This window comes from Paraglaciecola sp., from assembly GCF_039964565.1.
GTDB lineage: Bacteria > Pseudomonadota > Gammaproteobacteria > Enterobacterales > Alteromonadaceae > Paraglaciecola.
Map to the genome: position 1 here is coordinate 57,672 of NZ_JBDVXF010000005.1, position 57,671 is coordinate 115,342.

At 41.2% G+C, this 57,671-nt stretch carries 53 protein-coding genes and 1 other RNA gene (2 of these 54 cut by a window edge); 34 read left to right on the plus strand and 20 right to left on the minus strand.

Annotation, left to right across the window (positions count from 1 at the left end):
* On the minus strand, positions 1 to 74 hold the 5' portion of the coding sequence (gene tsaD, locus ABJK37_RS01635) for a tRNA (adenosine(37)-N6)-threonylcarbamoyltransferase complex transferase subunit TsaD (RefSeq protein WP_348349445.1). The gene continues 940 nt to the left of window position 1, outside the view; the window shows 74 of its 1,014 coding nt (coding positions 1-74); its start codon is at positions 72 to 74; the stop codon falls past the left edge of the window.
* Between the two features lie 220 nt (positions 75 to 294).
* Here tsaD and rpsU point away from each other — a divergent pair, with 220 nt between their 5' ends.
* From rpsU to ABJK37_RS01670, 7 genes are all read left to right on the plus strand, one after another.
* Complete coding sequence (rpsU, locus tag ABJK37_RS01640) at positions 295 to 510, plus strand: 30S ribosomal protein S21 (RefSeq protein WP_006991319.1); 216 nt, start codon at positions 295 to 297, stop codon at positions 508 to 510.
* 100 nt (positions 511 to 610) lie between these two features.
* Positions 611 to 1,072, plus strand: a complete 462-nt coding sequence (locus ABJK37_RS01645) for a GatB/YqeY domain-containing protein (protein ID WP_348349448.1) — start codon at positions 611 to 613, stop codon at positions 1,070 to 1,072.
* 124 nt (positions 1,073 to 1,196) lie between these two features.
* On the plus strand, positions 1,197 to 2,963 hold the full coding sequence (gene dnaG / locus ABJK37_RS01650) for a DNA primase (RefSeq protein WP_348349450.1): 1,767 nt from the start codon (positions 1,197 to 1,199) through the stop codon (positions 2,961 to 2,963).
* Positions 2,964 to 3,092: 129 nt separating this feature from the next.
* Complete coding sequence (gene rpoD / locus ABJK37_RS01655) at positions 3,093 to 4,979, plus strand: RNA polymerase sigma factor RpoD (RefSeq protein ID WP_348349943.1); 1,887 nt, start codon at positions 3,093 to 3,095, stop codon at positions 4,977 to 4,979.
* A gap of 104 nt (positions 4,980 to 5,083) precedes the next feature.
* Positions 5,084 to 6,517, plus strand: a complete 1,434-nt coding sequence (locus ABJK37_RS01660) for a hypothetical protein (RefSeq protein ID WP_348349452.1) — start codon at positions 5,084 to 5,086, stop codon at positions 6,515 to 6,517.
* 174 nt (positions 6,518 to 6,691) lie between these two features.
* Complete coding sequence (gene lpoB, locus ABJK37_RS01665) at positions 6,692 to 7,294, plus strand: penicillin-binding protein activator LpoB (RefSeq protein ID WP_348349454.1); 603 nt, start codon at positions 6,692 to 6,694, stop codon at positions 7,292 to 7,294.
* Between the two features lie 48 nt (positions 7,295 to 7,342).
* A complete protein-coding gene (locus ABJK37_RS01670; protein ID WP_348349456.1) occupies positions 7,343 to 7,810 on the plus strand; it encodes a glycine zipper 2TM domain-containing protein in 468 nt (155 codons plus the stop codon).
* A gap of 94 nt (positions 7,811 to 7,904) precedes the next feature.
* Here the strand turns inward: ABJK37_RS01670 and ABJK37_RS01675 are convergent, their stop codons facing one another.
* Positions 7,905 to 11,012, minus strand: coding sequence for an efflux RND transporter permease subunit (locus tag ABJK37_RS01675; protein ID WP_348349458.1), 3,108 nt, complete (start codon positions 11,010 to 11,012; stop codon positions 7,905 to 7,907).
* Between the two features lie 3 nt (positions 11,013 to 11,015).
* Positions 11,016 to 12,077, minus strand: a complete 1,062-nt coding sequence (locus ABJK37_RS01680) for an efflux RND transporter periplasmic adaptor subunit (protein ID WP_348349461.1) — start codon at positions 12,075 to 12,077, stop codon at positions 11,016 to 11,018.
* 220 nt (positions 12,078 to 12,297) lie between these two features.
* On the opposite strand from ABJK37_RS01680, the gene ABJK37_RS01685 reads away from it, so the two are divergent.
* Positions 12,298 to 12,720 carry a hypothetical protein gene (locus ABJK37_RS01685; RefSeq protein WP_348349464.1) on the plus strand — a complete coding sequence of 141 codons (423 nt, stop codon included), beginning with the start codon at positions 12,298 to 12,300 and terminating at the stop codon, positions 12,718 to 12,720.
* A 161-nt stretch (positions 12,721 to 12,881) separates the two neighbouring features.
* Positions 12,882 to 14,642 (plus strand): acyl-CoA dehydrogenase family protein, encoded by a 1,761-nt coding sequence (locus tag ABJK37_RS01690; protein ID WP_348349467.1) that lies wholly within the window; start codon positions 12,882 to 12,884, stop codon positions 14,640 to 14,642.
* A 122-nt stretch (positions 14,643 to 14,764) separates the two neighbouring features.
* Here the strand turns inward: ABJK37_RS01690 and ABJK37_RS01695 are convergent, their stop codons facing one another.
* On the minus strand, positions 14,765 to 15,334 hold the full coding sequence (locus tag ABJK37_RS01695) for a hypothetical protein (RefSeq protein ID WP_348349469.1): 570 nt from the start codon (positions 15,332 to 15,334) through the stop codon (positions 14,765 to 14,767).
* Positions 15,335 to 15,400: 66 nt separating this feature from the next.
* Positions 15,401 to 19,915 (minus strand): ExeM/NucH family extracellular endonuclease, encoded by a 4,515-nt coding sequence (locus ABJK37_RS01700; RefSeq protein WP_348349471.1) that lies wholly within the window; start codon positions 19,913 to 19,915, stop codon positions 15,401 to 15,403.
* Between the two features lie 429 nt (positions 19,916 to 20,344).
* Here ABJK37_RS01700 and ABJK37_RS01705 point away from each other — a divergent pair, with 429 nt between their 5' ends.
* The 3 genes from ABJK37_RS01705 to ABJK37_RS01715 are packed head-to-tail and all read left to right on the plus strand — an operon-like array spanning position 20,345 to position 21,616.
* The gene (locus tag ABJK37_RS01705; protein ID WP_348349945.1) at positions 20,345 to 21,199 is read left to right on the plus strand and encodes an SPFH domain-containing protein; all 855 of its coding nucleotides are present in this window, start codon (positions 20,345 to 20,347) and stop codon (positions 21,197 to 21,199) included.
* 11 nt (positions 21,200 to 21,210) lie between these two features.
* Positions 21,211 to 21,408, plus strand: a complete 198-nt coding sequence (locus ABJK37_RS01710) for a DUF4177 domain-containing protein (protein WP_348349473.1) — start codon at positions 21,211 to 21,213, stop codon at positions 21,406 to 21,408.
* Positions 21,409 to 21,412: 4 nt separating this feature from the next.
* Positions 21,413 to 21,616: a hypothetical protein gene (locus ABJK37_RS01715; protein ID WP_215931168.1), complete on the plus strand. Its 204-nt coding sequence runs from the start codon at positions 21,413 to 21,415 to the stop codon at positions 21,614 to 21,616.
* Positions 21,617 to 21,681: 65 nt separating this feature from the next.
* Here the strand turns inward: ABJK37_RS01715 and ABJK37_RS01720 are convergent, their stop codons facing one another.
* From ABJK37_RS01720 to ABJK37_RS01735, 4 genes are all read right to left on the minus strand, one after another.
* Positions 21,682 to 22,425, minus strand: coding sequence for a choice-of-anchor H family protein (locus ABJK37_RS01720; RefSeq protein WP_348349475.1), 744 nt, complete (start codon positions 22,423 to 22,425; stop codon positions 21,682 to 21,684).
* An 83-nt stretch (positions 22,426 to 22,508) separates the two neighbouring features.
* A complete protein-coding gene (djlA, locus tag ABJK37_RS01725) occupies positions 22,509 to 23,345 on the minus strand; it encodes a co-chaperone DjlA (protein WP_348349477.1) in 837 nt (278 codons plus the stop codon).
* 9 nt (positions 23,346 to 23,354) lie between these two features.
* Positions 23,355 to 24,038 carry an N-acetylmuramate alpha-1-phosphate uridylyltransferase MurU gene (murU, locus tag ABJK37_RS01730; protein ID WP_348349479.1) on the minus strand — a complete coding sequence of 228 codons (684 nt, stop codon included), beginning with the start codon at positions 24,036 to 24,038 and terminating at the stop codon, positions 23,355 to 23,357.
* Positions 24,028 to 25,053: a phosphotransferase gene (locus tag ABJK37_RS01735; RefSeq protein WP_348349481.1), complete on the minus strand. Its 1,026-nt coding sequence runs from the start codon at positions 25,051 to 25,053 to the stop codon at positions 24,028 to 24,030. The genes murU and ABJK37_RS01735 overlap by 11 nt, the downstream gene beginning before the upstream one ends.
* Before the next feature lie 167 nt (positions 25,054 to 25,220).
* Here ABJK37_RS01735 and lptD point away from each other — a divergent pair, with 167 nt between their 5' ends.
* The 8 genes from lptD (at position 25,221) to ABJK37_RS01775 (ending at position 35,019) form a co-directional block, all read left to right on the plus strand.
* Positions 25,221 to 27,413, plus strand: a complete 2,193-nt coding sequence (lptD, locus tag ABJK37_RS01740) for an LPS assembly protein LptD (protein ID WP_348349483.1) — start codon at positions 25,221 to 25,223, stop codon at positions 27,411 to 27,413.
* A gap of 93 nt (positions 27,414 to 27,506) precedes the next feature.
* A complete protein-coding gene (gene surA, locus ABJK37_RS01745; RefSeq protein ID WP_348349485.1) occupies positions 27,507 to 28,799 on the plus strand; it encodes a peptidylprolyl isomerase SurA in 1,293 nt (430 codons plus the stop codon).
* Positions 28,800 to 29,783, plus strand: a complete 984-nt coding sequence (gene pdxA / locus ABJK37_RS01750; protein ID WP_348349487.1) for a 4-hydroxythreonine-4-phosphate dehydrogenase PdxA — start codon at positions 28,800 to 28,802, stop codon at positions 29,781 to 29,783.
* Complete coding sequence (gene rsmA, locus ABJK37_RS01755) at positions 29,780 to 30,580, plus strand: 16S rRNA (adenine(1518)-N(6)/adenine(1519)-N(6))-dimethyltransferase RsmA (protein ID WP_348349489.1); 801 nt, start codon at positions 29,780 to 29,782, stop codon at positions 30,578 to 30,580. The genes pdxA and rsmA overlap by 4 nt, the downstream gene beginning before the upstream one ends.
* 32 nt (positions 30,581 to 30,612) lie before the next feature.
* Positions 30,613 to 30,987, plus strand: coding sequence for a Co2+/Mg2+ efflux protein ApaG (gene apaG, locus ABJK37_RS01760; protein WP_348349491.1), 375 nt, complete (start codon positions 30,613 to 30,615; stop codon positions 30,985 to 30,987).
* A 4-nt stretch (positions 30,988 to 30,991) separates the two neighbouring features.
* Entirely contained in the window at positions 30,992 to 31,825 is an 834-nt protein-coding gene (locus tag ABJK37_RS01765; RefSeq protein ID WP_348349493.1) for a symmetrical bis(5'-nucleosyl)-tetraphosphatase, read from the plus strand.
* A gap of 156 nt (positions 31,826 to 31,981) precedes the next feature.
* A complete protein-coding gene (locus ABJK37_RS01770) occupies positions 31,982 to 34,006 on the plus strand; it encodes a methyl-accepting chemotaxis protein (RefSeq protein WP_348349495.1) in 2,025 nt (674 codons plus the stop codon).
* Between the two features lie 200 nt (positions 34,007 to 34,206).
* Positions 34,207 to 35,019 carry a glycerol kinase gene (locus tag ABJK37_RS01775; protein WP_348349497.1) on the plus strand — a complete coding sequence of 271 codons (813 nt, stop codon included), beginning with the start codon at positions 34,207 to 34,209 and terminating at the stop codon, positions 35,017 to 35,019.
* Between the two features lie 126 nt (positions 35,020 to 35,145).
* On the opposite strand, the gene ABJK37_RS01780 is transcribed toward ABJK37_RS01775, so the two are convergent.
* Positions 35,146 to 35,613 (minus strand): DUF6491 family protein, encoded by a 468-nt coding sequence (locus ABJK37_RS01780; protein WP_348349499.1) that lies wholly within the window; start codon positions 35,611 to 35,613, stop codon positions 35,146 to 35,148.
* A 251-nt stretch (positions 35,614 to 35,864) separates the two neighbouring features.
* Here ABJK37_RS01780 and ABJK37_RS01785 point away from each other — a divergent pair, with 251 nt between their 5' ends.
* Together ABJK37_RS01785 and ABJK37_RS01790 are read left to right on the plus strand one after the other, a co-directional pair.
* Complete coding sequence (locus tag ABJK37_RS01785) at positions 35,865 to 36,515, plus strand: peroxiredoxin-like family protein (protein ID WP_348349501.1); 651 nt, start codon at positions 35,865 to 35,867, stop codon at positions 36,513 to 36,515.
* A gap of 123 nt (positions 36,516 to 36,638) precedes the next feature.
* Entirely contained in the window at positions 36,639 to 37,880 is a 1,242-nt protein-coding gene (locus ABJK37_RS01790) for a cytochrome C (RefSeq protein WP_348349503.1), read from the plus strand.
* A gap of 110 nt (positions 37,881 to 37,990) precedes the next feature.
* Here the strand turns inward: ABJK37_RS01790 and ABJK37_RS01795 are convergent, their stop codons facing one another.
* Positions 37,991 to 39,103, minus strand: coding sequence for a hypothetical protein (locus tag ABJK37_RS01795; RefSeq protein ID WP_348349505.1), 1,113 nt, complete (start codon positions 39,101 to 39,103; stop codon positions 37,991 to 37,993).
* A gap of 349 nt (positions 39,104 to 39,452) precedes the next feature.
* Positions 39,453 to 40,349: a LysR substrate-binding domain-containing protein gene (locus ABJK37_RS01800; protein WP_348349507.1), complete on the minus strand. Its 897-nt coding sequence runs from the start codon at positions 40,347 to 40,349 to the stop codon at positions 39,453 to 39,455.
* Between the two features lie 97 nt (positions 40,350 to 40,446).
* On the opposite strand from ABJK37_RS01800, the gene ABJK37_RS01805 reads away from it, so the two are divergent.
* The 4 genes from ABJK37_RS01805 (at position 40,447) to ABJK37_RS01820 (ending at position 44,488) form a co-directional block, all read left to right on the plus strand.
* Positions 40,447 to 40,590: a hypothetical protein gene (locus ABJK37_RS01805; RefSeq protein WP_348349509.1), complete on the plus strand. Its 144-nt coding sequence runs from the start codon at positions 40,447 to 40,449 to the stop codon at positions 40,588 to 40,590.
* 165 nt (positions 40,591 to 40,755) lie between these two features.
* Entirely contained in the window at positions 40,756 to 42,066 is a 1,311-nt protein-coding gene (locus ABJK37_RS01810) for a Xaa-Pro peptidase family protein (protein ID WP_348349511.1), read from the plus strand.
* A 44-nt stretch (positions 42,067 to 42,110) separates the two neighbouring features.
* Positions 42,111 to 43,835 carry a DUF885 domain-containing protein gene (locus tag ABJK37_RS01815; protein ID WP_348349513.1) on the plus strand — a complete coding sequence of 575 codons (1,725 nt, stop codon included), beginning with the start codon at positions 42,111 to 42,113 and terminating at the stop codon, positions 43,833 to 43,835.
* 2 nt (positions 43,836 to 43,837) lie between these two features.
* Positions 43,838 to 44,488: a GDSL-type esterase/lipase family protein gene (locus ABJK37_RS01820; protein WP_348349515.1), complete on the plus strand. Its 651-nt coding sequence runs from the start codon at positions 43,838 to 43,840 to the stop codon at positions 44,486 to 44,488.
* Between the two features lie 50 nt (positions 44,489 to 44,538).
* Here ABJK37_RS01820 and ABJK37_RS01825 read toward each other — a convergent pair whose 3' ends face one another.
* From ABJK37_RS01825 to ABJK37_RS01855, 7 genes are all read right to left on the minus strand, one after another.
* Positions 44,539 to 46,071, minus strand: a complete 1,533-nt coding sequence (locus ABJK37_RS01825) for a methyl-accepting chemotaxis protein (protein ID WP_348349948.1) — start codon at positions 46,069 to 46,071, stop codon at positions 44,539 to 44,541.
* A 159-nt stretch (positions 46,072 to 46,230) separates the two neighbouring features.
* Positions 46,231 to 46,983, minus strand: a complete 753-nt coding sequence (locus tag ABJK37_RS01830) for a sulfite exporter TauE/SafE family protein (RefSeq protein WP_348349517.1) — start codon at positions 46,981 to 46,983, stop codon at positions 46,231 to 46,233.
* A 2-nt stretch (positions 46,984 to 46,985) separates the two neighbouring features.
* Positions 46,986 to 47,453, minus strand: a complete 468-nt coding sequence (gene ybaK / locus ABJK37_RS01835; protein WP_348349519.1) for a Cys-tRNA(Pro) deacylase — start codon at positions 47,451 to 47,453, stop codon at positions 46,986 to 46,988.
* 9 nt (positions 47,454 to 47,462) lie between these two features.
* Positions 47,463 to 47,753, minus strand: a complete 291-nt coding sequence (locus ABJK37_RS01840) for a hypothetical protein (protein ID WP_348349521.1) — start codon at positions 47,751 to 47,753, stop codon at positions 47,463 to 47,465.
* Positions 47,754 to 47,808: 55 nt separating this feature from the next.
* The gene (locus ABJK37_RS01845) at positions 47,809 to 49,023 is read right to left on the minus strand and encodes an FAD-dependent oxidoreductase (protein WP_348349523.1); all 1,215 of its coding nucleotides are present in this window, start codon (positions 49,021 to 49,023) and stop codon (positions 47,809 to 47,811) included.
* Positions 49,024 to 49,027: 4 nt separating this feature from the next.
* Positions 49,028 to 50,347: a Xaa-Pro aminopeptidase gene (gene pepP / locus ABJK37_RS01850; protein ID WP_348349525.1), complete on the minus strand. Its 1,320-nt coding sequence runs from the start codon at positions 50,345 to 50,347 to the stop codon at positions 49,028 to 49,030.
* Positions 50,348 to 50,399: 52 nt separating this feature from the next.
* A complete protein-coding gene (locus ABJK37_RS01855; protein ID WP_348349527.1) occupies positions 50,400 to 50,969 on the minus strand; it encodes a UPF0149 family protein in 570 nt (189 codons plus the stop codon).
* A gap of 255 nt (positions 50,970 to 51,224) precedes the next feature.
* On the opposite strand from ABJK37_RS01855, the gene ssrS reads away from it, so the two are divergent.
* From ssrS to ABJK37_RS01895, 8 genes are all read left to right on the plus strand, one after another.
* Positions 51,225 to 51,406, plus strand: a non-coding RNA gene (gene ssrS, locus ABJK37_RS01860) — 6S RNA.
* A gap of 36 nt (positions 51,407 to 51,442) precedes the next feature.
* Complete coding sequence (locus tag ABJK37_RS01865; RefSeq protein WP_348349529.1) at positions 51,443 to 51,853, plus strand: hypothetical protein; 411 nt, start codon at positions 51,443 to 51,445, stop codon at positions 51,851 to 51,853.
* A 160-nt stretch (positions 51,854 to 52,013) separates the two neighbouring features.
* Positions 52,014 to 52,904 carry a ribokinase gene (locus ABJK37_RS01870; RefSeq protein ID WP_348349531.1) on the plus strand — a complete coding sequence of 297 codons (891 nt, stop codon included), beginning with the start codon at positions 52,014 to 52,016 and terminating at the stop codon, positions 52,902 to 52,904.
* Between the two features lie 19 nt (positions 52,905 to 52,923).
* Positions 52,924 to 53,865: a nucleoside hydrolase gene (locus ABJK37_RS01875; protein WP_348349533.1), complete on the plus strand. Its 942-nt coding sequence runs from the start codon at positions 52,924 to 52,926 to the stop codon at positions 53,863 to 53,865.
* Between the two features lie 22 nt (positions 53,866 to 53,887).
* Positions 53,888 to 54,487: a 5-formyltetrahydrofolate cyclo-ligase gene (locus ABJK37_RS01880; RefSeq protein ID WP_348349535.1), complete on the plus strand. Its 600-nt coding sequence runs from the start codon at positions 53,888 to 53,890 to the stop codon at positions 54,485 to 54,487.
* 63 nt (positions 54,488 to 54,550) lie between these two features.
* On the plus strand, positions 54,551 to 55,207 hold the full coding sequence (gene rpiA / locus ABJK37_RS01885) for a ribose-5-phosphate isomerase RpiA (protein ID WP_348349537.1): 657 nt from the start codon (positions 54,551 to 54,553) through the stop codon (positions 55,205 to 55,207).
* A gap of 244 nt (positions 55,208 to 55,451) precedes the next feature.
* Positions 55,452 to 55,883 carry a GNAT family N-acetyltransferase gene (locus tag ABJK37_RS01890; protein ID WP_348349539.1) on the plus strand — a complete coding sequence of 144 codons (432 nt, stop codon included), beginning with the start codon at positions 55,452 to 55,454 and terminating at the stop codon, positions 55,881 to 55,883.
* A 300-nt stretch (positions 55,884 to 56,183) separates the two neighbouring features.
* On the plus strand, positions 56,184 to 57,071 hold the full coding sequence (locus ABJK37_RS01895; RefSeq protein WP_348349541.1) for an SDR family NAD(P)-dependent oxidoreductase: 888 nt from the start codon (positions 56,184 to 56,186) through the stop codon (positions 57,069 to 57,071).
* Between the two features lie 77 nt (positions 57,072 to 57,148).
* Here ABJK37_RS01895 and mtnK read toward each other — a convergent pair whose 3' ends face one another.
* On the minus strand, positions 57,149 to 57,671 hold the 3' portion of the coding sequence (mtnK, locus tag ABJK37_RS01900) for an S-methyl-5-thioribose kinase (RefSeq protein WP_348349543.1). 722 nt of this gene lie beyond the right edge of the window; 523 of the gene's 1,245 nt are visible here — the last part of the coding sequence; its start codon lies off the right edge, out of view; its stop codon occupies positions 57,149 to 57,151.

The following is a 57,671-nucleotide window of genomic DNA, read 5'->3' on the forward strand; positions in this document are numbered from 1 at the left end:
AACAAACCTTGTTGTTCATCGTAAATGGCCACACCAGTCTCATCACATGAGGTTTCGATACCTAATACACGCATATTCAATTTCTAACACAAACGTTTTAAACTGACGGCATTTTACTGATTAGCACATAAACCTCCAATCTAATCTGACATTTGTTGCAATTAATAGGATTTTTAGTTCAACAGGACTTTACATCCATTGAGGATAGGATTAGAATTCCGCACCATTTTTAACCGAGCTGGCTATTACTTATACCGGCACGATATGTTTTTATTTTTTTGAGGTGAGAGTTGAATGCCAATCGTTAAAGTTAGAGAAAACGAACCTTTTGATGTTGCATTGCGTCGTTTTAAACGTTCATGTGAAAAAGCAGGTGTACTTTCTGAAGTTCGTCGTCGCGAATTTTTTGAAAAGCCTACTTGGGAACGTAAGCGTAAGAAAGCTGCCGCTAAGAAACGTCTTTTGAAGAAGTTATCTCGCGAAAACGCTCGTCGCATTAGATTGTACTAAATCTCTTCTGAAGCGCGTTATTGTTGTAAATAATGCGCTTTAAGTCGTTTTATCACATATCTTATCAAACATCCTTTTTCCGTTTTTAAAGAGTCATTGTATGTCCTTATTAGATGATTTAAAAAATGCACAAAAAGACGCTATGCGTGCCAAAGACAAAGTTCGTCTGGGTACTATTCGTATGGCTTTGTCTGCCGTAAAGCAACATGAAATCGATGGGCGTACTAATGCCGATTATGTTGCGCTAGATGATGATGGTGTGCTTGCTATTTTAATCAAGATGGTAAAACAACGAAAAGATGCGGCCAGCCAATATGAAACGGCTGGACGACAAGATTTACTTGATATTGAACAAGCAGAAATTGTAATTTTACAAGAGTTTATGCCCAAGGCCCTTAGCGAAGAAGAGCTTGACGCGTTAATTGTGGAAGCGATGCAAGAGTCCGGTGCCTCAGGTATGCAGGATATGGGTAAAGTCATGGGCTTGTTAAAACCTAAGGTTCAAGGCCGCGCTGACATGGGTAAATTAAGCGGAAAAATAAAAGCCAAGCTTAATTCATAACAACTCATATGTAGTTCAATATTTATAAACCGCACGTAGATGCGGTTTATTTGTTTAAGTGCATAAAGTTTCCAAACTTTATGGCATTATGTTTCACCCGTTTTTGAGTATTTAAGAAGGTATAATGTCTGGTCGTATTCCCCGCGAGTTTATTGATGACATTATTGCTCGTACAGACATTGTTGAAATCATTGATAGTCGTGTACGCCTCAAAAAAGCAGGTCGCAACCACCAAGCCTGCTGTCCATTCCACGACGAAAAGAGTCCATCATTTACGGTTAGCCAAGACAAACAGTTTTATCATTGCTTCGGTTGCGGCGCACATGGCAATGTCATTTCATTTTTAATGGAATTTGATCGCCTAGAATTTCCAGAAGCAATCGAAGAATTAGCCCAATACCATAGTATTGAAGTGCCGCGAGAAAAAGGCAGTGCACCTGCCCCTTCAGCAGAGCAAAAGCAACAAAAAGAAAACGATTACGAGCTAATGGAAAAAGTCGCTAAATACTTTGCCCAGCAACTCAAAGTTCATCCCGACAAAGACAAGGCAGTAAATTACCTAAAGAAACGAGGGCTGAGCGGAGAAATAGTGAAAGCTTTCGATATGGGTTACGCACCACCTGAGTGGGATTCGGTATTAAAAACCTTCGGAAAAAGCCCTGTTTACCAAGAACAATTACTCGATCTTAAACTCATAACAGAAAATGATAACAGAAGACGTTTCGACTTTTTCCGCGACCGTATCATGTTCCCAATTCGCGATAAACGTGGGCGAGTTATAGGTTTTGGCGGTCGAGTATTAGAAGACGGCGGGCCAAAATATCTAAACTCGCCAGAAACCCGAATATTTCATAAAGGCCATGAGTTATATGGATTTTATCAAGCTAAACAAGCTCACCGCAATTTAGCTCGCGTGATGATTGTTGAGGGTTATATGGATGTCGTCGCCCTTGGTCAATTTGGTATAGACTACGCTGTTGCATCACTGGGAACCGCCACCACACCGGAACATATTCAAATGTTATTCCGTGCGACGTCCGAAGTAGTATGTTGTTACGATGGTGATCGTGCAGGCAAAGAAGCGGCTTGGCGCGCATTAGAAAATGCACTGCCTTTCTTAAAAGACGGTGTAGAAATGAAATTTTTATTTTTACCTGATGGCGAAGACCCAGATACATTAGTGCGTAAAATTGGCAAAGAAGCGTTTGAAAGCACCCTAACAAAGGACGCGGTTCCTTTGTCCAAATTCTTTTTCGATAATTTATTACAACACCATCATGTTGGCAGTCACGAAGGCAAAGCAGCGTTGAAGGCTCAAGCATTACCATTGATTGAACAAATAGCGGGTGAAAATATAAAGGAAATTTTATTTGCTGATTTAAGCAATCATATGGGTGATCAAAACAAACATAGATTAGAGCGTGACATTGCCCAGGCCAACTCAAGAACAAATCCCAAAAAGTTAGATTTTAATACGCCCAATAAGAGCACCATATCACCGGTTCGTATGATGATTCGATTATTGTTAGACGATCCTGGTTTAGCGACTAAATGTATCGCCGCAGATCCTTCGCCTCTAGCCGCTATAGGCATTCCGGGCATGACTATGCTAATCGAGCTTTATCAATATTGTTTAGCCAAACCACAAGCCAACACAGCCCAAGTTCTTGAACATTTTCGAGGTCATGCCCAAAGTGCTCAATTGGCTAAACTAATGATGTGGGAATACGCTGAACAAAACCAAGCTGCAGTATTTGAAGATAGCTTCGCTAAGCTACTTGATTGGCATTTACAAAGCCGAATGGATGAATTGTTCTCCAAATCTAGGGTGAGCAAACTGACCGATGCAGAAAAACAAGAGCTCAACCTATTAATAAAAGAACAAAAGTAGCCTTGTAAAAGAACAAAAATGACCCAAGATCTAGCCCAAAGCGTAGTGAGTCTGCTATACTGGCGAATTCGCTAACACCGCACTAAATACAAAGTATTTACTGGGTATATTAAACAAGTTAGAGCGTGAATCCTCTCACAGAGAGATTTTGATGAATATTCAACTAATTCGAGAAGCGTAAGTTATATGGTGCAAAGCAAGCAGTCGCAGATAAAACTCCTCATTGCTAAAGGTAAAGAACAAGGCTATTTGACTTTCGCGGAAGTTAACGACCACCTACCTCAAGATATTGTCGATTCAGATCAAATGGAAGATATCATCCGTATGATCAATGACATGGGCATCAAGGTATTTGAAACGGCCCCAGATAAAGATGAGCTTTTGATGCAAGAAAGCGATACTGATGATGAAGCCGCTGAAGCCGCAGCTCAAGCTCTATCAACAGTAGAAAGTGAGATTGGTCGTACTACTGACCCTGTACGTATGTATATGCGTGAGATGGGTACAGTTGAATTGCTGACTCGTGAAGGCGAAATTGTTATCGCCAAGCGTATAGAAGAAGGGATCAATCAGGTACAGTGTTCTGTAGCTGAGTACCCTGAAGCGATTACTTATTTACTTGACCAATGGGATTTATTTGAGGCTGAAGAAATTCGCCTTAGCGATATTATTATAGGTTTTGTTGATCCAAACGAACAAGATGTTGCACCGACCGCCACACATATTGGTTCTGAATTATCTGAAGAAGAATTGGAAGATGAAGACGACGACGGTGACGATGAAGATGAAGAAGAAGAAGATACAGGTCCAGATCCTGAATTAGCTCGTGAAAAATTCACAGCACTTCGTGTTCAATACGAAAAGGCCCGAGATGTCATCAATGCCAAAGGTCGTTCGCACAAAGAAGCCCGAGTTCAAATTTTTGAACTAAGCGAAGTATTTAAAGAATTTAGACTGACGCCAAAACAATTTGATCGCATGGTTAAAAACATGCGAAGCATGATGAATCGAATTCGTGTTCAAGAACGCATAGTGATGAAACACTGTGTAGACTCAGCGAATATGCCGAAAAAAGACTTTATTAAAGCGTTTTCTGGCAATGAAACATCGACTGATTGGTTGTTCAAAATACTCGATTCGGCCTTGCCTTATGCGGTAGAAATGCGCGTTCACCAAGAAGAACTAGAACGAGCAATTGGTAAAATGAATTCGGTTGAAGATGAAACTGGATTAATTATTGCCGATATTAAAGATATCAATCGCCGTATGTCTATCGGTGAAGCTAAAGCACGACGTGCAAAGAAAGAAATGGTCGAAGCCAACTTACGTTTGGTTATCTCTATTGCGAAAAAATACACTAACCGTGGATTACAATTCTTAGATCTTATCCAAGAAGGTAATATCGGCCTAATGAAAGCGGTTGATAAGTTCGAATACCGCCGTGGATATAAGTTCTCTACTTATGCAACATGGTGGATACGTCAGGCTATCACGCGCTCAATTGCTGACCAAGCACGTACTATTCGTATTCCAGTGCATATGATTGAAACGATTAATAAACTTAACCGTATTTCTCGTCAAATGTTGCAAGAGATGGGTCGTGAACCATCTCCTGAGGAATTGTCAGAGCGCATGTTAATGCCTGAAGACAAAGTACGTAAGGTTTTAAAAATTGCCAAAGAACCGATTTCAATGGAAACACCGATAGGTGATGATGAAGATTCACATTTAGGCGATTTCATTGAAGACAGCACTATAGTGCAGCCTTTGGATTCGGCGACAGGTGGCAGCTTGAAAGATGCTACCCAAGAAGTATTAGCCGGATTAACTGCCCGTGAAGCGAAAGTTCTCAGAATGCGTTTTGGTATCGATATGAATACCGACCATACTTTGGAAGAAGTAGGAAAACAGTTTGATGTTACCCGAGAGCGTATTCGTCAAATCGAGGCGAAAGCATTGCGTAAGCTGCGCCACCCTAGCCGCTCTGAGCAGCTTAAAAGTTTCTTAGACGAGTAATTGTCATTTTGAAATTTAGAAGCCCTGATAGCAAAAATATCGGGGCTTTTTTATTTGAATAAGATTAAAGTCTGTTGTTACATGATTCTAAAATTGTGTCCTTTATGTCATTTTTAACCTCTACTTTTCTTGGCAAGTCCCACTCATTTAAAGCCTTAGCGACTTTTTGCGTAATTTTGAGTATCGCTGGCTGCACCAGCATGGGGTTTACCGAACTATTTTCTGATTACGCCGAACAACTCAGAAATGCCAGAAATGCCCAATTAAAGGGGGACTTTAAAACCGCTGCAGCTATGATAGTGGAGCCTAAAACCAACCAAAACAACTACACCTTAAATCTACTCGAGAAGGCTCGTTTACATTATCTGGCGAATGACTGGGAGCAAAGCCGTAAAGATTTTGAATTGGTCTCCAAAGCTTTAGATGAAGAAGCAAATAAAGCGAAGCTTAGAGTCAGTAAAGGCATCTCCAATGTGGCGGCTTTAGTCAGTAGTGACAATGCCATAACCTACAAAGTACCAACATATGAACAAACAATGTTGCATAGTTACCAAGCTCTGAATTATCTATTTTTAGGAAAGCTTGAAAGTGCCTTAGTTGAAGTACGGCGAGCAAATTTAGTACAAGAAAGCGCCCTAAAGCAACATCAGCAAGCTCTATTAAATGAACAAGCAAACTTTGATAACAATGCCTTAAAACGAGCTTACCCCTCAATGTCTGCCATGATTGGTGATATTAAGAATGGTTTTCAGAATGCCTACTCCTTTTATTTATCTGCCCTTTTGTATGAAGCTGCTTCACAACCTAATGACGCCTACATCGATTACAAACGCGCATTAGAAATTTATCCAAACAACTACTATTTACAACAAGATGTGCTTCGTTTGGCAAGTAAGCTCAAAATGAAAGATGATTTAGCGTTATTCACGAATCAGTTTGGGGCATACCAATCAGGTGACATTGTTGGCGATGGAGAGCTTGTTGTTATCGTCGAAAATGGCGCGATCAATCCTAAACAAGAAGTGAGAATCAATCTGCCAATTTATGGTTCCGTTGCTCAGCCACGACTTTTTAGTTTGGCGCTACCAGTTTATACCGGTACTTTAACTAGTTATCCCCCATTACAAATCAATGTTAGAGGTCAAAACTATACATCGCAGCAGATAGTCAGATTACAATCTCTTGCCTCTAAACAACTTCAGGAACAAATGCCGGGCTTAGTCACTCGTCAAGCCTTGCGACTTGCAGCCAAAGAACAGCTTCGCAGCTCCATAAGTAAAAAAGGCGGTGAAATAGGCAATATTCTCGCTGTGCTTTACAACGCAACGTCAGAACAAGCAGATACTCGCAGTTGGCTAACCTTACCTGACGAAGTGCAAATATTAAGACTGACCTTACCCAAAGGAAAGCAACAAATTGATATTAGTATTGGCGGTAAAACGCAATTAATCGAAGTGGAGATCCGACCCAATCGAATTGGGTTATTAAACATCACAACCATTGGAAGTTTCCAAGGTCATAAGTTTACACCGTTATAAAACTATGACTAAAAACGGCTACTTCAAACTTTCGCCACTGGGCTGATATAACTAGAATTGAACATGTCGCCATTGATATCAAACCCAATAGTGCCCACATCTATAGTATGGTCATCTAATTACTGGTTGTTTATAACAAGGTGCCCCAAATAATATAAATAGAAGGAAAAGTTAATGAAAAAATTACTGCTATTAAGCGCTGTGGCTTTATCAATAAGTCTTTTAGCAGGTTGTGCCAATAAAACCGTGGTGAGTTATGGCGACGCCAAAGCAGTAGAAACTACCGATATAAATTTTGGCTCAACCGATTTGCAAACCATTGCCAAGCAAATGACCGAGTCACTTATACAATCGCCGGTAGTAGGAACCATGACAGCCAATTCCCGCCCCATTGTGTTTGTAGATTCCATTAAAAACAAAACCAGTGAACATATTGATACTGAGTCGTTATCAGATTCCATCTCGACTCAGTTACTGCGCTCGGGCAAATTTCGCTTTGTCGATATGACTAAAGTGAATGCAGTGCGTGAGCAAATCGATTATCAAAATGAAGGCGGCTTAGTGAATCCACACAAAGCTCTCCAGTTTGGTAAACAAGTCGGCGCTGAGTATATGTTGTATGGCAATTTAGCCAGTATAGTCAAAACCAATTCGGATAAATCAGACGTATATTATAAATTTACAATGCGCTTAATGGATCTAGAGAGTGGCTTAGTTGAATGGGCAGACGAGACTGAGTTACGTAAAACCAGCAGCAAAAAATTGGTGGGTTGGTAGGTAGTGACCCACAAATCGCTCAGACTATACAACAACGAGGGTTATATCATGAAAGCACTGCTAATCTGCGTCACTTTAATATTCGCTAATCTGTCCCTAGCCGCAACTGACTACGAGCGCAATAAAGCGGTTCCCGTTGATAAAGTATTGTTTGGTAAGGTCACTTCAGTTCGAAGCATTACGGAAACAGAACTATTGCAAGATCGTAACCACGGCTGGAAGGTATTTGGTGGGGCACTTGTTGGTGGGACCATAGGCAATCAATTTGGTAGCGGCAGTGGACGCACCATTAGTACCGTATTGGGTGCCATGTTGGGCAGTTCAATCGCGAGCAATAACCTTACACCTAGCCAACAAATTACGATTGAATTGGTTGAGTTAATGATCAGTATCGATAATGGTGATGAATATATGGTGGTACAGGACTTAGATCAGCAAATGTTATTCCACCCACAAGACAAAATTCGCATGATTTACCTGTCTGATGGCTCGGTACGTATTGATAAACAATTTTAGACTTTACGTTTCTATCTAACAACACTTCGCAACACTATTGAACAATTGTCCCGACTGCTAACGAGGCAGGCCAATTATTCGTGTAATTACAACGTTACTCTTCACCTTTTCGGTAAGGTATATCTTCAGATAGCTGCTCAATTTTCTGCGTTCGCTCATTCGGAGAACCGGAATTTCTCGCCAGCAAATAATAGGCTGTTGGCACTATATACAAGGTTAAAAAAGCTGAGACCAACACCCCGGCAAAAATGACCATACCAATGACAGTTCTACTTTCTGAGCCTGCACCACTGGCCATCACTAAAGGCAGTGAACTAAATACCGTGGTAAAACCAGTCATGACTATAGGCCTTAAACGTTGCGCGGCGGCTCTGCGTAGTGCTTTTTCAAACTCTATGCCAGCATCCCGCAACTGATTAGCAAACTCAACAATCAGAATGCCATTTTTAGCGGCCAATCCAATTAACATCACCAATCCAATTTGACTGTATATATTCAAGGTCATGTCTGCAAAATACAACCCCACGAAAGCCCCAACTAATGCCAGAGGCACGGTTAACATGATAACGAAAGGATGGATCCAGCTTTCAAACTGCGCGGCCAAAATCAAATAGGTGACAGCCAGTGCTAAGGCAAAAATAAACAAAATAGAATTGCCTGACTCTTGGTAGAGTTGTGACTGCCCTTTGTAATCAATAGATACTTCTTCAGGGAGCTCAGTATCCACAATTTCTCGCAGGTAATCCAAAGCTTCTCCTACTGTATAACCATCAGCTAAATTCGCACTGATCGTTATACTACGCATACGGTTATAACGATTTAAACGTGATGACGTGGCTCGTTCTTCTACTAGAAGTAAGTTATCCAACGGGATTAATTTATTACTCTTGTTAGAACGCACATAGATATTCTCAATGCTGGAAGGACTTCGATAATCAGACTCCTCACCTTCCATGATCACATCATATTCCTGCCCTTTGTCAAGGTAAGTCGAAACTCGTCTTTGGCCTAACATAGTTTCTAAGGTACGGCCTATTTCGCTGATAGAAACGCCTAAATCAGCCGCTCTATTTTTATCTATGTTGACTAATAATTGCGGCCAGGTTTCTTTATAGTCTGAGTCTAATCGAACGAGGTTTTGGTTGCTGCGAGCCTTTTCCAACACAATATCACGCCATTTAACTAAGTCTTCGTAGGTATTACCTTGCAGAACAAACTGCACAGGCCTACCCAGACCACGACCACCAATGCCGCTACGCATAATTGCAAAGGCTTGAATATCAGGAATATTTGCCAGCTTGGCGCTAATTTCGTCCATTAATTCAAAGGTTGAGCGTTTACGCTCTTCACCAACAGGCATACCCACTATGCCGATCCCGGCACTACCGCCAAAACCTGGCGCGCGAATTAACACCCTATCCACCTCACCCTTTTCGGCGTATTCGAGCAAGATTTTTTCGATTTTTTTCATATTGGCGGAATTGCTTTCAAAGCTAGCGCCTTCAACAGCTTGCACCCGAATAAAAAAGTTACCTCGGTCTTCTTTAGGGACAAATTCACTTGGTATAATTTGACTTAATTTAACCAATGCAAAAATACTCGCGATAACCAATATTGCCATCAACAACGGTTGATGTATGGTTGTGCCTAATGCCTTGTAATAGCGGTTTTCTATTACCTTGAACTTCGCATCGACCCAAAAAGCAAAACCGCTCTGTTTTTGACGTTTTTTAAGCAACAGTGAACACAGCATAGGTGAAAGCGTCAGTGCGGTTACACTAGAAAAAGCTACGGCTGCTGCAATGGCGAGTGCAAATTCAGTAAAGAGTCTTCCAATATTGCCCTGTAAAAAGACCAAAGGGACAAATACCGCTATTAAAACTAACGTGGTCGCAACGACTGCAAAACCCACCTCTTTTGCCCCTCTATATGAAGCCAATATAGGCGGTTCACCTAGTTCAATTCTTCTTGAAATATTTTCAAGCACGACTATGGCGTCATCTACCACTAATCCTATAGCCAGTACTAACGCCAATAAGGTCAATAAGTTAATTGAAAAACCTAAGGCATACATCACTATAAAAGCTGAAACCAAAGATACAGGAACAGTAATGGCCGGAATGATGGTTGCTCTTAGATTTCCGAGAAAGATGTAAATAACTAGCACCACCATCAACATGGCAATTGCTAAGGTTTCGTAAACTTCATTTATGGAAGCTTCAATAAAAATTGATGAATCATAACTAGCCACGATAAAGATGTTGTCGGGTAGCGTTTGTTCAATTTGTTGAATAGCTTTTTTCGCCGCTCGGGCTACTTCTAAGGTGTTGGCTTTTGATTGTTTGATAATACCCAAACCAATCATATTAACTCCGCCGCCACGAAAATCGGTTTCGTCATCTTCGGCACCTAATTCAACGCGAGCCACCTCTTTAAGCTTCACTAAATAACCGTCAGCGCTGGCTTTAATGGTCAAATTGGCAAAATCTTCTGGGGTTAGAAAACTCCTTGCTACTCGTACTTCAAAGTCGCGGTCGATAGATTCCACTTCACCTGCTGGTAGTTCAACATTTTCAGAACGAATGACGTTTTCAATATCACTCACCGTTATCTGCCGAGCTGCCATTGCATTTCTGTCAAGCCATACCTTCATAGCGTAGCTTCTGCCGCCACCTAAACGCACTCGCGCGACGCCTTCTGCTACTGATAAACGATCTACAACAAATCGATCGGCATAGTCTGTTAATTCCATAACCGATAAATTATCACTACGTAAATTATACCAAACAATGACATCTTCATCGGAGTTAGATTTAGACACTTCAGGTGGGTCTGCTTGATCTGGCAAATTATTAAGGGCTCGACTGACTCTTTCACGTACATCGTTTGAGGCAGCGTCAATATCTCGCGACAAATTAAACTCAATGCTAATCGACGAGCGACCGTTGCTGCTGGTTGAGCTGATATTTTTAATGCCCTCAATACCGCTAATCCGATCTTCTAATAACTGGGTAATGCGGCTCTCAACAATCGAAGCAGACGCACCAGAATAGTTAGTGTTAATTGAGACTATAGGTGGATCGATATCAGGGTACTCTCTAAGACTCAAAAAACTGATAGCCACAATACCAAACACAACTAACAGTAAATTGACTACAGAGGCAAAAACGGGGCGCTTAACTGAAATGTCTGATAAAAACATGGTTTATTCCCCGCTGTTTGCGAGGTCAAAAGTGACTTTGGATCCATCGCGTAATTTAAGCGTGCCTTCGGTTACCACCAAATCCCCTGCTTGAATGCCACTTAGTATCTGGACTTTCCCAGGTTTTCTTAGTCCTACTTTCACCTCAACTAACGCCACAGCGTCACCTTTCACGATAAATACGAACTGTTTATCTTCAACAGGAACCAATACCACTTCAGGTACGACTAGGGTTTTCAAAACTTGTTTTTGCAATAAAATTTGCAGCAACATGCCCGGACGAAGTTTGAGATCTTCATTTTGAATGTTGGCTCGTATTTGCACAGAACGCGTAGAAGGATCAACCCTAGAGGCAATACTGGTTATTTGGCCTTCAAAGACTTTTCCTGGATATGCTACTGATGTCGCTCTTATCTTTTGACCAAGTGCAATACTTGCCAAATGAGACTCGGCAATATCAAAATCGACCTTGATAAAACTTAAATCATCCAAAGTTGTCACCACATCGCCTGGGGTGACTAGCGCTCCAACACTAATCTGGCGAACCCCCAGTATTCCATCGAAAGGCGCTTTTACTAATAACTGGTCTAACTGAGTTTTAGCCACATCCATTTGGGCATTTAAAACGTTAACCTTCGCTAGTTGCTCATCTAACAGTTGCTCTGATGCTACGTTATTTTTGGCTAAGTTTTTAATTCGTTTTAACTGCTTCAGTGCTTCTTGCAGATTAACATTCAATTCCGCTAATCTCGCTTTTTCTTCAACATCGTTTAGCTCCAGCAATAACTGCCCTTGCTTAACTAAATCACCATCATCAAAATGAATTTTTTGTACAATATCTGATGTTTGCGTAGTAACGAAAACCGATTCGTTTGCTTTACCTGTGCCCAATGCTTCCACTACTACTTCAAAGTCTTCTTGACTCGCCTTATGAACTTTTACAAAAGTTGCACCCGCTTGATTAGCCTGTTGCGATTCTTCTCTGGGCATATATAGATACACCACTAAAGCAAGGCACAAGATAACGGCAACTAATAAGGGTGAGAACTTTAATCCTTTAGACATTGAATGACCTATTTATGTGTTGAAGTGAACAAGACCTATGAGGTAAAAATTAAATTACAGACCTTTACAATTAATTGTGGAGAATACAAACCTAGATGAGATAATACCCCATACTGATATCACAAGTGTACGTACGATTTTGCAAAATAGACTATTTTTCAGCATATTAATTCTAACCAGTTTGATCAGCGGATGCAGTAGAGAGGTCCCTGCAGACCCAATGTGCCGAACCGGTAATGTTGACACAGAATTGCCCCCAGCTGCTGCAGCTTGTCTTATAAAATCGAACAGTCGTCTCTTAGCCATTAAAACTCATAGCGAAGATGCTTGGAATTTACCCAATCTAAAACTACAAAAAAAAACAAGTGCACAATGCACAGCTCATTCCGCGGTATGGAAAACAACAGGACTCAACGTTGAAGTAGGAAAATTGCTTTTTACAGACCAAAATCAAATGAAATATTTTGAGTGCACTCTTAGTGACGAATATTCTAGTCAATTGCAGACATTTCCAGTGCCTGCATGGGCTAGTCGCAGAACCGCGAAGATTGCACTAATTGACCCTTTTGAAACCCACCAAGACCAGTGGGCAAAAGACATCAATTTAATCAATTTGCGAAAAGCCTATACACAATTAAGGTAATGCTTTGCATACGAGAAATTAATCACCTAACTGCAGCCAACATTCATCAAACAATTAGAGCCATATCAACACTTTTAATAGTCATTACCTGACTTTTAGCAACTACAACGAACAAATAACAGTATAATCTACACAGTATTCGATATTTAGAGATTATGACTATGCCCCAATACAATGCCCCAATAAACGACATGCAATTTGTGCTGCATGATTGGTTAAAACTGTCGGACCATTATCAAAAACTAGGGTTACAAGATTTTGACCCAGAATTAGTTAATGAAATTCTAATGCAAGGTTCGAAGTTTGCTGAAGAGGTAATTGCGCCCTTAAACCGAGAAGGTGACGAACAAGGTGCGAAACTAATTGATGGCAATGTGATTACGCCTGATGGCTTTGCAGAAGCCTATAAAGAATACGTCGCTAACGGTTGGAACGCCATGCTGGGCAGCGCTGACTATGAAGGTCAAGATCTACCTAACACTATTGCAGTACCGGTACACGAAATGTTGGATTCGGCCAATGTCAGTTGGCGATTAACAGGCATGCTCAACGAAAGTGCCATTTTGGCTATGACCAAACACGCAAACGAAGAATTAAAAAACACCTATTTGGCCAAACTAATTTCCGGTGAATGGGCTGGCACTATGTGTTTAACCGAGCCTCACGCTGGTACCGATCTTAGTTTATTGAGCACTAAAGCTGTTCCTAATGAAGACGGTAGTTTTAGCATTACCGGCAATAAAATTTTTATCTCCTCCGGTGATCACGAATGGACCGATAATATCTTGCATTTAGTATTGGCAAGACTGCCAGATGCACCTCCAGGGGTAAAAGGCATCAGTTTGTTTTTAGCGCCTAAATTTTTACCTTTAGATGACGGTAGCATAGGCCCACGAAACGCAGTGACTGTAGGCAGTATAGAGAAAAAAATGGGCCTTAAAGCCAGCCCAACTTGTGTAATGAATTTTGATCAAGCGCATGGTTTTTTAGTAGGCGAAGCAAACAATGGTTTAGCTTGTATGTTTACTATGATGAATGATGCACGCTTTCAAGTTGGCCTACAAGGACTAGGTATAGTGGAAGCCTCTTATCAAGGTGCTTTAACTTACGCACGAGAGCGACTGCAATCTCGCGCCCCACAAGGTGCGCAAGAGAAAGACAAAAAAGCCGATCCGATTATCCATCAGCCCGATGTTCGTAGAATGTTATTGACCCAAAAAGCCATAGGTGAAGGCTGTCGTGCCTTGGCATTGCTTTACGCGCAACAAATGGACATAGAACGTTTTGGTGACGATACAAGCAAACACACCGCCAAGAACGTGATTTCATTCTTAACTCCTATAGTTAAAGGGTTTATGACTGACATGGCAACTGAAATGAGTAATCTTGGGGTACAAGTCTACGGTGGCCACGGGTTTATTCGTGAATGGGGCATGGAGCAACTAGTTCGAGATGCAAGAATTACGCAGTTGTACGAAGGTACCAACGGTATTCAAGCACTGGATTTAATATCTAGAAAACTAGCCCGCGATAAAGGCACTATGCTAGAAGACACTTTTGCCTTGTTTACCAGTAAAATCGAGCAAATGAATGATGCAGCGGCCAAAGCCCAAGCTACAGACTTATTGAAAGAATGGTTTGATACAGCTACGGAACTTAAAAAGCAAAATGCAGTGGATTTATCTGGCACAGCCTATGACTTTATGCACTACAGCGCTTATTGTTTGTTAGGCGTGATTTGGTTAAGCATGGCGGATAGGGCACAACAGTCGGATAACCCTAGCATCCAATCAGGCAAGCAAAATACCTGTAAGTTCTTTTTGAAACGGTTACTCCCTAAAAAAGACCTGTTCAAAGCTAACTTGTTTAACGGAGCGGATGACTTGATGGCAGTGACTGATGGTGAGTTTGATTATCAGTAGAAGCTAACGAGCTAGAAGCTAGAAGCTAGAAGCTAGAAGCTAGAAGCTAGAAGCTAGAAGCTAGAAAAATTAAAAAGGCGGTTGATATCACTATCAACCGCCTTTTTTAATATAGTTAGAAATTACGCTTTGCGGCGAAGACTGACTAAACCAGCTAATGCAATAGTAAATAAGCCTAAAGTAGCAGGTGCAGATACAACTGAAATATTCGAAGCAGCGCTATTGAAGGTACTGCCAGCCTGATTTAAAGTAGTAAAACCTTCAAAAAGGTCCCCAATAGTATTGGATGTGAACAGAGATGTTGCACCATAACCCACAGCGGTAAACTCAAAACTACCTAGCAAAATAGGACTAAGTGAAAATAACCCAAACGAAGTGCTCGCACCACCAATTCCGTCTCCATCTACTAATGGATTTAAAACTGAACTAAAATCACTACCCAAAGTAAAACTGTTGAGTGCAAGTATTCCATTATCGAAGTTCACGTCCAATCCCCACGCTAGCAGCGCATCGACAGGGGCGCCTTGGGTTACATATAAGTCGAGAGTAAACGTGTCATTTAAGCCGACTTCAACATCACTCTCACTAAAAGATAAAACCAAATCTGCTTGCGCACTAAAGGTACTCATCAATAAACCACTGGCCAGTGCCAAGGCTTTCAAAACTTTACTATTAAGAATTACATTTTTCATTGTATACATCTCTATTTTAATATTGAAATATTGGCTGCCTGCACATTAGTAGGCAGCCGGTTTAAATTATTGACCTAGGTATAATTGATACCAAGATTGCAGATCTAAAGGTGAAATAACGCCATCTTGGTCATAATCTGCTACAGCATCAAAATTAGCATCTCCATTCGCACTACCTAACATCCCCAATATCGCAAAGTAGTCGCTAAAATCGATATTACCGTCTTGATTCACATCAGCTGAAGCTTCTGCAGATACTGGTGCATCAAATTGCATGGATATCACAACTGGATCATGGTCAGACATGCGATAAGCGTCGGCTTCATACAAGTCAACCAACTGCTGCGCACTTTTATCTTCAGTGTTGTAATCTAAGGCTCTTGGCTCGTCTGCATTGATATGCCATTCAGTGACATCAACGGTCTTAGCTAGCGCTTTATTGTTAGCTAATGCGTGGTCTAAATAACCAAACTCGCCACTAAATGTATAAGAATAAGCTTCAGCACCACCAAAATAGTTCACTAAGTTGGTGTAACCTGCAGATTCAATTTGAGTAATGGGAGCTTCTTTAGCGTAAGCATTTAAATCGCCCAAAATAACAGTAGGTTTGTCAGCATACTCAGATGCAATAAAGGCTGTAAGGGCTTGTGCCGCTCTAGTACGAGTCAAATTACAGTTTCCTTGACCTGTAGTGGTATCGTCGTCGCCAGCACCACAGCTAGAACCTTTTGACTTAAGGTGATTAACACTCACCACTAATTCTTCAGCATTTTCAGTTAGCGCAAAAGTTTGCACTAACGCAGGACGGTTTTTAGTATCGACAAATAACGGTCCATCAGCATCGCTAATAGAATTGCTACTATCCAATATACCTAAGGCACCTACAGGTGACACTGTTGCTGCTTTATAGATAAGTGCAACTGTGATTGCGTCAGTCCCTACAGGTCCACCAGCATCAACAATCGAATAAGTGCCAGCACCCAATTGGTTATTAATTTCAGAGACTAGGTCGTCAATTGCAGAACCCGCACCAAAGCCGCTATTTTCAATTTCCATTAACCCAACAATGTCGGCGTCCATGGCTACAATTGCAGCCACTGTCTTAGCTTTTTGACGAGCAAACTCTTCTACATTATTTGCCCCTCTACAATCTAAGTTACTAGGACCACATTTATTGCCATTCTCATCAAGAGTAGTGAAGTAATTAAGTACATTTAAGCTAGCTACTTTCAAGTTACCTTCAGTAATCTCAGGCGCTGCTTTGCGCGGATTACTAGCGAAGATAGTTGGACTGACTTGAGGAATAATACGGTAAGCATTAAAACTGTAGTCCATGGGTCCCATTAACCCGGTAACCGTATCGCCAGTACGTAGCGAATTAACCGCAGATAAGCCACCTGCAGGGTAAGGTATAACCTCAGGGTTAGAACCATTTACGCCGTCATCTAGTATCACTTTGTTTAATGCGTTTTCAGCGGCTAAAGCAATAGCTTCAGCAGAACCCGGTGTAAATTGGTTAGTAGGCGTATACAAACGTCCGTATGACAAAGTTGCTTCGCCAAAGGCTTTTAAATTGTAATTATCACTTACAGTTAATTCCTGTGAGGCGGTAACCAACATACCTTCTAGGGCCTCTGCTTCTGTAGCATTGGCAAAAGGTAGGCTAAATTCAGTTGCCGTTACAGTGGCAGTTGTACAAGCCGTCGATACCTGTTGAGCCAGTATTTGAGTTTTTTCATAGTACTCAGTCACTTCACCTAACACTCGTACTACATCTCCTTCTGTCGGCAATGCACCCTCGTAAAAAACGAATAGACCTTCAGACGTTGCAGGATCAGCATCCATGTCTGCTTGCTCTTCTTGTATAAAGAAACCACTCAGGTTAGGTAGAGAGGCGCTTACCACGGCTTCCACTATATGAGATTGCCCCACTAGCGGCGATACAAAACCAGAACCTTGAATGGCACTTATCAACGTCGCAGCGTCCGAACATTGACCTAAATCAGCAGTACCGCCGTCAGAACCTCCATCTGAGCCTCCGTCAGTGTCACCACCTGTGCCAGAACCAAAAATCTGTTCAGTGTTAATTAGGGCAAAAGTACTCTCTGCAGAGCCTTGCCACTCAAAATCGGAATATTGAACACCATTACCGCTTAATTGTAATGAATGACCAACAGCTGAACTACTGGACTCACTCACGCCAATATCTGTACTCGTCATGCCTACAGCAGGGCCATCTACCGCTTCAAAGCTACCTTCATAGCTCAAAAATTGCAGTACTGCACCTTCACTATCCACTAAGGCTAAACCGTCAGGGCCACCATTTTGAATACCTGAAATAGCAAATGATAGCGTACCAAAACCACTATCTTGATTAGGTAATACACCCGTTAAATTTTCAGTTCCATAAACCTTACGCTGAGAACTACTGCCGTTATAAAGTACGATACTCATACCGGACAAATCTGTACCCGCTAGGCCAGCAATTTCGACACCTTCATCTGAGTCGCCACCGCTATTGTCATAATGAAGTTCATTAATAAATGGTGCAGGAGCAACAAAGGTTTGCCCTGAGTTAACTTGACCAAAACTATCTACAGCTGGCTCTTGCCAGACAAAATCTTCATACCTAAACCCACTACCGGTTAGTTGTAGCGATTCACCAACAGCCGTGCTGCTTGTTTCTGCTACACCGATATCGGTACTTGTCATACCTTCAGCTGGTCCATCTACTGCTTCAAAGCTACCTTCATAGCTCAAAAATTGCAGTACTGCACCTTCACTATCCACTAAGGCTAAACCGTCGGGGCCACCATTTTGGATACCTGAAATGGCAAAAGACAACGTGCCAAAGCCACTATCTTGATTAGGTAATACACCACTTAAGTTTTCAGTATCATAAACTTTACGTTGAGAACTACTGCCGTTATAAAGCACGATGCTCATACCGGACAAATCTGTACCCGCTAAGCCAGCAATTTCAATCCCTTCAGCAAGGTCACCACCGCTATTGTCGTAATGAATTTCATTGATAAAAACTAAACTGGTCGAGCTATCACCAGCATCAGTACCGCCATCTGTACCACCGTCAGTACCACCATCTGTTCCTCCGTCAGTGCCGCCATCTGTGCCGCCGTCAGTTCCCCCATCTGTGTTACCACATGAGTCAGCCGGATAGAGCGTATTAATCCACTCTGGATGATCAACAAAAGGATTACGGTTACCTTGTAACTCATAGATTCGGTCGTTGCGTCTTTGCTCTGCCGCATCTACCGGATCAGCTGAACTCCAAGCAATTAAGGTACACAACATACCTAACTTTGATTCACTACTAGAAGTAACACGATTAACCAGTTCTAAGTCAGGCGTTGCATCAGAGCCCGCGCCTTCATAACGAGTGTCCATATAAAACATCATACGGGCAACATCGCCTTTCACTTCATCTCTAGGTTCAAACGAATCGCTATCTACGCGGTTGATGGTACTTTCAGCAAGAGGGCTATCACTATTATCAAAATCTAGATTCCCACGAGAACTATTAATACTAATATCCGTAGGTCTTAAGTGATGGATATCTGTGTAACCTTCCTGGCTTTGACTCGGAAATCCATGACTCTTAGGCCATGAATGCTCACGGTTCCAATTGTCGCCGTTTGAACTAGCCGCGCCGCTGCCATTAGTAGATTTGGCCTGTGAACGATTGCTATACCATAAGATGACATTGTTGGTATTGGTTGGATCTTCATCTGTATAGGTTAAAGCGGTCCAAACATCGGCATAAGATAAGTTCTTATGCTCACTAGTAATGGTGTCACTTAACACTAATTTGATGGTGTCTGCCGGTGAGCTTGCATCGACTTCAGCTTGAACATTGCCATAATAAGCAGTTGCGTCAAATGCAGTTGCGTCTTTAATTTTCGGCAGGTCTGGGCAATTAGTACATACACTGCCACTTATAACATCTGAGCTTCCACCGTCTGTTCCGCCATCAGTTCCGCCGTCTGAACCTCCGTCAGTACCGCCATCGCTGCCACTATCACTGAAAGTTTGGCCATTATTTGCAGCCCCTGACGTAGCAACTGCAGCTGATTGCCAAGTAAAATCTGCATACTGACTACCGTCTGTACCTGCTAATTGCAGAGAATAACCAACAGGAGTAGACCCCGTTTCAGACACTCCAATATCGTCACTTGTGAGTCCGCTTGCTGGCCCATTTGTGGCTGTCATGGCCCCTTCATAACTTAGAAATTGAACAACTGTTCCGAGGTTGTCGATTAACGCTAAACCATCAGGGCCACCATTTTGAATACCAGAATGAGGCACTGCTGCAAACGAATAGCCACCACTTTGTACGAGTGTTTTTTGTGACAAGTCTATAGTCGCATAGGACCCACCATTATTGCCGTTGTACAACACCACAGACCAATCACTCAAGTCTGTTCCAATCGGAGCGGCTATTTCAAAAAACTCGCCAACATCATTACTACTATTGTCGTAATGAATTTCATTGATAAATACACTGGATGCTTGTGCAGATGATGCACAAAACAATGCCAGCGCAACTGAATGCCTTAATTTCATGTTTTCTCCTGAAAATTTATGAGAGTCGGTTAGCCGACTTTTAATAATTATTTTTGGTGCGAGCGATGTTCTATTACTTCTGTGACATCCGTATGACAGTGAGTGGGATCATGCTACATCAACAGGCAAACTTGACCTATTGGTCAGAAGCTAAGCAACTTCTATACCCAAATACTATTTATAATAGGAATCAATTAATTACAAAATTGCAAAAAAAACTTTTTAATCGATGTGTTAAAAAACCTGACAAATTACCAATACTTTCAATTGGATAAGAAGTTACCCCTCAAGCTAACATTCCGCGAATAGGCAACTTACTGGGAAAAACTAAAGGTTAATTAATATCTTAGAAACTAATTTGCTTTTTATATAAATCAGAAGTAATCTCAATATAATATCATAATGATATCAACCAGGAGTTTTTTTATGATTACTGAAAAGAAAGGTTTTTCGATTAACGGGTATTTAGCATTTTTTGTGGTATTACCCTTACTTCAAGTTAGCTTTGGCATAATGGTAGCGAAACAAATGTTGTTACCAATGAGTATCTTTTGCTCCATTGTTGTACTTGTTTGTTGGGGTGGCTTCTTTATGGTGCAACCTAACCAAGCGAAGGTCATGACTTTATTTGGCAGTTATGTGGGTACTGAAAAACGCAACGGTCTGCGCTGGACTATCCCATTTTTTATTCGAAAGACTGTTTCATTGCGAGTCCGCAACTTTGAATCCGCCAAAATAAAGGTAAACGATAACCTAGGTAATCCCATAGAAATTGCCACAATAGTGGTGTGGTCTGTGACAGACTCGGCAGAAGCGATGTTTGAAGTGGACGATTATGAAAGCTACGTCACCATTCAGACCGAATCCGCACTTAGGAATATGGCCAGTAGTTACTGTTACGATCCTCAAGATGATGATAGTGCCGATATAGCCTTGCGAAGCCACCCTAAACATATTTCTGAAATATTAAAGCAAGAAATTCAAGAACGCTTAGGTAAAGCGGGTTTAACAGTTCACGAATCTAAAATCAGTCATTTAGCTTATTCCGCGGAAATTGCTAGCGCCATGCTGCAACGCCAACAAGCCACCGCAATCATTGCCGCTCGAAGCAAAATTGTTGAAGGAGCGGTTGGCATGGTTGAAATGGCGTTAGACAGACTAAAAGCACAAAACGTGGTTGAGCTTGACGAAGAACGCAAAGCCATGATGGTTAGCAATTTATTAGTGGTGTTATGTGGTGATAAAAATGCCCAACCCATTATCAATAGTGGCAGTTTGTATTAAGGAGTATAGAAATGCAGTGGGAATATAAAGTGGTAAACTCAAAAATCAAATCAAAAGGTTTTGTAAGTCCCGAACCCGATGCAAATAATCTAGAGGCGAGTTTAAATGAATTGGGCAGACAAAATTGGGAATTAGTCAGCTGTATTTTACCACCAATTGGCGCGGTGAACGGCTCTCATATACAAGCTGTATTAAAACGTCCTAAGTAGGTTAATTATGTCAAAAAAAGCCTTCCCACTTAGAATAAATGCTGACGTATTAGCAGCCATGCAACGCTGGGCAGATGATGATCTGCGCAGCGTCAATGCGCAAATTGAATATGTGCTTAGAGATACTCTTGTCAAACATGGTCGAGTCAAATTAGTTCAAAAGGTGACGACTGAGGTAGTTGATACCAATGAACCGGAAGACAATTAGGCTGACTTGATTAAGAGTCAGCCATTTACACTGCAAGTTTTTGATGAGTTATGTTCGAATGATGATTATGCGGCCTTTTTAAGACGTCTCATCCATATCAACGGTATAAGAAACAATCCTAATAAACTCAAACTTCCGCCGTGTTCACGGACCACTACGACTTGAACAGTTTCGAACTCGTTGCTTTCTAGTGGTAATAAATACAAATCCGCATCATTATAACCATCGTAAACCGCCACTAATTCGTCGCTGTATGCGTCGTACAACTCAATTAAGACTTCATAATCAGCAGAAGCAAAACCATTTAATAATTCGCTTTCAACAACAAAACTGTCGGTGTTCGTGTCAGAATAGATATTGAAGTTAGAAGTGGCATGATACTCCTTGAACACCTCATCCTTACCTAAATATAATCTGGCATAAACAGTTGCGGAGTTAAAATCTGTATCGGCGTCAAACTCAATCGAAAAATGGTTAAAATAACCATCTCTATCATCATCACTGTAAAATTCGACCCAAGCATCATATATCCAAAATTCTTGATAGATTGCCTTAACATCGGGTCTCGCTGTTAATGTTCGGGCTTGTGCCTCAGTTTTTTTCGCATTGCTTGACGCTATTTTTGATTGCGCATTAGGTGTTAATACCAAACCATTTTTTTGTTGACCTTCAGATGACTTTTTTATCATCTGACTAGTTTTATCAAACTGCTTTTCAGTAGACTGAGCACTCCAACTATCGCTTTGTGCACCCAATACTGAGCTCGACAAGAGTAGACTGCTTAAAATTAATAAACTTAAATTTTTCATTTCACTTTCCTTTTCAAACCTGCTGATAGTGTGGAATGAAAAGCATGAACAAAAACTGAAGACTAACTTAATCGAGTCTACTGCTATTTAAAACCGCGTTTTTCCTTTATTAATTCATAGGCCGATTGAATATCTTGTGTTTTATTTTTTGCCATCTCCAGCGCTTGCTTAGGTAAACCTTTCGACACCAATTTGTCGGGGTGATGTTCACTCATCAACTTACGATAGGCGCGCTTAATACTTTTATCATCATCGGATGTTGTTACACCAAGAATTTTGTAAGCGTCATCTAGAGATTGTTGTGCGGAATAACTTTTTGCACGGCCTGCGCCTCCTCGTTGTCCTGCCCCGCCTTGACGAAAACGCATTTCCGCTTCAAATGCCGACATTAAGTAGAGCAGATCATGTTGGCTAAAGCCTAAATACTTCGATACGGTTTCTAAAATAGATTGTTCGGCTTGATCTAATTTGCCATCCACATAAGCTGCTTGAATTAATATTTCTAGATACACCTGCATGATGTCACGGCGACCATGGCAGGACTCTTTGAATTCTTGTACCGTTTGCTTTAACGCGAAATCAGCGGCTTTGCCATCTCTAAAGGCTTGTTGTGCCTCTTTGCGCATATCACCATCAAGATTCATCTGATCCATCAGGGCACTCGCCATTTTTATTTCAATATCACTCACCTTGCCATCGGCTTTAGCAACATGCCCCATAACTGAAAACAGACAATGGAAAAAAATAGCCTGGCTTTTGAAATCATCTTGGTTGGCAAAAAAACGGTTGAAACCGCCGCTTTGATTAAAGTTTTTGCTGTAACCTTTGTCGAACATATGCCCAACAAAAAAACCTAATACTGCGCCTGGAATACGCCCAAACATAAATCCGAATATGGTACCTAATATCTTGCCTATCATTTGTTTCCGCTAACTGTCTGTTTTATTTAATTCATTTAAACGTTCGGGCGTGCCTACATCGGTCCATTGCCCGCTAAAATACTGCGCCCCTATCGTTTCTTTATTTGCGGCTTCACGCCACATAGGAGCTAAGCGATTCACCCTTGAGGTGCAGTTTACAAAAAAGTGTTTTGAATAAACTGCGATTCCACTACACGTTAGTTTTCGACCACGATTTACATGTAACTTGCCGTCAGAAAAACAAAAATCACCTTGTGGATTGTGGCTAGGATTATCGACCATCACCAAATGAGCCTCCACTTTGTCTATTAGTTGTGTAGGCAAGGTAGTAAAGTCAAAATCAGTAAAAATATCGCCGTTAACCACTGTGAAAAATTCATTTTCGTCATCAGGACAAAGCAGTGGTAAGGCTTTGTAAATTCCACCCGCGGTCTCCAATGCTTGAGTCTCGGCAGAATAGAGTATTTCTAATCCAAAACGTTCACCTTTACCCAAAACAGTTTCTATCTGCTCACCTAACCAAGCATGATTGATAACAACTCGTTGATATTCTGCTTTTTTAAGTGCTTCAAGGTGATATTCAATTAACGGCTTACCCAGGACTTTCAAGAGAGGTTTCGGCACAGTATCAGTTAAAGGGCGCATTCGTTCTCCTCTTCCCGCCGCTAAAATCATCGCCGTTTTACGCTTCATATTTCTTTAACTTTAGGTTATGCAACACCTTTGGTAATACTCTTTCTCGAACAAAAACAGAAAACTCCACATAGGCAGGGTATTGGCTTGCTACGTCAATTAAATAATTCAAGGTGTGCGGAATATCAGCCAAAAAACTGGGTTTATTATCCCGTAAACATAAACGGGCAAAAATCCCAGCAATTTTAATTTGCCTTTGCATGCCCGCACAATCAAACCATATTTTAAATTCGTCCCACGGATATTGAGGGTAGTATTGCCGATGCCAATTTTTTAACCATTGTTGTACTTTTTCTTTTGGCCAATCCTGATAGCTATCTCTTAGCAGTGAAACCGCATCGTACGTGATAGGACCCACTACTGCATCTTGGAAATCAATCACTCCAATTTCATCATTTTCTAACAACATTAAGTTTCGCGAATGGTAATCTCGATGCATACCTACCTTAGGTTGCATCAAGCAAGATTCTTTGACTTGTTCAAAAACCATCGACAACATTTTTTCTTCAGCGGATGTCAGTGTCAACTGCAAATATTGGTCTAATAACCAATCGTTAAAAAGTCCTAATTCTCTATCTACAAATGCCTCATCATGAAATGGTAATGGCCCTTTTTCTGTGGATAAACAATGTTGGATGACAGGAATATTGGCTAAAGCTTTAAGATAGAGCTCGTCGCAAGAATCCTCTGATAACATTTCACTAAACAGCTTATTGCCGAAATCCTGCTGTAAGTAAAACCCCTGTTCAAGATCATAGGCGTATATCTCTGGTACCTTAAGACCTTTTTCCCGATAACTTTGCCCAACAGCAATATATTGACTGGTATCTTCGCTTTTAGGGGGGGCATCTACTGCAATGATTGACCTATCACCGTAAGCAAATCGATAGTATCGACGAAAACCGGCATCACCAGACACTATGTCTAAAGTTTCACACTCAAAATCTGTGTTGTGGTTAATCCAAGTGTGTAATTGCTGTTTACGGAGTTGCTTGAAAGATAGCGCTGTTTTCAATGGTTTCTCTTATCGTTGCACAAAATCGGCTACTGTTGTTTACTAATCTGAGGGTCAAGAATGGCGAAATATCGCTTTTTTTGCAAGTTTACTGGTAAATCCCATTGAAACCTTTAAAATTACGAGTTTACTCGCTGTTTTAAATCCAACTTTAGGTCACTTTGTACTTGTCTAGTATACAAAACAAACAATTATGGTTTTTCAGTCTGCTCTTGATGTCGATTGGGCTCGCTGACGCTCAAGAAGTCTGTTTTACACCATTACCGGGACCTAACCTTGAAAATTCTTTACTTGATGGGCAAATTCGAGTTAAGTCTGAAGATAGTGAGATCAATCAAGATACCTTTGCGCAATTTAAAGGCAAAGTTGAAATAGACAGTTCTCAAGTAAAAATCAAAGCTGATGAGGCGTTACTCAATCGCCAAACTCAAACATTAAAAGCAACAGGCAATGTGAGTTTTCAAGACAGTAATATAACTGTATCCAGTGAAAACGTGCAGTTAAATAGAATATCGAATGAGTTACTCATTGAAGATTCTTTGTATCAGCTCAATAACGTACAAGGCCATGGCAAGGCACAAAAAATAGCCCTTGGGCAAAAAAACGGTATTAATCTTATTGAGTCCAGTTTTACTACGTGTCCTGTAGACGATGAAGTATGGCGAATTCAAGCAAGTAATATAGAAATCGCGCCTAACCAATCGAGAGGAATCATTAAGCACGCTCGGTTTTATATCAGAGATGTGCCTGTATTGTATTTACCGTATTTTTCTTTCCCAATTAATGACGAACGACAATCTGGTATTTTATATCCCAGCATTGCCAGTAATAGTTCTACCGGAATTAGCCTTGAACAGCCTATATACTGGAATATGGCCCCCAACTATGACCTAACGTTTAGCCCAAGATTAATGTCAGATCGTGGCGTGCAGTTGAAAACTGAGTTTAGATATTTATCTGAAAAACATGCTGGGCAGGCAAATATTGAATATTTAGTAGATGATCTGGAACTAAGTGATGACACAGAACGATACTTCTATCGTTTTGTTCACAGTGGTCAAATAGGTAAAAACTGGCGCGTCACTGCTGATATCAATGGTTTGAGTGACGATAATTACATCGTTGATTTAGGCTCTGATTATTACAATCGAGCAGATACTCACTTGTATAAAACCCTAGGAATCAGTTATTTTTCTCAAAGCTTAGATGTGACTGCGCAATTTAGAGACTTCGAAGTATTGGGAGACCATGCAGACAGTTACAGAGCGTTGCCTGAAATCAGGCTCAACTATTTAACTCCGGTAGGGTTAGGAGCCGAGTTTCAAATTAACTCAGAATTAGCCTATTTTGAGAATCGCGACATTGATTATCCAACTGCAACACGTTTCCATATTGCTCCTACTCTGCGCTACCCCTATAAAAACCAATGGAGTGAGTTTCTTGCTGAGGCTACGGCTATGCATACTCGGTATATCCAAGAAAACATTGAGAACACCAATCTCGATAAAAATATTTCTCGAACATTAGGTCAAGTCAAAGTATATGGGTCATTGGCGTTTGAAAGACCTGCTAGTTGGTTTGGATCTGCGGCAACCCAAACCTTTGAGCCTAAAGTGCAATATTTGTATACCAGCTTCGAAAATCAAAATAATATTGGCCTGTATGACACCACTCGATTATTTAAAGACTCGGCAGGCTTATTCAGAGGCCAAGAATTTACGGGACTTGACCGTATTAGTGACAACAACCAAATTACAGTGGGTATAACATCACGGTTTGTTGATAATAATAATAATCAAGAGCGCTTCAAACTCAGCTTAGGACAAATTTTCTACCTGAGAGATAACCAAGTGGATGATGCGTCCAAAGAAGACGATAAATCTGCGCTAGCAGCGGAACTAGATTGGCAAATAGGCAGTAAATGGTATGTGCATACCCAAGCCCAGGTCTCAACTATCACTGATAAAGTGGAACGCAGTAGTTTGTCCTTGGAGTATCAACTTGCCCAAAATAAGATAATGCAAATAAACCATCGCTACGTGAGAGACTTGTCATCAGAAGAAATAAACCAAGTGGGTATAACTGCAAGTTGGCCACTGACGAAAAATTGGCAATGGGTTGGGCGCTGGTATCATGATATAAAACTCAGTAGAACAGTAGAAAGTTATGCTGGACTGCAATATGAATCATGTTGTTGGACCGTAAGTTTTGTGGCACAGCGTAACTTAAGTAATCGTTTTGACGACAATGGAGCACAAAGTACCAATGAATTTGAATCGGGCTTTAATGTATACTTCACCACTCGAAATTTATTGCGAGAGGGCTTGTTTGGATATAGACGCCCTTACCTATTGAACTAATTAGGGTTTAAACTAACTAATTGTAGCTAACCTTTTGACATACCCAATGCGCGTCATCAAACAACGCCTTTAACTAAAAAAGTAAAGATAACCATGAAATTATTTGTAGTCGCCCTTTTAATTAGCTCTTTCTTATCATTGAGAACAGAAGCCGCACCAGAACTTTTAGACAGCGTATCGGTGATCGTTGATCAAGGTGTAGTGCTAGAGAGTCAAATCGCAGAATTAGTTACCGTGGTAAAACGTAACGCCGCTGAAAATAACCAAACTTTACCGGCAGATCGAGTATTGCGTACCCAAGCAATTGAAAAGCTCATATTAGATAACTTGCAAATGCAGATGGCTGAACGAATGGGCATTCAAATCAGTGATCCGCAGCTTGAGCAAACCATCGCCAATATCGCAAACGGCGAAAAAATGAGTATTGCCCAGTTTCGTGAAAAAATTGCTCAAGAAGGAGTGACATACGACACGTACCGAGAAGAGGTACGTAAAGAACTCATTCTCGGCGAAGTACGCCGCGCTAATGTACGTCGCCGTGTTTACATTACCCAGCAAGAAATCGATAACTTAGTCAAATTGATAGACGAGCAAGGTGACCAACAAGCTGAATACAACTTAGGACACATTCTAATCGAGTTTCCGGTAGACCCAACTGACGCTGACATAGAACAATCTAAAATTAGAGCTGACAAAGTACTCGAACTACTTAACAAAGGCTCAGATTTTTCTAAAATTGCCACCGCTTCTTCAGGTGGAGCCCGCGCTTTAGAAGGGGGGGATTTAGGGTGGATGAATATTAACTCTATGCCTACGTTATTTGCTGAAGCTATACAAGATAAGTCTAAAGATGACCTTATAGGTCCCATTAGAAGTGGCGCAGGTTTTCATATTCTCAAAATCAAGGATCTACGAGGTATTGAAAAAGTTGAAGTCGAAGAAATTAACGCTCGACATATACTGATTGCTCCTTCCATTATATTAAGCGACGAAAAAGCCAAAAAAATGCTTTCGGAATTTCGCGAGCAAGTGTTAGCAGGTGAAGCGGACTTTGCTGAACTTGCCAAAGAACATTCAGCCGATCCCGGTTCTGCGTTAAAAGGTGGAGAATTAGGCTGGTCGGAACCTAGTAAGTATGTCGTTGATTTTCGCAATGCGTTGGAAAATTTAGAGATTGATGAAATCAGTCAACCAGTTAAAACCCAATATGGTTGGCATATAATGCAATTGCTCGGCAAACGCGTAGGTGATATCACAGAACAACGTAAACAAGACAAAGCCTATCAGTTACTTTTTCAACGTAAATTTGCAGAAGAATCTGATATTTGGTTACGTGAAATACGTGCCAGTGCCTATATTGAAGTTTTACCGCAACAAGGCGAATAATTGAAACCACTAAAATTAGCTATTACTCCTGGCGAACCAGCAGGTATTGGTCCGGATTTGCTGTTGGGCATAGCTCAAAAAGAATGGCCTGCGCAGTTGGTAGCTTTTGCTGATGGCGAAATGCTCAGGCAACGCGCTAAGCAACTTAACTTAGACATAACGTTAGTACCCTATGATACCGCGGCTGAGCATACGCTACCTGCCGGGCAACTTTTTTTAGTTGATATCAAAACCCAAGTTGAGGTGCAAAGCGGTGAGTTAAATAGCGAAAATGGCCATTACGTAGTGGAAACGCTACGCCAAGCCTGTAAGAAAAACCTAGATGGTGAATTTGATGCGGTAGTAACCGGTCCTGTTCACAAAGGCATAATTAATGATGCGGGGATTTCTTTTAGTGGCCATACCGAGTTTTTCGCTCATGAGTCGAATACCAACGACGTAGTTATGATGTTAGCTACCGAGGGATTAAGAGTAGTGTTAGCCACCACTCACATTCCCCTAGCGTATGTATCTAAAGCGATTACCTTCGATCGATTACATAAAGTGCTGCATATTGTTAATACCGATCTGTCGTTAAAATTTGGAATTAAGAACCCTCATATATTTGTGTGTGGTTTAAATCCCCATGCTGGTGAAAATGGGCACTTGGGTAATGAGGAAATTTTGGTCATCACACCGGCTTTAGATGCCCTGCGTGCAGAAGGGTTAAACATCACCGGACCTCTTCCTGCTGATACAATCTTTAATCCTAAATACCTAGAAGAAGCTGACGCGGTGTTAGCTATGTATCATGATCAAGGTCTCCCCGTCCTTAAATACAAAGGTTTTGGGGCATCAGTTAACATTACCTTAGGGCTGCCCTTTATCCGCACATCTGTCGACCATGGAACGGCCTTAGATTTGGCTGGAACGGGTCAAGCAGATGCTGGTAGTTTTAATCTAGCCATCGAAAAAGCCATCTCAATAGCAGCGCAAACAGAATGAGTAAACAACATTTAGGCCATACGGCCAGAAAACGATTTGGTCAAAATTTTTTACATGATAACTACGTGATAGACCAAATAGTCACGGCAATAGCCCCGCAAAAAGATCAACACATGGTAGAAATTGGGCCCGGTCTAGGTGCGCTAACCGAGCCTGTTTGTGAACTAATCGATGCGCTTACCGTTATTGAACTTGATAGAGATTTGGCCGCCAGATTAAAAACCCATCCGTTTATTGCAAACAAGTTGACCATTATTGAAGCGGATGCATTGAAATACGATTTTTCTCAATTATTAACAGATGGCCAACCTTTGCGAATTTTCGGGAACCTTCCTTACAACATTTCAACACCGTTAATGTTTCACCTTTTCTCCTTTGCCAATAAAGTGCAAGACATGCATTTTATGCTTCAAAAGGAAGTGGTTAATCGTTTAGCTGCCACTCCAGGTAATAAAAACTATGGTCGTCTCTCAGTTATGGCGCAGTACCATTGCCAGATAATCCCTGTAATTCAGGTCCCCCCAGGAGCCTTTAATCCTCCGCCTAAAGTAGACTCGGCAGTGGTTAGACTCATTCCCCATCAAGAGAAACCTGTCTCTTTACAAAATGAAGAGACCTTGCATAAAGTTTGCGCCCAGGCCTTTAACCAAAGACGCAAAACGATTCGCAACAGCTTAAAAGAGAGTCTTAGCGAGCAACAACTTATCGATCTAGATATTAACCCTGAATTACGTGCTGAAAATTTATCGCTGGAGCAGTATGCAAAAATTGCCAATGCGGTAGACTCTTTAGCATAGCTACGCTAAGTGTATGGCAGTGTCACAAAAAAATGAAACAAGTGAATGAAATTGATATTAGTGTTGAAACTCAGTATCTAGAAAATCAAATACCTGACAAAGATAAATATGTTTTCGCATACAAAATCACTATTTTTAACAATGGCTTACAGCCGGTTCAACTTATCAACCGTTATTGGCTAATAACCGATGGAAACGGTGAAAAAACTGAGGTGCAAGGTGAAGGAGTAGTTGGAAAACAACCTCATATTGCAACAGGTGATTCGTTTCAATATACCAGTGGCGCAGTATTGGATACTCCGGTTGGTACAATGCAAGGTTATTATGAAATGCAACGAGAAGATGGTGATCGCTTCCAAGCTGCGATCAATGTATTTAGCTTAGCTGTCCCCAACGCAGTCAACTAGCATTATGGCCACTTATATTGTTGGCGATATTCAAGGTTGTTTTGAAGGCCTGAATAGACTGCTAAAACAGGTTAAGTTTTCTCCAGCAAATGACTGCCTTATTGCCGTAGGGGATTTGGTGGGTCGCGGACCACATCCTCTTGAAACGTTAAACTACCTTTATGCACTAGAAGATAGTTTTGATACAGTTTTAGGCAACCATGATTTACATTTATTGGCCATTTATGCCGGAATTCGCAAAGCCAAACCCAATGATAACCTAGATACATTGCTTGCCAGCCCCCAATTAAAGACCCATATAGATTGGTTAAGACGTAAACCATTGGCACTGTTGGCTGACTCAAGTACTTTGGTAAGCCATGCAGGACTGTATCCTAAATGGTCTGTAAAAAAGGCACTTAGTCTCAGCAATGAAGTAAGTGAACAGTTACAAAGTAAAAATTGGAAAACCTTTGTAGCGAACATGTACGGTAATCAGCCAGCAGTGTGGCAAAAGTCTTTGCAGGGAGCAGAACGCTTGCGGTTTATAGTCAACGCAATGACACGAATGCGCTTTATTAAAAATAGCGACGAGCTTGATTTAAATTGCAAAATGTCGCCTGAATCTGCGCCTGCGGAATTTATCCCTTGGTTTAACGTTACCAATAAAAAGCTGAAAGTTAACCAAAAAGTAGTCTTTGGGCATTGGGCCGCTCTAAATGGTAATACTCGCCGTAAAGAGTTTATGGGTTTGGATACGGGTTACGTGTGGGGCCAAAACATGACTATGTTAAAGCTATCAAGTAAAGAATTATTTTCGGTACAATATCAAGATAAATTCAATCCAGTCGATACTTGATATTAGACTAAAGTCTATGAAAGATAGTACTAACACTATAAATTAATACTCAGTCGGGTATAGTCTTACCTGAATAAGAATAGGTTGCATCAAGCACCCATATTACAAACACATAAAGCCAGTATGGACACTGCCAACTTGATTTAGGGCAATTCAATGAAAATAACAGTAGCTACTCGAGTCGTCGGCGGATTTACGATAATTACGCTCCTATTAGTTGTATTGGGAGTGGTAGCGGTATCCAGTTTATCAAGTATAGATAGTGCCACTGAAGAGGTTAATATTTTAGCCTTGCCAACAGTAAGTGGTAGTAGCCAATTAAAAGTGTCATTTCTAAATATGGGGCGTCTCGCTACTGAAGCCTATAATGAAACAACGCTTAGTACTTTGGCAGCTAAAAAAACCGCTTTTGAAGATAGCCAAGCCAATTTTGACAATGAATTGCGTATCCTTACCAGTGTGGTGAGTGAAGAAAAAGATTTGCGAGAATCTTTAATTGAAACAGAAAACATCTATCGTTTGTACATTGAAAATATAAATGCCATTTTCGACAACAAAAAAGCGGATTTAGAACACGGCAATAACGTATTGGACGTACTGAGCAATATTGAAGATAACGCCGATGATGGTTCGACTTTAATTGTGGACTTCGCAGATTTGGACGAAGTGCAGAATAATCGCCAATTAAGTAATGCTGCAGAAATTGCTAATGGTCTTGAGTCTAGTCTTACTTCCCTTCTAACCGTAGGGGCAGAATACGTTAAAACACAAACCTTGGTCAGAGCCGACACGATCGGGAATGAAGTTAATTTGGTTGTTGACCAAATTAAGGACAAGGCTAATCAAATTCAAACAACGGCTGGAGATAGAGACAACAGTGGTACGTTAAGCGAATTATATGAATTAATTGAAGAAGTTACTGATTCGATTTCTTCACCTAACGGCTTAATTCAATCGCAAATTAAACGTTTAAACAGTCGTCAACGTGCCATAACTGCTTATACTGCTTCAGAAGAAAATATTAGTAGCGCCATTCAAAAGTTAGATGATTTGTTGAAGTTAGCTGACTCTAAAGCCAAATTTGCTAAAGAAGATGTAGCGAATTCTGTTACTACAGGTAAAACAGTTACAATAGTTATTGGCTTAATCTCTGTACTAATAGCCGCTGGAATTGCCTATAGAACAGTACTAGCCATTATTAAACCGCTACATAAAGTAAATGAAATGCTGCATGTTGTCTCTACGGGGGATTTAACTCGTAAACTAGATGATTCCGCGCAAGACGAATTTGGTGAATTAGCCAAGAACTGTAATAATTTAATCGATAGTTTGAAAACTCTGATATCAGGGATCAGTTCACGAGCAGCTCAATTAGCAGCGGCAGCAGAACAAACCTCTACAGTTACTGCGCAAACGACTCAGTCAATCCAAAATCAAAAATCACAGGTCGCTCAAGTTGCAGCCGCAACAACTGAGATGCACAGTACCTCACAATTAGTCACTAAGAGTGCAGAAGACACACTTAACCAAATTAAACATGCTGATACTGAAGCAGAAAAGGTCAAAGCGATTTCTGACGAAAACAAAAATACCATCCTAATCTTGGCGAAAGATGTAGACGAAGCCGCAATGGTCATTAACAAGCTACATCAAGACAGTGCTAGCATAGGTGGAATACTAGAAGTCATAAGAGGTGTTGCTGACCAGACAAACCTACTAGCGCTAAACGCAGCAATCGAAGCGGCGCGAGCCGGAGAACATGGTCGAGGTTTTGCTGTAGTAGCCGATGAAGTCAGGACATTAGCCAGTCGCACACAACAGTCAACTCAAGAAATCAACTCAATGATTGAAGTGTTGCAAGCTGGGGCAGAAAAAGCCGTAGCCGTGATGAATCAAGGTAAAGAACAAACTACTGTTTGCGTTACCCAGGCTGAAAACGCAACAATTGCACTTGAATTAATTACCGATGCTGTGCATAAAGCCCATGACGTAAGCAGTCAAATAGAGCAGTCAGCACGTGAACAAAACATTGTGTCGCAGGAAATAAGTGAAAAACTTGAGAACATTGTTAATATTGCTGAAGAAACAACGGTAGGCGCTAATCAAACGTCTGAATCAAGTCACGAAGTTGCTAAATTAGCTGAAGAGTTACAAAACTCAGTTCAACAGTTTAGAGTGTAATTTATCAGTCTTTACTTTGTGTAAACTAAGCTCACGACTATATTTATAAGAAACCGGCTTTCGCCGGTTTTTTTTCGTCTCTTTTTAGTTAATTCGTATACACTACTTTTCTACTTCTTGGGGGCTTTATCATCAAATATTTTTCTACCACAGCCACTGCCAAGCGCCTTGGATTAGAAGCCAAGGTACTTTTCGCCAAATTGAAAGAAGTCAATTACATCGAGCGAGACGCTGATAAATGGACGTTGACCGCTAAGGGGAAACTCGCTGGGGGGCGGATTAAAACCTCAGTTAGATTGGGAGGCTACATTGAATGGCCTGGTGATTTCAATGTAAGTCAGTTACCTCTTCATCAAAGTCCTGACGTCCCGATTAAGCTGCTTAGCTCAACAAAGATTAGCCACGATTTTGCTATCTCTGCAATTAAACTCAATTACCTCTTTTCAGAGCTAGGCTGGGTTAATAAAAGCTTGAAGGGCTGGGTAGCGACTGAGCAGGGACTTAAACAAGGAGCAGTTCAATGTGAAGATAGCCGCTCTGGTGTGCCCTATGTAAAATGGCCAGAAACAATCACTCAATCCAGGGCATTGCTCAATTCAATAAAAGACATTGCCGGCTCGTCCAGCCCGTTTATATCAAAAGACAACACCTCCAACATCGTTAGCGAGGCCATTGAACCTAAACACAGAGCCACCGACGGCCACTTTGTCGACTCCAGGTCGGAAGCACTAATTGATAATTGGTTATACATGGCTGAGATAGTCCACGCCTACAAGCGCCATCTACCCATCGAAGAAAACGTTTATTGTGATTTTTATATTCCCACTGCCAAGCTGTATATCGAATTTTGGAATGGCAGCAACGACCCCAAGTATTTAGCTCGAAAAGCAAACAAGTTAGCCATCTATCGAAAATATGAGCTTAGACTAATTCAGTTAAACGAATCAGATATACAAAACTTGGATGCTGTATTACCAAGGTTATTATTGAAGTTTGGAGTGCAGGCTTATTGAGTATCTAATGGCTACTGACTAAATAGCTTATTGTTATTGCTGCCGTCGTTCGTTTATTAGCGAAGAAGCAGCCCTCTATAAAAGTTAGGCTGCTAAGTATTGTTTTTACCGTACGACTCACAGTCGTTATATGCCTCTAGGGTAACTAGAAGACCCATTTACAGCGCCCTGTGGATTTCTAAAGCTGGATATATAAGCACTATTCAGTGAATCCAATTGCACAGAATGCAACTTGTACAAACCGGTAATAGTGCATTCGGTATATTTATCACCCAACCTTGCAATCTTGCTCTCATTGGCTTTAACTACACCTTCATCGGAGTTTAAAAGAACCAGCTTTTTAGCAAAATACATGTTTTGGCAACTATCTGCAGTGGTCAGTAAATAGGATTTACTGTTTTGTGCAATAAGCGCTATATGTTGATCATTCAATACAAACAGATCAACCGCTTTAAGTGAATCTATGCTCTCCATAGGAGACAGTTCTTCGTCTGCAATGAAAGTATTAACGAAATGGTCATAATTATTGATGTTACTACAAGCAACCAACGACACAGCGGCTGCGGCTAGAAAACTCTTAACGTAATTTTTCATTCAATTCCCTTAATCTTTGTGTAGATTTACTGAGCTGTGTAGAAACTATAACTAACAACTTTTACATAGGCAAATCTAACTTGCAATTTGCTATAAACTTAGCTGCCGACATGACTCTTCAAGTATCTTTCATTCTAAATTGAACATTCCGTATTGCGCAACAGTCCTGTCATTCAAATCAACTTAAGTAGGCGTTTTGCACCTATAGTTTTTAAATTATGTACCACTTTCAAATACTTCGAGGAAATAATATGAAAAGTTTACGAGAACAAACTATCGCCAAGGTTGAACAGGGTCGACAAGCCAACCCCAAATTTATGAAAAATGTTGATGACGCTATTAGTCAAGCGCGAAACTTTCAACAAGGCGCAAACGCAATTGACCTAGGTCAATTGGCACCAAATTTTGAACTGCCCGACCCTTTGGGAAACTTATATTCCTTAAAGGATACTCTTAAGCAAGGACCTGTCATTGTCACCTTTTATCGCGGTAGCTGGTGTCCTTACTGCAATTTGCAACTCAGAGCTTTGCAAGCTCGATTAGTCGAGATTCATGCTCTCGGAGCGAAATTAATGGCGATAAGTCCAGAATTGCCAGATGGTTCAATGACAAAAAGTGAAATTCACCAAATGGATTTTACGGTGTTATCTGACCAAGATGCACAAGTGGCTTCACTATTTGGCGTATCTTGGAATGTTCCGGAAGTGCTCCTTGAACATATGCGAGTAGACCGGCAATTAGATCTTGAGACAATTAATAACGGCAATAGTCGCATTCTGCCAATACCTGCCACTTTTATTATTAATCCTGAGGGAATAGTTACATGGCGCTATGTTGATGTAGATTATCGAACACGTTCGGAGCCAGACGATATCATTAATGCATTAAAAAAAACGTCTTAAGACAATATCCAAGAAGTGCCTATAATTGAGTGAGGGTTAAGCGAGAAGTTTTTATTTATTGTTTACATCAGCATTTGTATTGCCATAGGTCTTAGTAATGATTGCGAGAAGCGAGAAAAATTAATGAGTTTAATGACCAAAGTTTTCCCATTGTTAAATTTACTCTTGCTGCACAGCAGCATAATTGCACAAGCAAAATTTGACACTCGTGGTAAACAATTGCTGCAGCAACAATGTACCTTGTGTCACCAACTCAATAAGATTACGGATAGTTCTGGCTATACAGTTGCCCAATGGCAAGAATTGATAAGTACGATGACGGATTTATCTAACCATCCTGAAAGAGAGCTATTAACGTCTTATCTCGCTACTCATTACCCACCCAATGAAAATCGTCAACCAACGCTTCGCACAGGAAGTTTGTCTTTAGATTTCAAAGAGTGGGTGGTACCTACGTTAGGCCAGCGTTCTCGGGATCCAATTCAAGCATCAGATGGCACTATATGGTGGGCAGGACAGTGGGGAAACTTAATAGGAAAAATCAATCCTAAAACGGGGAAAACACGAGAATACTCATTACCAGTGGGTTCAATGCCCCACTCAGTCACTCTCGATCAAAGTGGAAATGTTTGGTTTACAGGCAATAAAAATGCCACAGTAGGCAAGCTCAATCCAGACACCGAAGCAATTACAATTTTCAGAATGCCGGACCCAAACGCTAAAGATCTCCACACTGCAATATTCGATAAACACGGGACTATGTGGTTCACCTTACAGCACAGCAATATGTTAGGCAGATTAATACCCGCTAGCGGTGATATTAAACTAGTCACTATGCCGACACCCAATTCCCGACCTTATGGAATCAAAATCGACGCTAAGGGAAATCCATGGATTGCATGCAACGGGAGCAACTGCCTAATCGAAGTTAACCCACAAACATTGCAACTAACAGAGCACAAACTTCCTGATCCAAAATCTAAGATTCGGCGCCTCGATTTTGCTAAGGATGGACAACTTTGGTTTGTTAATTCTTCCCAAGGGCGTTTAGGAAGGTTTACCCCTAATACCGGAGAAGTAAAAGAATGGCCGTCTCCTAGTGGATCAAAATCACATCCCTATGCCATTGCAGTCATAGATGGGGTTGTATGGTACAACGAGTCAGGCATGCGCCCAGATACCCTAGTACGTTTTGATCCCCAAACAGAAAAGTTTCAGAGTTGGTCAATTCCCTCAGGCAATGTCCATGCCGGAATAATCAGGCACATGCGTTCAACTCACGAGGGCAACTTATTGATCCATCAAAGTAGCACTAATAGGATCATTCTTGTTACCCTCGACTCTGATAAAGAAAAATCGAAATAACTCGCTATTTCACTAACAATGGAAATTCAGATTAATAATAGGTGTATCACCGAGCAGTAATATTAAACCTTAGTCCTAACCTAAACTTCCAATCAACTTTAGCTGTTAAATTACAAATCGGAATTATCTACTTCATCCTCAAATTTCCAAGTAACCGAGCCGTTCATGGTTAATGAGGTATCGTTATCAGTGTTAATAGCCACTGCGTCAGTAAAGACAACGGTTTGATTTTCCATGATTATTTCAACACTACAAGTATCATCACAAACATAGTCATACTCACCGCTAGAATGCACAACAGTCATTGATATAACGTGCCCAAACAGTGTGGTATCACCTATAACGATCACAAAACCTTCACTCTGATCTTCAACCTCAAAAGGTTCCAGCTCATCTCGACTGTTAATTGTGATTCCTCGCCCTGTTAAAACCACAGAACTTTCCAACCCCGTAAGATCATCCCTTCCATACACCGCAGATTCCACCTCCAGAGACGTACCATAAGCTTCAGTATCCTCTCCAGACATCGTTATTGTACCGTAATTTTCACCTTCATTACCCTCGCCCTCACTACCTTCACCTTCGTTTCCTTCTCCACCATTGCCTTCTTCTTCATCGACGGGGTCTTCCACTACGATTCCCAAACTGGCCCGCAGGTGGACTAATGCTTCATCAGCGGAAGTTAATGCACGGGCACCAGCTAAGGTAATCGATGTTAAAACGCTCACTACATTTTGCACTTCACCATCGAATTCGAAATCAAATGTACTTTGTTGGAAGTCTAAGGTTAAGCCAGTTGCTTCTGTTTGTTGCGCGGCAGTGATGGTAATCCCATTCTCTGGGTCTGCGTCATCATCAAGTGTTTGTAAAAAAGCGGCTATATTGACAACGGTCGGGTCAGTTTCATCCTCAGCACTCTCGACGAGAGAAAGTGGAGACAACATTGCTGAGCCTGTTGCACTACCAATAACAATCCCGCCAACGCTAAATGTTATCTCAGCCCCCACTTCGTAAGTGAAAGTGCCATTTACATCGGTGACACCTTCAACACTGCCTGAAACATAACTTAAGCCTTCAACAGGACTATCTATGAATACGCCCTCGGCCGTCTCAACATTATTGGTTGGAGCATCGACCTGATTTTTGTCAGATGAACTTCCACTGCCACAGGCAAACATAAGGTAAACGAAGGGTAGCAAAGTAGATAAAATGCGGATATTCATATTGTTCTCCATTTCGTATAGTTAAATTCCATTCTTTTAAATAACAAGCAGACTTTTAAAGTAAATAAATAAAAGAAAAGTTCATATTGGTTATTGCTAAAACGGTTTTACAAATAGGAAAACCAGATTGATTAATTTATCGACGTTTTTGGTGCTTGTCTAGAGGGTTTTTATGACAATTTCAGGTCAAAAAAGCACTCGGAGTGAAATTTTTTGTCTAAGTAAAAAATAATTTAAAAATAATTTAAAAAAAATTGAACTTAAACAATAACTCTCTCTCTGAGTATATAGTTTTTGTGTGTGTTCTCTTTTAAGCCTGATGTTATATCAGGCTTTTTTTTGCGTATTTTTAAGTTTGTAACTCTGCTTTCAACCATTCAGTAAACACGTTAATCCTTGCAACTCGTGGCGACTCCTCGTCATACAACAAACTAAACTTCAGTCCTGGCTCTATTTGAATATCAAAAGGTTTAATTAAAGCGCCAGACTCGATTAAATCTTGCGCCATACAACCTGAAGTTAAAAAAATCCCGTGTCCACTTAGCACCGCATTAATTCCCATTTCCCACGTGGTCACTTCCATCCAATTGTTCCCTTTGGGATCCAATGGTACGCCAGCAAGATTAAACCAGTCTTTCCAACTAAACCCCCATCTTCCAGCGCCAATTGCCTCAACTAGCCAACATTGATTGATTCTTTCTGGACGGCTTAGCATTTGCTCCTGATAGACTTTTGGTGAGCAAACCGGAAACACAGGATCTTGAATTAGTATTTCTTGATAAACATTTTTATCTTGCATTTCACCCTGTCGAATAGCCACATCTATATCTGAATGTCGTACGTCTTCATATTGTGCTGATGCGACCGCTCTCACATGAATATCAGGATATAACGCTGATAGTTTCCAGAGTCTAGGAACCAACCATCTAGAACAAAAAGAAGGGGATGCCGTTACAGTTAACACACCTGCGAGAGGTTCAATCTGAATACGATCAAATCCTAGCGATAACTCTTCGAACGCCCTTGATACAGCAACAGCAAGTATTTTTCCTTGTTTAGTTAAACGCATTGCGCGGTTTTCGCGAACAAAGAGTTTTACGCTCAAATGCTCCTCAAGATTTCTAATCTGTTGACTCACTGCGGCTTGGGTAATGGACAGTTCTTGCGCTGCCAAACTATAACTTTGATGCCTAGCTGCAGCATCAAAACAACGTAGCAACGCGATATGTCTTAACCGTCTATCCATTAGTCATACTTATATTAAATGTCAATTTTGATTGTTCGCTTTTAACACATACAGAAGTCACAATATTTCCAGTAAAACAAATTGAAGGCCCCAAATAATGCAAGAAGTGACTAAACAAATCCAGAAAAATAAAGATTACAAACCCAATATTAACGAACCCAAAACTGGCACATGGCTCGATCAATGGTTGGCGAAAATTGGCAAGGTTTTAAATACACCTCACCTATGTAACTATAAGTAATACTTAATATACATAGATTTTTTATCAGTCGCGAATACTGTAACGAGAAGGCTACAAATCTAATAAATGCCCTATTCACGCAATTAGCAAACACCTATAAAATACCGATGTTTTGTAATAGTCTGTATTCTCAAGGTATGTACCAAATTTGTAAAAGGCTCGAACATGGAAATTAATAAACGTCAATTCTTATTGGCCGGTAGCGCTGCATTGGTGGCATTACCCTTTGGTAGCACCGCAGCTGCAAAAAACCTAAAAATGGACGTTACAGACGCTGCATCTCCCTTACAAGACCTAACAAAAGATGTGCTGCCTATTTCAGTAGCAGAGCGCAAAGCGCGTATCGCTAAGGCGCAACGCTTGATGCAACAACACAATATCGCGGCTATGGTTTTAGAGCCGGGAGCAGCCATGGATTATTTTACTGGGATCCAATGGTGGCGTAGTGAACGACTGACGGCTGTAGTGATTCCAAAAGAAGGCCCAATAGCCATAGTCTGCCCATTTTTTGAAGAGCCAAGCATTCGAGAAAGTCTGACCGTGGGCGAAGATGTACGAGTATGGCAAGAGCATGAAAGTCCATTTGCACGGGTCAAACAAATACTCAACGACAGAAAAATCAATACCGGTGCCCTGGGTAACAACATGATCGCCTTTGAAGATTCGGTACGTTACTTTGTGCAGCGCGGTATCATGTCACTTTTACCCAATATGCGAGATACCAGTGCAGAACCAATTACTTTGGGTTGCCGTATGTTTAAAAACACACACGAATTACAAATAATGCACAAGGCAAATGAAATCACCCTTACCGCCTACGCACATGTTTGGTCAAATCTTGAATTAGGAATGAGCCAATCTGACGTTAAGGATTTGATGTCATCTACTCAAGCTACGTTGGGCGGCAAAGGTATTTGGAATATGGCGCTATTCAATGAAGCCAGCGCCTACCCCCATGGCACAAAGCAACAACAAAGCATTCGAGAAGGCTCAATTTTGTTGATGGATTGTGGCTGCAGCGTCGAGGGGTATCAATCGGATATTAGTCGTACGTTTGTGTTTGGAGAGCCAAACAAAAAACAACAAAAAATATGGAATACGGTGAGACAAGGGCAAAATATCGCGTTCGAAGCAGCTAAATTAGGCACACCAGCCGGTACAGTAGATGATGCTGTTCGGGCTTATTATGCTAAACAAGGATTAGGGCCGGACTATCAACTCCCAGGGCTTTCACATAGAACAGGCCACGGTATTGGGATGCAAGGCCATGAACCTGTAAACTTTGTGCATGGTGAAACTGAAACTTTACAAGCTGGCATGTGTTTTTCCAATGAGCCAGGCATATACTTACCCGGTGAATTTGGAGTGCGCTTAGAAGATTGTGTGTATATGACACAAAAGGGGGTGCAATGGTTTACCGTACCGCCCGATTCATTGACTGCGCCTATTGGCAAACTAGCGCCGCTTCCTATTTAATATCCTCAACAACAAACCCCTTAGAATAAAAACAAGAGAACTCTATGTTAAAAAAAGCCATAGCTATTGTGACATTCACAACCCTTAGTTGGTACACCTTTGCTGATTCGAATCAGGACTTGACCCACATCATTGAGCAGCACTGGCAAAATGCTCAAAAGGAAAAGGTATTTTTTCGTACCGACCCTGATGGCTGGAAACCTAGTGGAAAATTAGCCGAATTCACTCCTAAGGCGATTGCAAGGCGAGCAGAATACAATAGACAAGTATTAGCTAAACTTGACAATATTGACTCGAAATCCTTAAACGAAAAACAGCTGATGAACTACCGTTTATTTAAATATGAGCGTGAAACTGAAGCCCAAAGTTATCTGTTCCAAGACAAATATTTTCCAGTTAATTTTTTAAGCGGATGGCACACTTATTTTGCAGAAGCCCCTGCCAATATGGCGTTCTTGTCAAGCCAGGATTATGATAATTTTTTAGTTAGTCTGGCGGACTACCCACGCTTTAATCAAGAAAATATCAATCTAATGAAAGCCGGGTTAAACGCTGGCTACGTGCACCATTGTGAAAGTTTTAAAGACTATCATCTAACCATCAAACAACATATTGTAGCCGATGCAAAACAAAGTGCCTTATATGAACCATTCACACGTTTTCCCAATACTTTTAGTCAACAACAAAAAACACACTATAGTGCTCAGGCCGCAAACTTAATTCAATCTTCGGTAGTCCCTGCTTATCAAAATTTCTACGATTTTTTTATTGAGCAATACATGCCTAACTGTCGTCAGGAACCCGGTATCTCAAGCGTAAATGGAGGACTCGATTATTACGCTTATACCGCGAATTATTACACCACTACCGATGCAACCCCCAAACAAATCCATGATTTAGGATTGAGTGAAGTCAAACGTATTCGCAGCGAAATGCAGGCAATCATAAAGCAAGTAGGTTTCGAAGGAAGTTATGCTGAATTTTTACAATTTTTAGCCACTGATCCCCAGTTCTACGCTGCCGATAGACAAGATGTGCTCGAAAAAACCGCTTTTATTACCATGAAAATGTACGGAAAATTGCCTAGCCTATTTGGTCATCTGCCGCGTAATACCTTCACGATAAAAGGCTCAGCCAGTAGAGGAGCCTTTTATATGCCGCCACCTGACAGTCGCACCCCAGGCACCTACTTTTTAACCTCTGAACCTTCACAGCAGCCACTATATAACCTCGAAGCACTCAGTCTGCACGAGGCCGTTCCAGGACACCATTTACAAAGTGCTATCGCGATGGAGTTAGAGGTTCCAGACTTTAGACGAACCTTAAGTCATTCAGCTTTTGGTGAAGGATGGGGTTTATACTCTGAACGTTTAGGTAAAGAAGCGGGATTCTATCAAGACCCTTATAGCGACTTTGGTCGTTTAGGATATGAAATGTGGAGGGCGGTACGATTGGTGGTCGACACCGGTATTCATGCTTTTGGTTGGAGTCGCCAAAAAGCGATTGATTATTTGGCACAACACACGGCACTGACTCAAAAAGCCGTTGAAAACCAAATAGACCGCTATATTTCATGGCCAGGTCAGGCACTGTCTTACAAGATGGGCGAAATTAAAATCCGCGAATTGCGGGCCAAGGCACAACAAACCTTGGGCGCTAAATTTGATATTCGAAGTTTTCACGACACCCTAATTGGACAAGGCTCTTTGCCCATGGAAGTGCTTGAAGATGTTATAAACGATTGGATCAAAGTTCAACAAGCTAAATAAAAGTGTCTACTCCTTTATCAAGCATTGCGAGTAAACGTAATGAAACCTGGTGGCTTGAACGCCACCAGCAAAAGCTTGCCGAAATCCAGCAGCTCAACAATCCTATTGAACTTCTATTTATTGGAGATTCAATCACCCACTCATGGGAAGTAGAGGGCCAAGAATATTGGCAACAACACTTTGCGAACCCTAGAGCGTTCAATTTGGGATTTGCGGGAGATCGCACTGAACATTTACTTTGGCGTATTCAAAATGGTGAATTACGCAACCTTTCACCTCAATGGGTAGTGTTGTTAATTGGCACCAACAACGCTGGACATAGACTGGATCCACCTGAACACATATCGGCTGGAATATTTACAATATTAAGTGAACTTCAGTATCGACTACCATCAAGTAAAATTTTACTTATGGCCATTTTTCCTCGCAGTAGAAATACCAATAAACCGATGCGTCAAAGAGTGGATGCAACTAATGTCTTGATTAAAAAGTTTGCCGAACACCAACAAATACATTGGCTCGATATTAACCAGCAATTTCTAACCGAAGATGGTGTTTTACTAGAGTCTGTGATGCCTGATTTATTACATCTCAATGCTGCGCAATATAATAAATGGGGACAGGCATTACAGCACTATATTAATCATCAGTAACCCAAAAAAGAGCGCTTTGGATCAGTCACTATATAGACACACCGACTGAACTAACCGAAAGTAGTACCTAAGGCATTGAGTGCTTTCGCTCTCACCTCTATATTACTTGACTCTTGGGCAACAATATCGGCTTGTTGCAAGTTTTTGGTCGATGCGTCACTCAAATTGACGATATTCGCGCTAATCTCCTGCGAGACCGCAGTTTGTTCTTCTGATGCTACGGATATCTGGTTGGCTAAATCCGAAATTTCTGAGACTTGTTCATAAACCTTATGCACTATGTCTTGTGTGTTTTTTGTATCGACAACACACTCTTCGGCTGACTCTTTACCTTTAGACATAGATTTTGCCCAAGAGAGTAAGGTTGTCTGAATATCTCCCACAGACGATTGAATATGTTCAGTTGCGGCATGTGTTCGGCTAGAAAGGGTACGTACTTCATCTGCTACTACCGCAAAACCTCTTCCATATTCTCCAGCTCTAGCCGCTTCAATCGCGGCATTGAGCGCTAAAAGGTTAGTTTGATCTGCTATCCCCTGTATTTCTTGCATGATGCTACTAATTTTATTTGCTTCTTCAGCTAACTCTCCTGCTGTGCTTGCAGACTGAGCGACTTCGGTCGCAAGATTTGAAACTCTATCCATAGTAGTAGTCATGGAATTGGTGGCAAGTTTGCAGTCTTGGTGAACTGAATCAACTTTTGTTGAGGTTAATGCTGTATTGCTGGCAACTTCAGCATTTGTAGCCACCATTTCTTCTATCGCAACAGAAATTTGATGTAACTCGTCGGTTTGATGTTCAACTCCACGTTTGGCCTGATATGAGGTTTCTTTAAGAATTTCCCCTCCTTGAGTTAACGCTTGGGTACTATCGATAACTCGACCGATGATCGTTTTAATCTTGCCTTCTTGCATTTTTTTGGAAAAGTCAATAATACTGCTATTACCACTACCGGAAAACACAAAACGGGACACGCTATCGTACTCCTCATTTTGAGAACGAATATATGATCGAACCGCAAAAAGTTCGTCTTTGAATATCAAGAAAGGCAATATAATCATCGAGAAGGCTAAGAATGGATAGTAAAGAGCCGAGGCAGCTAAAATCAGCCCTAGGAATACAAATAGGCCGTCCTTAATGCGGCCTGTAAACCAAGATTTTTCGGCACTTTTAGCATTGTTTATTTGGGTATATAAACTTTCTGCTCTGGCCCTATATTCAGGTTTTAGAACGGTGCGTACGGATTGATAGCCAGTAAGTTCACCATCCTCAAATTTCGGGGTAACAAAGGCATCGACCCAATAGTAACGGCCATCTTTACAACGATTTTTCACCGCGCCACGCCAAGGTTGTTTTGATTGCAGTTTACCCCACATATCCGCAAACGCTTGCTTAGGCATATCGGGGTGTCTAACAATATTATGATGTTGCCCCACCAGCTCTTCATAATCGAAACCTGCTACTCGACAAAAGCTCGCGTTTGCATATTGCACTACACCTTGTGTATCTGTCACAGATACCAGTTCCTCATCGGTGCTAAATTTAACTTCTTCATTTACAATAATTTTTTCAGTCTTTACCATCATAATCCTCCCAAGGATGCTTTTCCTTTATTGTAAATATTAGAGTTAATAAGACTCTCTTTTCAGTAACATTACTTGTTAGTTTTAGTATTGATTAAATGGTTAGCAAATTAACCTAAATATTAAAGCCCAGATACGGCTCTGTCTAACTTAATATTGTTAAAACAACATCAAGATCGAAGCCGCTCCTGTCATGCTAATCACTAACCAGCGATAGTGTTTTTCTTGTATGCGTTTAACGATGTGAATTCCACTCCATGCCCCAAGTGCGATAAAAGGCAGACTCACTACACTGAGCATAAATGAATTTAAATCGATACTGTGCCAGCTGAATAGGTGGAAAGGCACTTTGAACAGGTTAATAGCCAGGAAAAACCAAGCAGCAGTGCCAATATACTCATTTTTAGGTAAACGCATACTTAGTAAATACAATGCCATTACTGATCCTGCAAGGTTACCAATCATGGTTGTAATACCGCCTAATAACCCCATCAATAAGGCGAACCATAGGTAATCGGGAATTGACTCTTTGTTGCCTTTTTCCATCCACAACATAATCGCCAAACTAGCAAAAATAATGACACTCATCACAGTTCGAAAAATTTGGTCGTCAATGATATTACCTAACCAAGTTCCAATAAAGACCCCCAATGCAGCCGAAGGAAACAACTTGATTAAATAGTGCCAATTAGCATGTCTGTGATAATACTTAACTGCGAACAAGTCAGCCATAATCAACATAGGTAACATCACACCTGACGAGGCTTTACCGCCAAATATAATCGCCAACAGCGGCACAGCAAACATCGAAACACCATGGACGCCAGTTTTGGCCATGCCCACAAAAAACGCAACTAAAAAGAGTAACGTCAAAGTGGAGTAGCTAAGAGAATACCCGAATAGTTCTAACATGGTTACTGTTTAAGAGGGGCAAAAGCTGCCCGAGTAAGGACTTGTAAATCTTGTGCCTTTAATTCAATCTCCAGCCCACGACGACCGCCGCTCACATAGATAGTTGAATTTTGTTGCGCTGAGTCATCAATTACAGTCTTTAGTGCTTTTTTTTGCCCAAGAGGACTCACACCACCTAATACGTACCCTGTGCTACGCTGGACTTCGAGTTTATCGGCCATTTCAGCCTTTCGTCCTCCACAAGCCTTGGCCAGGTTTTTCATACTCAATAAACAGTCAACCGGCAGAATCGCCACCACAAGTTGTTTGCCATCTAGCTTTACCACTAAAGTCTTAAAAACGCGGTCAACGTCTACCATTAGCTTTTCAGCCGCTTCCAAACCATAGGAATCATGGCCACTATCATGCGCGTATTGATGCAGCTTGAATTGAATTTTAGCTTTCTTTGCGCTGTTTACTGCTGGGGTCAAAGCAGTGTCCTATTTGTCGCCAACACACAGTTTTTGCACCCTAGCTTTCACTTGACGGATCATATTAATATCTCCCTCAGCCTCAGCATCAACTAAATCTAAACGCGCATCTTGGCATTTTAATTTATTGGCTTGGATTGCCAAATAGGCTTGGTCTTTTTGTTGTTGAATAGAACCTTCTATGCCACTATATTCGGTTCGGTCCTCTGGACGCTTATCTTTTTCATAGGGTGGCGCTCGGTGAGAGCCACAAGCAACAAGTGTTAGAGTGAAAACGCTAACAAATAAGAGTTTTTTCACGGAATATTCCTTCTAAATAGTATTCGCTGTTATTGAGATTTTGAAGTACAAAAGTTTAGTCTACATGTATTTTAGCTAAATCGGGCAGTTCGCCTTTAAGACCCATTGCGTGTTGAATGATTTTCTGTTTTGTAAAGGATGAGTGATTAGCCAAACTTAATCCAGTATCCCTGAGTAATTTTTTCAGTGGCTGATCGCCCGAAAATAGACGCTTAAATCCTTCCATAGCCGCAACCATTTTAATCGCCTCCGTTTTACGCCAACGCTCGAACGGCCGGAGGTTTTTAGCTAAACCATAATCTTTGTTATGTAATGCTAACTTAATAATTTGTTCAGCCAATGCCGCGGCATCTAAAATCCCCAAATTGGCCCCCTGCCCAGCTAATGGATGAACAGTATGCGCAGCATCACCAATAATAGCGACTCTATTGTCCACCCATTTGCGTGCATATTGCATTTTAAGGGGATAACTTTTCCTATCACTCACAAGCTCACATAAACCTAAAGAACAATCGAATGCAGCAGTTACCGCTTTATTAAATTCGTGATCAGTCAACTTCAGAAGCTCGGCCGCTTTAGGTTCATCTTGAGACCATACAATTGAGCAGTGTTGAGTCCCCCATAGAGGCAAAAAGGCAAGGGGGCCGCTGCTGGTGAATATCTGTCTGGCAACGTTTTTGTGAGGCATCTCGGTTTTCACAGTTGCGACTATGGCGTGTTGATCATAGTCCCAAAATGTTTGGGATAAATTTGCGCGTTTTTTTACCACAGAGTTAGCACCATCAGCCCCAATTACTAATTTGGCGGTAATCTGACTATTGTCATCTAAAGATATAAAACATTCTTGTTGCCCAAAAACCAATTGCTGAATTTTTTTAGGTGCTAACAATTCAATAAAGTCACTGTTTTGTGCCTGTACCCATAAACAATGTCGAATAGCTTGATTCTCAACTATGTGTCCCAATTGTTGTTTTTGCACTTGTTCTGATGAAAATTCTATTTTGCCAAAACTGTCTTGATCCCAAACCTGCATATCAACATAACTGCATATCCTGTTAGGATCTAAACATTGCCATACACCTAAATTACGCAGGATATTCTCTGTCGCTAGCGTTAGCGCACTGACGCGTAACTGTGGGTCACCGCTTGGCATTCCTTGACTTTCATGACTTTCAATTACAGCAACAGAAAGCCCACTGCGTTTTAGAGCTAAGGCTTGTGTCAAGCCAACAATTCCTCCCCCGACTATTACAATGTCGAATCCACGCATCTTGTTAATCGCTCTTTTTTTGCATTAATGTTTCAATGTCGTTAATGGTTTTAGGTGCCGCTGACGTTAAGTTTTCATAGCCATGTTTAGTTATAAGTAAATTATCTTCTATGCGAATACCAAGACCTTGCCATTGCTTATCAACCTCTGAATCTGGAGCAATATAAATACCTGGCTCTACTGTTAGTACCATACCTGGTTTTAACGGTCTATCTTGGTGGTCAACTTTAAAATTACCCACATCATGTACATCTAACCCCAGCCAATGACTAAGTCCATGCATGTAAAACTCACGATAAGTTTGATGTTGAATATTTTCAGCCAATTCCCCTTGTAGAATATTAAGGTCGAGTAAACCTTGAGTAATGACGGCTATTGCTACGTCACTAGCCTGTTTAAGGGTATTGTTTGGTTTTATTTGCTCGAAGGCTGCCAGTTGTGCTTGCAACACTAGTTCATAGAGTTGCTTTTGTGGTGATGAAAACCGCCCCGAAATCGGAAATGTCCGAGTAATATCCGCCGCATATCCTTGCCATTCACAACCCGCATCAATTAACACCAAATCACCATTTTTTAACAGTTGATTGTTTTCGGTGTAATGCAAAATACAAGCGTTATCACCCGCCCCTACTATTGTGCTGTATGCAGGGTATTTGGCACCCTGCATCGCAAACTCATGATGAATTTCAGCTTCAAGGTGATATTCATTTTTGTCGGCAGCTGCGAATTGCATGGCTCGCACGTGGGCTTGAGTGGCTATGGTTGCAGCTTTACGCATCATCTCCACTTCATAGGGCGACTTAATTAAACGCATTTCATCTAAAATTATGCGACTGTCAATCAAGCTCGAGGGAGCTTGTTTACTCTGCTTTGGGGCATCCCGTAATGCTTGTAATATTGCAAATATTAGTTCGTCTGCTTCGGGGTTATGCCCTTGAGCAAAATACAAGTTTTGGTGGCCGTCAACTAAATCTAACAATCGATCATCTAACTCATCCACAGCAAAAGCCATATCGACTGAATAGGTGTGTTTGGCTTGTTTAGGACCACACCTGCGGCCATGCCAAATTTCCATAGTGGGATCTTTATCTAAGCAGAATAAAACACTCATATTATTGCTATATTCTTGATGATTAGATAACACTAACCAAGCGTCGGGCTCAGGAAATCCACATAAATAATGAAAATAACTGTCTTGCCGAAATGGAAATTCTGTATCACGACTACGTGTGACTAGACTAGCCGCTGACACCACACAAATACTATTAGGTAGCATGTGTTGAAGCAAACACTTTTGGCGACTTAAAAATTCAAGATTATCCATGGGTAATGCAGCGACTCACTTTTTGGCGTTTAAAATGAAAAAACGTAACGGGCTAGTGAACGGTTTTTGGCTCACTTTGCTGTTGTTCAGGAGACTTACCTAGTTCATTAAAACACAACATAGCAGTCACCCGCACATACTCCATGACTTCAAACAATGCCTGCTCAGATTCTTCATCTTCACTCATCTCATCGTCCATACGTGCAATTTCAGCAAAGTCTTCCAGTCCTTCCTTTACATCAGCAGAACACCCAGTCAAATCATCCTGATGTAAACCAAAGCCCAGCATAAAACCTTGCACCCAATTTAATAAAGCTTGGCCTCTCTCGTTAATAGGTGCGGAATCTTCTGGCAAACACAACACTAACGCAAAATCACTCTCAACTAGTTGTTGACAGGTATTATCATAAAGGTTTCTAAATGCTTCGATTACGTCGTTTGAAAATGTCTCGCCTTGATGAATAAAATCGGCCAGTGGTTCTAACCAATCTTGGCATTCTAATGGCATCCCCCCTCCTAACATGCCACAAAACATTCCTTGTACTTCTGCGGCTGAGGTTAAAATATCGTTGCGCTCTAATAACGCAGTTATAGTATCGAAAAGGTTGGTTGACGTATTCAAAGTGCACTCTCAATTGTTAGACATAACAATGCTACCACTCCCGATAAAGCAAATACATGATATATCCTCCTAGGCTGTAAAAATGACTAGGTCAGAATTCGCAACACTTCTAAATCTGTTATAGCGCTAAGGACTTAGCCTTAGCGTATGGGTTTCGAATACGATATCACTAGTAACTCGCCCTACTAACAGATTATAATGGCGGGGTACGTTGCTAGCTAATGCTTAATTGGTTAAACAGCAAGCAATTTTCTATGCCTCCTGGGGTGTTTGCCAGTTTAGTTATGTCCCTGGCCGATGCTTTTTACCTAGGAATTTGATTCCACTACTATTGCGCAAGCTCGGCTCGTATCGAGAAGCCTAAGGTAGCGATGATTTTTCCGCCCTGAACTTTCGGTTCACGGGCTTACACCGAACAGCGGCACTTTGGGAGGCGTCCAAACTATCGATAACGGATTGAGATCAGTGGTCATATGAATGAAGAAGAAAAAATTCAAACTTACGGAAAAGAAGTCCTAGAAGCTTTGTCTTCTATAGTGAAGTGGAAATATGATGATTTTCACAAAGTCATGCTCGCAGAGTTCTCTGTAGATAAGCAAGACCAAGTATTATTTACTTTGCAGCAAACATTGCCTGTTTGCTGGGATGTTAAAACCATCAAAAAAGCACCTGACCAAGCCAAACATTACGCAGGTCAATTCTCGAAGCTGGTTAAACAACAAAAACTATTCAGTAGCAATATCGAACGTCAACCTAAAGTGATGGCAGCTTGGTGGCCTTGGGGTCATGGAGCGACAGTCTCTGTTAGATTGTTTTTAACCGACACATCTCCTTATGTTCCCAAAACAGGGATTATCCATAAACTGTCACGTCTTTTTGCTTAAGGGCGGTTACCCTTAAATAAATTTGCTGCCAGAGAAAAAATCAATATACTTACAACCAGACCAAACGGTCAACTTTTCAATAAATGGTTAATTTATGAGTTTATTCAGCTAGAATAATTTCAAAACTGTAACTTTAAAACAAGAGGCACAACAGCGCATTATGGCCGTTATCAATTTTGGTTCAATCAATATAGATCATGTCTATCAAGTAGATCACTTTGTTCAACCTGGTGAAACCATAGCTTCAAGTCACTACCAATGTTTATTGGGTGGCAAAGGCGCCAATCAGTCTATTGCCCTAGCCAGAGCAGGTTCACAGGTACGCCATGTAGGTAAAATTAACGAATCTGATGTGTCTTTCAAACAAACCATGATCCGCGATGGTATTGATTGTAAATATGTGTCGTGCACTGAAACTGCTTCTGGGCATGCAATCATTCAAGTGACACCTTCAGCAGAAAACGCCATAGTGTTGTTTGGCGGTGCTAATCAAGAATTAACATCTAAAGATGTGATGCAAGCACTGGATTCAGTTTCATCCGCAGATTGGGTTTTGACTCAAAATGAAACCAGCAGTATCGACCAAGTGTTAATTCAAGCCAAAGAAAAAGGCTTGCAAGTCGCCTTTAATCCAGCTCCTATGACTGAGTCAGTTAAACATCTTCCCAACGAATGTATTGATTTATTGATAGTGAATGAAGTAGAAGCGGAAGAAATTTCTGGGCGCCAAGACTTAGATAAAATTGAAGAATATTTTCGCCAAGATTGGCCTCACGCTGAAGTCCTGATTACTTTAGGTAAAGCAGGTGTGCGAATGTTAAAGAAAGACAAAACCATTAACGTGCCCGCTTTTGAAGTAGAAGCCGTCGATACAACAGCCGCAGGCGATACCTTTATTGGCTATTTTTTATCTGCTTATAGTAACCATACAGACTCAGCTGTCGCGTTAAAACGCGCATGCGCCGCTTCTGCATTAGCGGTAATGCAAGTTGGCGCGGCACAATCGATACCTAACGAAGAAGACGTGAACCGTTTTCTTGCTAAACAATAATCTTTTCGGGAGACATTTCATGAGCCACAAAATTATACTAGATACTGATCCGGGGATTGATGATGCAATGGCGATTTTCTTTGCGTTTCAACACCCTGAAATTGAGGTATTAGGGCTCACTACTGTATATGGAAATGTACCAGTAGAAATGGCAGCCAAAAATGCCATTACTTTGTGCGCGCTAGCCGAGAAAAATATTCCAGTCTGCAAAGGTGTCGGTATGCCTTGGGTGGGTAAAGAATCTGGCTATGCCCATTTTGTACATGGTGATGACGGATTTGGAAATATCAACTTTCCGGCTATAGCAGGCGAATTAGACCCTCGTAGTTCAGCACAATTTATTGTAGATAAAGCCCGTGAGTTTCCCGGTGAGATCACAGTAGTGGCTATTGGTCCATTAGGTAATTTGGCGTTGGCGTTACGCCTAGAACCTGAACTACCCAAATTGCTAAAAGCGGTATCCATAATGGGCGGCGCGGCATTTGTGCCTGGTAACGTAACTCCAGTGGCAGAAGCCAATATTTGGAACGATGCTTTTGCAGCTGAAATTGTGTTTGGAGCATCATGGGAGCTCAATATGTTTGGTCTAGATGTGACAAACTCTTGCCCCTTTACCCCTGAATTTTTAACTAGCCTTAAACAAAACAACGCCAAACTAGGCGGGTTTGTGCATGACGCAGCACAGTTTTATGTGGAGTTTTACTCACAAAACAGAGATGAAGATGTGTGCTTTTTTCATGACGCAATGCCGATTGCCCATTTAATTGATCCAAGCTTATTTGAATTACAAACTGGCCATGCAAGAGTCTCAACTGATCCGTTAAATATCGGTCAGACTTCAGTTGCGCTGCCTAACACTACCGCTAGTCCCGACTGGCTCAACGCGCAACAAATCAATGTGGCAACTAAAGTAGACAACGAAAGACTGACTCAATTGTACCTAGATACGTACAGCCTATAATTTAGCCTGCGGAAAATGAAACATGTCGCAATTAGATGTTCAGGCAAGACAACAAATTCGGCAAGAGTATCGTAAAAAGCGGCAAATGTTATCGCCTCTGCTTCAAGCAGAGGCTGCAACCCAAATACTCACAACCTGCTTAGAATCAACGCCATTGCTCAAGGCAAAAACCATTGCCTGTTACATAGCTAACGATTCAGAAGTTAACCCTCAAAAAATTATTAATTATTGTTGGCATCAAGGTAAATCTGTATTGCTTCCGGTGTTACATCCTTTTAGTAAAGGACATTTGCTATTTGTCGAATACCATCCCAACTCTGCTACTCGCAAAAACCTTTATGGAATTGATGAACCCATAGTGACGAGTTCAAATATCTGTACTCTAGAGAACATTGAGCTGATACTGACACCGCTAGTTGCCTTTGATGCTAAAGGTAATAGGTTAGGTATGGGAGGCGGCTATTATGACCGTACCTTAGCACCAATTCGTCGCGATTCGATGGACACTCAGCTGATTGGATTGGCACATACTTGCCAACAAACGGATAAGATAATCGCTGATAGCTGGGATATACCATTAAATGGAATTGCCACCCCTAAGCAATTTTTTAATATAAGTTAACACTGTGCATGGGTTACACTTCACATAATAAAGTGGTTATTAAATTGAACAGGCCCTCTCCCCATGACACAAGACGAGAAAAAACAAGCAGCAGCCCTAGCAGCCATAAAATATGTCAAAGACGATACTATCGTAGGTGTTGGCACTGGTTCTACTGTCAATTATTTCATTGATGCTCTAGCTGATGTAAAACAGAAAATTCAAGGTGCAGTGTCGAGCTCAGAAGCCTCTACGGAACGTTTAATTGCCATGGGCATTGAAGTGTTTGATCTCAATTCAGTAGACAAATTTGATATCTACGTAGATGGCGCAGACGAAATCACCCAACACAAACATATGATTAAAGGCGGCGGTGCGGCGCTGACCAGAGAAAAAATAGTCGCTGCTGTGGCTGAAACCTTTGTATGTATCATTGACGATACAAAACAAGTCCCTATGCTCGGCCAATTTCCCTTGCCGGTCGAAGTGATCCCTATGGCTCGCTCTTATGTAGCCCGAGAAATAGTCAAACTTGGAGGGGATCCAGCCTATCGCCAAGGTGTGATCACCGATAATGGCAACGTGATTTTAGATGTACACAATTTAAAAATTCTTAATCCAGTTGAACTAGAAAGACAACTCAACGCCATAGTGGGCGTGGTTACCAACGGACTATTCGCAAATCGCTCAGCAGATGTGGTATTGGTAGGTACTGAGAATGGTGTTGAAACGATAAATTAAATTTTGGTTAGCGCACTAAAAGGGCCTGAATAACGCCTCAAGGCCCCCTCTCAAAAGGTTAATTTAGCTAACAGAGGGCCTAATATCGTTTCTAACAGCTAAATATGCCCTGTCTAAAAAGATAAACAATTTTCAGATTAGTTACGTTTTGCTACATCTCAGTTTTGGACAATTGATACATCGTTAAGCTAAAATTCTCCCTCGCGGCTGCACATCTATTTCAGTCAACTTGAGAGAAAACATAATGATTGTAGAAAATGTGCTTCCCAAAGATTACGCAGAATTGCTTAGTGTTTGGGAAAATTCAGTCCGAGCAACCCATAACTTCATAACAGAAGAAGATATAGCGTTTTTTAAACCCATTATCATCGAGCAAGCTTTTCCTTCTGTAACCTTGAAGTGCATCAAAAATGAACAGAGTGTCATCCTTGGTTTTGTGGGTATACATGATTCAAAGGTAGAAATGCTGTTCGTATTAAATGAAGCGAGAGGGCAAGGTGTAGGTAAAGTGTTACTGCAATATGCGATAGAGCAGTTAGGCGCAACCAAGGTAGACGTAAACGAACAAAATCCGTTGGCTGTAGGATTCTACCAATATATGGGTTTTAGAATTGTTTCACGTTCACCACTCGATGACATGGGAAAACCTTTTCCAATTTTACATATGACTCTGTAACGCTCGGTTTGTCGTAACCCAGTTTGTTAGAACAAACGCCCAAAGCTAATAACTTTGGGCGTTTGCGTATGTGGTGTTAAACCTATATCAATGCTTTAGGGTGAGTATCTATGCTTGGCGCATCCCCCATAGAAAAGTTAAAGTCTGATGTTCTAGCTGCACTTTCGGTTATATAGGCTGATATTCACCCCATGAAGACTCACCAATTAGCCAAATAAAGTATTTTTGCGCCTCCCCACCCCTTACTATCATGATCACAAACGTCGTTTAAAAGCTATTTAGAAACTAAGGGTTATCATCATGTCGAATCAATTTGCGGGTAAAACAGCGATTATTTCCGGTGGTGCAGGGGGCATTGGTTTTGCACTTGCTGAAGAATTTGGACAACTAGGTATGAACATTGTCATCGCCGATATCGATCAAAATCAACTCTCTGAGGCACAGCGTAAGTTACAAGAGGCAAATATACCAGTCTTGGCTTGCGCCTTGGACGTCACCAATTACCAACAATGGCAAGAGGCTGTCACAGCAGCACAAAACGAATTTGGCAATATTCATATGCTAGTGAATAACGCTGGTGTAGGTGGTGTGCCAGGTTCAGTAGACGACACTAAGCTCGAAACGTGGAAATGGGTGATGGACGTGAATGTAATGGGTGTAGTCAACGGCACACAAGCTGTCGCCCCAAGCATGAAACAACATGGTCAGGGAGGTTGGATCATTAATGTCGCCTCGATGGCGGGTATGAACGGTGTACCCTATTCTGGGGCTTATGCCGCGTCAAAAGCGGCGGTTGTTTCTATGTCAGAAAGTTGGGCTGGTGAGTTAAAAAAACATAACATTGCGGTGTCAGCGCTATGCCCTGCTTTTGTTAAAACTAGAATTCATGAGTCACTTCGTAACCTTCAAGATGAATACCAAGAGGTAAAAGACCAAGGAGCGGCAAAAGCCAGCTCTTCCAAAGGAGCGAATAAAGCAAAAGAACTAGTAGAGTCTGGCATTCCTACTTCAGTCTTAGCAAAACGTGTAGTTGAAGCGTTGCAATCCGGGCAAACATACATTTTTACTCATCCCAACTTCCGAGCACCAATTGCTTATCGTTCATCACTGCTAGATGCAGCATTTGCCGATGCTGAAAACAGTCCCATTGTCAGTCACCTTAAAGATGATGAAATCAAGATGTTATAGCTGTAGTAAACCGCCGCGACAATTAATTACTCGTGGCGATTCCCCCCCAAAATTGCGACACTGTACTTTGGCGAAAATTATGAAGCGGCAAAACCTTCAGCCAGTTTATTAACATCGGCAATGCATTTATAGGAATCACGGTTGAGTAACATTTCAGTCGCCATTTTAAGAGCCTGAGTTTCTAACTTTGCGCGAAACTGTTGTTCTTCGAATTGCATCAAATCAGGTACTTTTGCGACGCCTAAAATTCTGCGCATCATCTTACATGCAGCAAAGCCTAAACTATCCGCTAGCAACTGTTCTAAAAAGGTCTGCCTGAACATTTGATGGCTGTCGCCAGTGAGATCTTTACCCATAAACGCATTGGGGGCAGATTGCTCATGTTCAAACCACAATGATAAAAATTTGCCTTCAAATTTGTACCAAATATCGTCAATAGTCTGCAGTAACCAATGACTGTAGTTAACAGATTCAACCGACGAGTGATGAGCATGTGAAAAGTAGCACAAATATAGATTTCCAATCAGTGCTCCTAAATCAAATCCCATTGGGCCGACAAACGAAAACTCTGGATCAATAACAAAGGTTTCTAATTGATTT

Excerpts from the sequence above, each read along its gene's own strand:
- ABJK37_RS01710 (WP_348349473.1), top strand. The coding sequence starts at position 21,211 with ATGCAGTGGGAATATAAAGTGGTAAACTCAAAAATCAAATCAAAAGGT.
- ABJK37_RS01870 (WP_348349531.1), top strand. The coding sequence starts at position 52,014 with ATGGCCGTTATCAATTTTGGTTCAATCAATATAGATCATGTCTATCAA.
- ABJK37_RS01800 (WP_348349507.1), bottom strand. The coding sequence starts at position 40,349 with ATGGATAGACGGTTAAGACATATCGCGTTGCTACGTTGTTTTGATGCT.
- surA (WP_348349485.1), top strand. The coding sequence starts at position 27,507 with ATGAAATTATTTGTAGTCGCCCTTTTAATTAGCTCTTTCTTATCATTG.
- pepP (WP_348349525.1), bottom strand. The coding sequence starts at position 50,347 with ATGGATAATCTTGAATTTTTAAGTCGCCAAAAGTGTTTGCTTCAACAC.
- murU (WP_348349479.1), bottom strand. The coding sequence starts at position 24,038 with ATGAAGCGTAAAACGGCGATGATTTTAGCGGCGGGAAGAGGAGAACGA.
- ABJK37_RS01875 (WP_348349533.1), top strand. The coding sequence starts at position 52,924 with ATGAGCCACAAAATTATACTAGATACTGATCCGGGGATTGATGATGCA.
- ABJK37_RS01825 (WP_348349948.1), bottom strand. The coding sequence starts at position 46,071 with ATGGTAAAGACTGAAAAAATTATTGTAAATGAAGAAGTTAAATTTAGC.
- ABJK37_RS01680 (WP_348349461.1), bottom strand. The coding sequence starts at position 12,077 with ATGTCTAAAGGATTAAAGTTCTCACCCTTATTAGTTGCCGTTATCTTG.
- rpsU (WP_006991319.1), top strand. The coding sequence starts at position 295 with ATGCCAATCGTTAAAGTTAGAGAAAACGAACCTTTTGATGTTGCATTG.
- ABJK37_RS01810 (WP_348349511.1), top strand. The coding sequence starts at position 40,756 with ATGGAAATTAATAAACGTCAATTCTTATTGGCCGGTAGCGCTGCATTG.
- ABJK37_RS01780 (WP_348349499.1), bottom strand. The coding sequence starts at position 35,613 with ATGAAAAATTACGTTAAGAGTTTTCTAGCCGCAGCCGCTGTGTCGTTG.
- ABJK37_RS01645 (WP_348349448.1), top strand. The coding sequence starts at position 611 with ATGTCCTTATTAGATGATTTAAAAAATGCACAAAAAGACGCTATGCGT.
- ABJK37_RS01865 (WP_348349529.1), top strand. The coding sequence starts at position 51,443 with ATGAATGAAGAAGAAAAAATTCAAACTTACGGAAAAGAAGTCCTAGAA.
- rsmA (WP_348349489.1), top strand. The coding sequence starts at position 29,780 with ATGAGTAAACAACATTTAGGCCATACGGCCAGAAAACGATTTGGTCAA.
- ABJK37_RS01790 (WP_348349503.1), top strand. The coding sequence starts at position 36,639 with ATGAGTTTAATGACCAAAGTTTTCCCATTGTTAAATTTACTCTTGCTG.
- ABJK37_RS01720 (WP_348349475.1), bottom strand. The coding sequence starts at position 22,425 with ATGAAAAATTTAAGTTTATTAATTTTAAGCAGTCTACTCTTGTCGAGC.
- dnaG (WP_348349450.1), top strand. The coding sequence starts at position 1,197 with ATGTCTGGTCGTATTCCCCGCGAGTTTATTGATGACATTATTGCTCGT.
- apaG (WP_348349491.1), top strand. The coding sequence starts at position 30,613 with ATGAAACAAGTGAATGAAATTGATATTAGTGTTGAAACTCAGTATCTA.
- ABJK37_RS01700 (WP_348349471.1), bottom strand. The coding sequence starts at position 19,915 with ATGAAATTAAGGCATTCAGTTGCGCTGGCATTGTTTTGTGCATCATCT.
- ABJK37_RS01670 (WP_348349456.1), top strand. The coding sequence starts at position 7,343 with ATGAAAGCACTGCTAATCTGCGTCACTTTAATATTCGCTAATCTGTCC.
- ABJK37_RS01795 (WP_348349505.1), bottom strand. The coding sequence starts at position 39,103 with ATGAATATCCGCATTTTATCTACTTTGCTACCCTTCGTTTACCTTATG.
- rpiA (WP_348349537.1), top strand. The coding sequence starts at position 54,551 with ATGACACAAGACGAGAAAAAACAAGCAGCAGCCCTAGCAGCCATAAAA.
- ABJK37_RS01880 (WP_348349535.1), top strand. The coding sequence starts at position 53,888 with ATGTCGCAATTAGATGTTCAGGCAAGACAACAAATTCGGCAAGAGTAT.
- ABJK37_RS01695 (WP_348349469.1), bottom strand. The coding sequence starts at position 15,334 with ATGAAAAATGTAATTCTTAATAGTAAAGTTTTGAAAGCCTTGGCACTG.
- ABJK37_RS01770 (WP_348349495.1), top strand. The coding sequence starts at position 31,982 with ATGAAAATAACAGTAGCTACTCGAGTCGTCGGCGGATTTACGATAATT.
- ABJK37_RS01805 (WP_348349509.1), top strand. The coding sequence starts at position 40,447 with ATGCAAGAAGTGACTAAACAAATCCAGAAAAATAAAGATTACAAACCC.
- ABJK37_RS01890 (WP_348349539.1), top strand. The coding sequence starts at position 55,452 with ATGATTGTAGAAAATGTGCTTCCCAAAGATTACGCAGAATTGCTTAGT.
- ABJK37_RS01675 (WP_348349458.1), bottom strand. The coding sequence starts at position 11,012 with ATGTTTTTATCAGACATTTCAGTTAAGCGCCCCGTTTTTGCCTCTGTA.
- ABJK37_RS01815 (WP_348349513.1), top strand. The coding sequence starts at position 42,111 with ATGTTAAAAAAAGCCATAGCTATTGTGACATTCACAACCCTTAGTTGG.
- ABJK37_RS01830 (WP_348349517.1), bottom strand. The coding sequence starts at position 46,983 with ATGTTAGAACTATTCGGGTATTCTCTTAGCTACTCCACTTTGACGTTA.
- ABJK37_RS01895 (WP_348349541.1), top strand. The coding sequence starts at position 56,184 with ATGTCGAATCAATTTGCGGGTAAAACAGCGATTATTTCCGGTGGTGCA.
- ABJK37_RS01845 (WP_348349523.1), bottom strand. The coding sequence starts at position 49,023 with ATGCGTGGATTCGACATTGTAATAGTCGGGGGAGGAATTGTTGGCTTG.
- djlA (WP_348349477.1), bottom strand. The coding sequence starts at position 23,345 with ATGATAGGCAAGATATTAGGTACCATATTCGGATTTATGTTTGGGCGT.
- lpoB (WP_348349454.1), top strand. The coding sequence starts at position 6,692 with ATGAAAAAATTACTGCTATTAAGCGCTGTGGCTTTATCAATAAGTCTT.
- ABJK37_RS01690 (WP_348349467.1), top strand. The coding sequence starts at position 12,882 with ATGCCCCAATACAATGCCCCAATAAACGACATGCAATTTGTGCTGCAT.
- ABJK37_RS01660 (WP_348349452.1), top strand. The coding sequence starts at position 5,084 with ATGTCATTTTTAACCTCTACTTTTCTTGGCAAGTCCCACTCATTTAAA.
- ABJK37_RS01785 (WP_348349501.1), top strand. The coding sequence starts at position 35,865 with ATGAAAAGTTTACGAGAACAAACTATCGCCAAGGTTGAACAGGGTCGA.
- ABJK37_RS01765 (WP_348349493.1), top strand. The coding sequence starts at position 30,992 with ATGGCCACTTATATTGTTGGCGATATTCAAGGTTGTTTTGAAGGCCTG.
- ABJK37_RS01685 (WP_348349464.1), top strand. The coding sequence starts at position 12,298 with ATGTGCCGAACCGGTAATGTTGACACAGAATTGCCCCCAGCTGCTGCA.